The sequence below is a fragment of the Flavobacterium hydatis genome (assembly GCF_000737695.1).
In the GTDB taxonomy this organism is placed as follows: Bacteria; Bacteroidota; Bacteroidia; order Flavobacteriales; family Flavobacteriaceae; genus Flavobacterium; species Flavobacterium hydatis.
Map to the genome: position 1 here is coordinate 1 of NZ_JPRM01000023.1, position 57671 is coordinate 57671.

The 57671-nt window shown below is 33.9% G+C and carries 49 protein-coding genes, 2 tRNA genes and 1 riboswitch (1 of these 52 running past the window's edge); of the genes, 25 read left to right on the top strand and 26 right to left on the bottom strand.

All coding sequences use genetic code 11. The annotated features are described in order from the left end of the window. The 11 genes from IW20_RS25385 to IW20_RS14295 form a co-directional block, all read right to left on the bottom strand. Positions 1 to 4844: beta strand repeat-containing protein (locus tag IW20_RS25385; RefSeq protein ID WP_131494833.1), on the bottom strand; the 4844-nt coding region annotated here is incomplete at its 3' end. A 655-nt stretch (positions 4845 to 5499) separates the two neighbouring features. After that, positions 5500 to 6423 carry a tRNA epoxyqueuosine(34) reductase QueG gene (gene queG, locus IW20_RS14250; protein ID WP_035623561.1) on the bottom strand — a complete coding sequence of 308 codons (924 nt, stop codon included), beginning with the start codon at positions 6421 to 6423 and terminating at the stop codon, positions 5500 to 5502. A gap of 130 nt (positions 6424 to 6553) precedes the next feature. Further along, entirely contained in the window at positions 6554 to 7576 is a 1023-nt protein-coding gene (gene ruvB, locus IW20_RS14255; protein WP_035623564.1) for a Holliday junction branch migration DNA helicase RuvB, read from the bottom strand. Positions 7577 to 7647: 71 nt separating this feature from the next. Further along, a complete protein-coding gene (locus IW20_RS14260) occupies positions 7648 to 9444 on the bottom strand; it encodes a cytochrome c oxidase subunit I (protein ID WP_035623567.1) in 1797 nt (598 codons plus the stop codon). Positions 9445 to 9474: 30 nt separating this feature from the next. Then, positions 9475 to 10638, bottom strand: a complete 1164-nt coding sequence (locus IW20_RS14265; RefSeq protein ID WP_035623569.1) for a cytochrome c oxidase subunit II — start codon at positions 10636 to 10638, stop codon at positions 9475 to 9477. A 19-nt stretch (positions 10639 to 10657) separates the two neighbouring features. Continuing rightward, positions 10658 to 12019, bottom strand: a complete 1362-nt coding sequence (locus tag IW20_RS14270; protein WP_035623572.1) for a cation-translocating P-type ATPase — start codon at positions 12017 to 12019, stop codon at positions 10658 to 10660. 30 nt (positions 12020 to 12049) lie between these two features. After that, complete coding sequence (locus IW20_RS14275) at positions 12050 to 12595, bottom strand: c-type cytochrome (protein WP_035623574.1); 546 nt, start codon at positions 12593 to 12595, stop codon at positions 12050 to 12052. Between the two features lie 8 nt (positions 12596 to 12603). Then, on the bottom strand, positions 12604 to 13128 hold the full coding sequence (locus IW20_RS14280) for a DUF3341 domain-containing protein (protein ID WP_035623578.1): 525 nt from the start codon (positions 13126 to 13128) through the stop codon (positions 12604 to 12606). After that, positions 13121 to 14521: an NrfD/PsrC family molybdoenzyme membrane anchor subunit gene (gene nrfD / locus IW20_RS14285; RefSeq protein WP_035623581.1), complete on the bottom strand. Its 1401-nt coding sequence runs from the start codon at positions 14519 to 14521 to the stop codon at positions 13121 to 13123. Before nrfD ends, IW20_RS14280 begins: the two co-directional genes overlap by 8 nt. Positions 14522 to 14559: 38 nt before the next feature. Beyond that, entirely contained in the window at positions 14560 to 17616 is a 3057-nt protein-coding gene (locus tag IW20_RS14290) for a TAT-variant-translocated molybdopterin oxidoreductase (RefSeq protein ID WP_035623583.1), read from the bottom strand. A gap of 32 nt (positions 17617 to 17648) precedes the next feature. After that, the gene (locus IW20_RS14295) at positions 17649 to 18977 is read right to left on the bottom strand and encodes a c-type cytochrome (RefSeq protein WP_035623585.1); all 1329 of its coding nucleotides are present in this window, start codon (positions 18975 to 18977) and stop codon (positions 17649 to 17651) included. Between the two features lie 220 nt (positions 18978 to 19197). Between IW20_RS14295 and IW20_RS14300 the strand changes: the two genes are divergently transcribed. Beyond that, positions 19198 to 19587, top strand: coding sequence for an SPOR domain-containing protein (locus IW20_RS14300; protein ID WP_035623587.1), 390 nt, complete (start codon positions 19198 to 19200; stop codon positions 19585 to 19587). A gap of 319 nt (positions 19588 to 19906) precedes the next feature. Here the strand turns inward: IW20_RS14300 and IW20_RS14305 are convergent, their stop codons facing one another. Further along, positions 19907 to 20575, bottom strand: a complete 669-nt coding sequence (locus tag IW20_RS14305; protein ID WP_240478492.1) for an acid phosphatase — start codon at positions 20573 to 20575, stop codon at positions 19907 to 19909. A gap of 408 nt (positions 20576 to 20983) precedes the next feature. Between IW20_RS14305 and IW20_RS14310 the strand changes: the two genes are divergently transcribed. Further along, positions 20984 to 21943 carry a hypothetical protein gene (locus tag IW20_RS14310; RefSeq protein ID WP_051885775.1) on the top strand — a complete coding sequence of 320 codons (960 nt, stop codon included), beginning with the start codon at positions 20984 to 20986 and terminating at the stop codon, positions 21941 to 21943. 56 nt (positions 21944 to 21999) lie between these two features. Here IW20_RS14310 and infB read toward each other — a convergent pair whose 3' ends face one another. Genes infB through rimP form a run of 3 tightly spaced genes read right to left on the bottom strand, consistent with a single transcriptional unit; the run spans position 22000 to position 26658 of the window. Beyond that, complete coding sequence (gene infB / locus IW20_RS14315; protein WP_035623590.1) at positions 22000 to 24885, bottom strand: translation initiation factor IF-2; 2886 nt, start codon at positions 24883 to 24885, stop codon at positions 22000 to 22002. A 47-nt stretch (positions 24886 to 24932) separates the two neighbouring features. Continuing rightward, complete coding sequence (gene nusA / locus IW20_RS14320) at positions 24933 to 26180, bottom strand: transcription termination factor NusA (protein ID WP_035623592.1); 1248 nt, start codon at positions 26178 to 26180, stop codon at positions 24933 to 24935. A gap of 13 nt (positions 26181 to 26193) precedes the next feature. Next, positions 26194 to 26658, bottom strand: coding sequence for a ribosome assembly cofactor RimP (rimP, locus tag IW20_RS14325; protein WP_035623815.1), 465 nt, complete (start codon positions 26656 to 26658; stop codon positions 26194 to 26196). 176 nt (positions 26659 to 26834) lie between these two features. Between rimP and IW20_RS14330 the strand changes: the two genes are divergently transcribed. Next, entirely contained in the window at positions 26835 to 27659 is an 825-nt protein-coding gene (locus tag IW20_RS14330) for a universal stress protein (protein ID WP_035623594.1), read from the top strand. A 102-nt stretch (positions 27660 to 27761) separates the two neighbouring features. On the opposite strand, the gene IW20_RS26345 is transcribed toward IW20_RS14330, so the two are convergent. The 3 genes from IW20_RS26345 to IW20_RS14340 all read right to left on the bottom strand — a co-directional run bounded on the left by IW20_RS26345 (position 27762) and on the right by IW20_RS14340 (position 28653). Beyond that, complete coding sequence (locus IW20_RS26345) at positions 27762 to 27917, bottom strand: hypothetical protein (RefSeq protein WP_165571448.1); 156 nt, start codon at positions 27915 to 27917, stop codon at positions 27762 to 27764. 294 nt (positions 27918 to 28211) lie between these two features. Continuing rightward, positions 28212 to 28282: transfer RNA gene (locus tag IW20_RS14335), tRNA-Gln, on the bottom strand. 300 nt (positions 28283 to 28582) lie between these two features. Beyond that, positions 28583 to 28653, bottom strand: a tRNA-Gln gene (locus IW20_RS14340). Positions 28654 to 28898: 245 nt separating this feature from the next. On the opposite strand from IW20_RS14340, the gene IW20_RS14345 reads away from it, so the two are divergent. Both IW20_RS14345 and IW20_RS14350 read left to right on the top strand, forming a co-directional pair. Beyond that, positions 28899 to 32174 carry a glycosyltransferase family 117 protein gene (locus IW20_RS14345; RefSeq protein WP_035623596.1) on the top strand — a complete coding sequence of 1092 codons (3276 nt, stop codon included), beginning with the start codon at positions 28899 to 28901 and terminating at the stop codon, positions 32172 to 32174. Between the two features lie 93 nt (positions 32175 to 32267). Continuing rightward, the gene (locus IW20_RS14350; protein WP_035623599.1) at positions 32268 to 32912 is read left to right on the top strand and encodes a polysaccharide deacetylase family protein; all 645 of its coding nucleotides are present in this window, start codon (positions 32268 to 32270) and stop codon (positions 32910 to 32912) included. Positions 32913 to 32967: 55 nt separating this feature from the next. Here IW20_RS14350 and IW20_RS14355 read toward each other — a convergent pair whose 3' ends face one another. The 6 genes from IW20_RS14355 to IW20_RS14380 all read right to left on the bottom strand — a co-directional run bounded on the left by IW20_RS14355 (position 32968) and on the right by IW20_RS14380 (position 37473). Continuing rightward, positions 32968 to 33264 (bottom strand): thioredoxin family protein, encoded by a 297-nt coding sequence (locus IW20_RS14355; RefSeq protein ID WP_035623602.1) that lies wholly within the window; start codon positions 33262 to 33264, stop codon positions 32968 to 32970. 73 nt (positions 33265 to 33337) lie between these two features. Next, positions 33338 to 34579 carry a metallophosphoesterase gene (locus IW20_RS14360; protein ID WP_035623605.1) on the bottom strand — a complete coding sequence of 414 codons (1242 nt, stop codon included), beginning with the start codon at positions 34577 to 34579 and terminating at the stop codon, positions 33338 to 33340. Between the two features lie 196 nt (positions 34580 to 34775). Beyond that, positions 34776 to 34970: a hypothetical protein gene (locus IW20_RS14365; protein ID WP_035623608.1), complete on the bottom strand. Its 195-nt coding sequence runs from the start codon at positions 34968 to 34970 to the stop codon at positions 34776 to 34778. Between the two features lie 109 nt (positions 34971 to 35079). Next, positions 35080 to 36414 carry a sensor histidine kinase gene (locus IW20_RS14370; protein ID WP_240478493.1) on the bottom strand — a complete coding sequence of 445 codons (1335 nt, stop codon included), beginning with the start codon at positions 36412 to 36414 and terminating at the stop codon, positions 35080 to 35082. A 6-nt stretch (positions 36415 to 36420) separates the two neighbouring features. After that, the gene (locus tag IW20_RS14375; protein ID WP_035623613.1) at positions 36421 to 37095 is read right to left on the bottom strand and encodes a response regulator transcription factor; all 675 of its coding nucleotides are present in this window, start codon (positions 37093 to 37095) and stop codon (positions 36421 to 36423) included. Between the two features lie 183 nt (positions 37096 to 37278). Further along, positions 37279 to 37473 (bottom strand): hypothetical protein, encoded by a 195-nt coding sequence (locus tag IW20_RS14380; RefSeq protein ID WP_035623615.1) that lies wholly within the window; start codon positions 37471 to 37473, stop codon positions 37279 to 37281. A 330-nt stretch (positions 37474 to 37803) separates the two neighbouring features. Here IW20_RS14380 and polA point away from each other — a divergent pair, with 330 nt between their 5' ends. The 3 genes from polA (at position 37804) to IW20_RS14390 (ending at position 41347) form a co-directional block, all read left to right on the top strand. Then, positions 37804 to 40647, top strand: coding sequence for a DNA polymerase I (polA, locus tag IW20_RS14385; protein WP_035623617.1), 2844 nt, complete (start codon positions 37804 to 37806; stop codon positions 40645 to 40647). A 133-nt stretch (positions 40648 to 40780) separates the two neighbouring features. Further along, positions 40781 to 40981 carry a hypothetical protein gene (locus IW20_RS26110; protein ID WP_123869514.1) on the top strand — a complete coding sequence of 67 codons (201 nt, stop codon included), beginning with the start codon at positions 40781 to 40783 and terminating at the stop codon, positions 40979 to 40981. Between the two features lie 12 nt (positions 40982 to 40993). Next, complete coding sequence (locus IW20_RS14390; protein WP_035623619.1) at positions 40994 to 41347, top strand: hypothetical protein; 354 nt, start codon at positions 40994 to 40996, stop codon at positions 41345 to 41347. 114 nt (positions 41348 to 41461) lie between these two features. Here IW20_RS14390 and IW20_RS14395 read toward each other — a convergent pair whose 3' ends face one another. Then, positions 41462 to 42490 carry a LacI family DNA-binding transcriptional regulator gene (locus tag IW20_RS14395; protein WP_035623622.1) on the bottom strand — a complete coding sequence of 343 codons (1029 nt, stop codon included), beginning with the start codon at positions 42488 to 42490 and terminating at the stop codon, positions 41462 to 41464. A gap of 232 nt (positions 42491 to 42722) precedes the next feature. On the opposite strand from IW20_RS14395, the gene IW20_RS14400 reads away from it, so the two are divergent. The 6 genes from IW20_RS14400 to tsf all read left to right on the top strand — a co-directional run bounded on the left by IW20_RS14400 (position 42723) and on the right by tsf (position 47400). After that, positions 42723 to 43475, top strand: coding sequence for a ferritin-like domain-containing protein (locus tag IW20_RS14400; RefSeq protein WP_035623624.1), 753 nt, complete (start codon positions 42723 to 42725; stop codon positions 43473 to 43475). Positions 43476 to 43500: 25 nt separating this feature from the next. Then, positions 43501 to 44313, top strand: a complete 813-nt coding sequence (locus tag IW20_RS14405) for a ferritin-like domain-containing protein (protein ID WP_035623626.1) — start codon at positions 43501 to 43503, stop codon at positions 44311 to 44313. A gap of 192 nt (positions 44314 to 44505) precedes the next feature. Beyond that, positions 44506 to 44961, top strand: coding sequence for a 50S ribosomal protein L13 (gene rplM, locus IW20_RS14410; RefSeq protein ID WP_035623628.1), 456 nt, complete (start codon positions 44506 to 44508; stop codon positions 44959 to 44961). Next, positions 44961 to 45347 carry a 30S ribosomal protein S9 gene (rpsI, locus tag IW20_RS14415; protein WP_007808909.1) on the top strand — a complete coding sequence of 129 codons (387 nt, stop codon included), beginning with the start codon at positions 44961 to 44963 and terminating at the stop codon, positions 45345 to 45347. The genes rplM and rpsI overlap by 1 nt, the downstream gene beginning before the upstream one ends. A gap of 174 nt (positions 45348 to 45521) precedes the next feature. Further along, entirely contained in the window at positions 45522 to 46301 is a 780-nt protein-coding gene (rpsB, locus tag IW20_RS14420) for a 30S ribosomal protein S2 (RefSeq protein WP_035623630.1), read from the top strand. A 136-nt stretch (positions 46302 to 46437) separates the two neighbouring features. Continuing rightward, entirely contained in the window at positions 46438 to 47400 is a 963-nt protein-coding gene (tsf, locus tag IW20_RS14425) for a translation elongation factor Ts (protein WP_035623632.1), read from the top strand. A 58-nt stretch (positions 47401 to 47458) separates the two neighbouring features. Here the strand turns inward: tsf and IW20_RS14430 are convergent, their stop codons facing one another. Continuing rightward, on the bottom strand, positions 47459 to 49588 hold the full coding sequence (locus tag IW20_RS14430) for a M3 family metallopeptidase (protein WP_051885776.1): 2130 nt from the start codon (positions 49586 to 49588) through the stop codon (positions 47459 to 47461). 165 nt (positions 49589 to 49753) lie between these two features. Here IW20_RS14430 and IW20_RS14435 point away from each other — a divergent pair, with 165 nt between their 5' ends. The 11 genes from IW20_RS14435 to thiH all read left to right on the top strand — a co-directional run. Further along, entirely contained in the window at positions 49754 to 50434 is a 681-nt protein-coding gene (locus tag IW20_RS14435; RefSeq protein ID WP_035623634.1) for a queuosine precursor transporter, read from the top strand. Beyond that, the gene (locus tag IW20_RS14440; protein ID WP_035623637.1) at positions 50431 to 51075 is read left to right on the top strand and encodes a hypothetical protein; all 645 of its coding nucleotides are present in this window, start codon (positions 50431 to 50433) and stop codon (positions 51073 to 51075) included. The genes IW20_RS14435 and IW20_RS14440 overlap by 4 nt, the downstream gene beginning before the upstream one ends. After that, positions 51057 to 51563 carry a lipocalin-like domain-containing protein gene (locus tag IW20_RS14445; RefSeq protein ID WP_035623639.1) on the top strand — a complete coding sequence of 169 codons (507 nt, stop codon included), beginning with the start codon at positions 51057 to 51059 and terminating at the stop codon, positions 51561 to 51563. The genes IW20_RS14440 and IW20_RS14445 overlap by 19 nt, the downstream gene beginning before the upstream one ends. 6 nt (positions 51564 to 51569) lie before the next feature. Then, positions 51570 to 52130 carry a DNA-3-methyladenine glycosylase I gene (locus IW20_RS14450; protein WP_035623641.1) on the top strand — a complete coding sequence of 187 codons (561 nt, stop codon included), beginning with the start codon at positions 51570 to 51572 and terminating at the stop codon, positions 52128 to 52130. 108 nt (positions 52131 to 52238) lie between these two features. Then, positions 52239 to 52336: riboswitch (TPP riboswitch) on the top strand. 63 nt (positions 52337 to 52399) lie between these two features. After that, the gene (gene thiS, locus IW20_RS14455; RefSeq protein ID WP_035623643.1) at positions 52400 to 52606 is read left to right on the top strand and encodes a sulfur carrier protein ThiS; all 207 of its coding nucleotides are present in this window, start codon (positions 52400 to 52402) and stop codon (positions 52604 to 52606) included. Between the two features lie 124 nt (positions 52607 to 52730). Continuing rightward, the gene (thiC, locus tag IW20_RS14460) at positions 52731 to 54554 is read left to right on the top strand and encodes a phosphomethylpyrimidine synthase ThiC (protein WP_035623645.1); all 1824 of its coding nucleotides are present in this window, start codon (positions 52731 to 52733) and stop codon (positions 54552 to 54554) included. Positions 54555 to 54593: 39 nt separating this feature from the next. After that, a complete protein-coding gene (locus IW20_RS14465; RefSeq protein WP_035623648.1) occupies positions 54594 to 55190 on the top strand; it encodes a thiamine phosphate synthase in 597 nt (198 codons plus the stop codon). Then, the gene (locus IW20_RS14470; protein ID WP_035623650.1) at positions 55157 to 55912 is read left to right on the top strand and encodes a hydroxymethylpyrimidine/phosphomethylpyrimidine kinase; all 756 of its coding nucleotides are present in this window, start codon (positions 55157 to 55159) and stop codon (positions 55910 to 55912) included. Before IW20_RS14465 ends, IW20_RS14470 begins: the two co-directional genes overlap by 34 nt. Next, complete coding sequence (locus tag IW20_RS14475; RefSeq protein WP_035623653.1) at positions 55902 to 56540, top strand: thiamine phosphate synthase; 639 nt, start codon at positions 55902 to 55904, stop codon at positions 56538 to 56540. Before IW20_RS14470 ends, IW20_RS14475 begins: the two co-directional genes overlap by 11 nt. Further along, a complete protein-coding gene (locus tag IW20_RS14480) occupies positions 56521 to 57297 on the top strand; it encodes a thiazole synthase (RefSeq protein ID WP_035623655.1) in 777 nt (258 codons plus the stop codon). The genes IW20_RS14475 and IW20_RS14480 overlap by 20 nt, the downstream gene beginning before the upstream one ends. 108 nt (positions 57298 to 57405) lie before the next feature. Further along, positions 57406 to 57671, top strand: partial view of a 2-iminoacetate synthase ThiH gene (gene thiH / locus IW20_RS14485; protein ID WP_051885777.1) — the beginning only. 892 nt of this gene lie beyond the right edge of the window; 266 of the gene's 1158 nt are visible here — the first part of the coding sequence; its start codon is at positions 57406 to 57408; its stop codon lies off the right edge, out of view.

Consider the following 57671-nt stretch of genomic DNA (forward strand, 5'->3'; position numbering starts at 1 on the left):
GAGCAATTATCGGTTGCTGTTGGATTTACTATAGATACTGTTGCGCCACATTTGTTAGCATCAGCAACTTGATTAATTGCTACTGGACAAGTAATAACTGGTTTTTGCGTGTCAGCTACAACTACTGTCGAAGCAGTAGAAGTTTCTTCACAAAAAGTAGAACCACTTATAACTTTTACTTTATAATTCCCGTTAGAGGTAACAACTAATGTTGAAGCAGTCTCTCCATTGATAACTGAATTATCTTTATACCAAACATAACTAGGAGAAACTGCATTTGTAACTGCTGTTAATGTAGTAGTTAAACAAGCTTCTAGCGTTCCTGTTATTGTTGCTGTAGGTAAAGGACTAACAGTTAATATTCTTTCTGCACTAGCATCATCACAGCCTCCTGTTCCAGTTACTATATACTTAATTGTTGCTGTCCCAGGTCCAACTCCAATAATTGCTCCTGTTGATGGATTTACGGTAGCTATAGCCGTATCACTACTACTCCATCTTCCTCCTGCAGCACCTCCTGATAATGAAAAAGCAGTACTTTCTGTTATACATATATTTTGGTTTCCTGATAGCGTTCCAGCAATAGGAGTTTCTGTAATAATAACTTTTACTGCAATTCTTTCACTCTCACATCCATTAGTTGTTTGACTAGCGTAATATGTATTTGAAGCCAATAAATCAGTTTCTTTATATAAGGTACCACCTGTTAAAGCATTATACCATTGAATACTTGATCCTGTAGCAATTAAATCTCTTACCCTTTTAGCATCTACAAAGCAAAAGGTTTGCTCTGTAGCCGATGGCATAACTGGTGTAGCTGGTTGTGCATTAATCACTGCCGCAACTGATTCTACAGATACACAAGTTCCAAAGGTTGCTTTTACAATATAACTTCCCGCTGGAGCTGTAACTGTTGCTCCTGTTTGAGTAACTCCTTGTGATGGAGTAATTGCATAAGTGTAATCTGGGTTATGGTTAGTAATTGTAAAACTTCCTGTAGCTGTTGCACATGTTGGTTGTGTTACTGGGCTTAATAATGGAATTGCTGGTGTAACTGGTTGCACATTAATCACTGCTGCAGCTGATTCTACAGATGTACAAGTTCCTAATGTAGCTTTTACAGTATAACTTCCCGCTGGAGCTGTAACTGTTGCTCCTGTTTGAGTAACTCCTTGTGATGGAGTAATTGCATAAGTGTAATTTGGGTTATGATTCGTAATTGTAAAACTTCCTGTAGCTACTGCACATGTTGGTTGTGTTACTACACTTACTGTTGGCATAACTGGTGTAGCTGGTCGCGCATTAATCACTGCCGCAACTGATTCTACAGATGCACAAGTTCCAGAGGTTGCTTTTACAGTATAACTTCCTTCTGGAGCTGTTATAATAGCACCACTTCGGGTAGCTCCTGATGGCGTTACTGTATAAGTATAGGTCGAATTATAATTGGCAATCTCAAAACTTCCTGTAGCTGTTGCACAAGTTGGTTGTGTTAATATATTTAATGTTGGTCTTGGAATCGATGCGTTCATCGTTATCGTTCCATTTATTGTAGCAGCTGGACATGGCATTGTATGACCAACCGTTGTTATTGTATAACTAGCATTTGCTGTAGGGGTTCCAGAAATTGTTACTGTTCCAGCTGCTGTATCTACAACGTACTTTAACTCCGTTGGTAAATTTGTTACTATAGCGTTCTTAGCGCTTCCGCCAAATGTATAAACCGTAGTAGGAATTGCTGTTCCCATGCAAACTACTGGATTTTGTGTACCACTAGTAAGCACAATTGTAGAAGCAGTATTTATAACTGCTGCAACCGCAATTCTTGATGTTGTAGTACAACCTTCAGCCGTGGTAGCACCTACATAATAAGTAGTCGTAGTTGATAAGTTTGGAGTAATAAATTCTGCTCCTGTTCCTAATACCTGCTCAGTTATCGGATCTGCATACCATTTAATAGTAGCCCCTGCAGAGGCAGTTGCTTTTAGTGTTAATGCTGCTGCACCACAGCTAGAAGCTTCTGTTGTTGAATTTATTGTTGGTCTAGTATTTATTGATGCTATAACTGCAATCCTTGCTGCTGTAGTACATCCGTTATCGGTTGCATCAACATAATAAGTTTTAGTAGTTGTTAAGCTTGGAGTAGTAAAACTTGTACCTGTGCCCAATGATGTTCCTCCTGTTGCTGTACTATACCAGTTAATTGTTCCTGATGAAGCTGTAGCCGCTAAAGGCACTGTTCCAGCATCACATCGCCCAGCAGGTGTTGTTCCAGTAATTGTTGGTATAGCATTAATAACAAAATTAGTAGCAGTTCTACAACTAGAAGCATTACCACAAGCAGCATAAAAAACTGTAGTTCCTACCTTATTTATATCTATTAAGCCTTTAACTGTATTTGGATCAAAAGATGCTCCTGAACCTACTGCAGTCCCACCCGAAGCTGATGTATACCATTGTATTGTACCAGAACATGTAGAAGTAGCTTTTAATATTCCACTTGTACCTTGACAAGTAGATACTCCTGTAGTCGTTGGCGCTCCAGCAACTGCATTAATAGTTATGCCATTAGTCGGAAGCGAAGTACATCCATTTTCGTTTGTAGTTGTCACTACATAATTATTTGGCACCAAACCAGAGAAAATACCTGTCGTATTACTTATTGGTGCTGTTACAGGATTTGTTCCTTTTAAGGTGTAACTTATATCTGTACCATTAACAGGGGTTTTTACTGTTATTGTTCCTGTTGGTGTTTCACAAGTTGATTGTATCACTTCAGTTGTCGGAACATCTGGCAATCCAAATATTTTTATATCATCTTCCGTTACCGTTACTAGAGTACCATTAAAGTTCGATCCTGGCACATCGATTTGGTTAACGCCTTCGTATTTTTTATTTGTAGTCGTACCATATGCGTTTGCAGCTGCTGTAATTTTTCTAGTAGGACTAGCAGTTGTACGTGTGGGATCCAAATATAAGGCTTGTGCGCTAGCATGGTATGTACCAGCAGCAATAGGCGCTATAACTTTCCCTACCAAGATTATCGTAACCACTCCGTTACGAGCAATATTAAATCCTCCAAACACAGGATTATTCTTAGATACAACTGTATTACTTAAAACTCCAGATGGACCAGTGGCATCTGCTGAATATGTTGCTGTAGCAGAGTCAAATTCTATACCTGTTGGAAAAACAAAATCTAAATCGACTCCAGCAGCGTTTCCTACACCTGTATTTTTTATTTGTATTTCATAAGAAACTTTCTCTCCAATCGAATTACAAGCTGAAGCCTTAGGCAACGACTTTACTTTTGTATCCAGAATAGGAAAACAATTTGAGTTAACTTGTAAATTCGGTGGTAAATCTGTAGTAACAAAAGTCAATACGTCCCCAGATGTCCCACTAATAGCGCCATTGACCTTGCCATTCGTTGATCCTCCTGTGGTTTTACCTGGTGCACCTCCAAGTACACTTGTAATAGTCTGGACCGTCCCTACAAGATTATGTCTTATGATTCCACCACCACCACCACCACCAGGTCCGTGAGCATCATTAGTATCATTTTCCGTATTCCCTCCAATTCCACCATTTGCATTAATTGTAATTTTTCCTGTACTGCTATTAGAGATATTCAATAACACTGTTCCTCCTGCTCCTGCTCCTCCTGCTCCATCAGGTGAACCTGAATAAACTCCAGGAGCTCCATTTCCACCATTCGCTTCAATTAAACCAGTACCCTGAACTGTACCAGCATTAATAAGTATAATAGCTCCTCCTACTCCACCTTTCACACCATCCACAGCATTATTAGCATCTCCAGCGCCACCGCCACCTCCCATTATAAGTCTTGTTAACTCTGGCTTGGCATCTAGATAAGACTTAAAACCAGGTCTTCCTCCTCCTGTATAAGTTGGCCAAGCTTGTCCTCCTGCTCCCTGCCAACCAAAACCACCTAAACCACCAAAACCACCATTACCACCTCCACCACCACCAGTGTTGTGATCATTACCACCTCCACCTGCATTGGCAGGAGCTCCTCTTCCTGAAGAACCTGCTGGTAAACCTTCTGCTATATTATCTACCTGATTATAACCATCCCACATATATCTGGGCGTTCCTGCAATCCCCTCTCCTTTTCCTGAAATATAAGTTTTTGAAGCATCACCAACATAAGTTGTCGCATCATTTTTATCCGAATAAGCTTTAGGGCTATATCCTCCTCTAAATCCTCTTGCAGTTCCATCTATTTTTTTTCCATTAAAATCAAACGTTCCTGAAACATTAAAAGCGATAACTCCCCCTGCAATACCATTAAATGGCGGTGTAGTTATATCGGAATTCAATTTTAGATTAGAATATTGCGGTACTCTAACGATTTGAAATGTTCTCTTACCTCTTGTTGTTGTAGCATCGGCATTATAAAAACTATTAAAAGTACCTCCATTAGTACCAGTACCTTTAAAAGTTAAGTTACCCCCTGCTAACGGAACACTATTTGTTGCAATAACATATTCAAAAACACCTGTATTACCAATAAGTGTAAATCCTGTACCCCCTAAATTGTCAGGACCACTATTTGAATTACCTGAACCATAATTTCTATCATTTCTATAATCAATAATAGCATCTTGCATTTGGATAATCAAAATCAGGTCTCCAGCTGATATTTGTATTGTACCGAAAACATTATTATGCTTGTCCGTTGTAGGCACTTTACCTAAAACTATTGATTGAGCTCCTTTACTTAAAGTTGTATTATCACTAACAGGATAATAAGTATTTATAGAACTTGATACTGTAACCGGACCATCTCCTCCTGGCGTTCCACAAATCTGTGAAAACATGCTAGTTGAAAATAAAAGAAATGCAATGAAAAAGGTTTGCTTAAAAAAATTAAGCATTTTAAGAGTAGAATTATACATAAACAGTTTTGTTTGAGGTAATACTATGACTGTTCGAAAACCAACTAAAGGAATTCGAAAAAAATAAACTAAATAAAAGGGATTGTTGTACCGAAGATCTTAGGAAAAGATCTTTCAAAATTTTATAAAAATAAAATAAAACAAGGGCCATAAATAAATTAGGTTCGACTCAAATTCGTCTTTAAGTTTATAGAATAGGTAGTTTGGTGGGACGAAAGTATATAAAGGGTAAAATAATAACTACATTACTCGTCGAACTACCTGTTTTATCGTTGAAGTACTCTTTTTTTCGAACAAATACAGTTTTTATCGAGAAAAAAATTAACAATTTAGCAACTAAAAGTTTTTATAATAACAACAAAAGTTATTTCATGCAGCAGCTTAGGCATCAAAACTCATAACTTATTAAAATTCAAATAATAGAATAAAAAAATACACTGCAGAAGATTGCATATTTTAAACTTTCAAGAGTGACTTATACTCAATTTTATTGCAAATTTTACTTGAAAAAATAAATTTATTAACAATTAAAACCGAACATCTACCCCTAATTAACAAATTATTCAAAATAAAAAAACTACTTTAAGAAGTTTATATTTCGTTTCAATCCATCAAATTTTGTTCTTTTTAAAGGGGAGTTTTTAAATACCACTCGAAAGGTTTCTTCAGTAATCTCTAACCATTCTTTTTTGGACATTGCCATAACATCAGGGTTTGGATTAAACAGTGGTTCTGAATGCGCTTTTGAAAATCGATTCCAAGGACAAACATCTTGACAGGTATCACAGCCAAATGCCCAATCATCAAATTTCCCTTTCATTTCTTGTGGAATATTTTCTTTGAGTTCGATAGTAAAATAAGAAATACACTTGCTCCCATCAACTACATAAGGAGCAACAATTGCTTGCGTGGGACAAGCATCAATACATGCGGTACACGAACCACAATGATCTGTGGTGGCATAATCATATTCTAAGTCTAAATCGAGAATAAGTTCGGCTATGAAGTAAAAAGAGCCTACTTTCTGAGTAATTAAATTGCTGTTTTTGCCTATCCAGCCTAAACCACTTTTGGCTGCCCAAGCTTTATCTAAAACCGGAGCTGAGTCAACAAATACACGTCCTGTTACATCGCCTATTTGTTCTTGTATAGAAAAAAGTAATTCTTTGAGTTTTTCTTTGATTACAAAATGATAATCTTGCCCATATGCATATTTGGAAATTTTAAAACTATCACTTTCCTGAGTTTCTGATGGGTAATAATTAAGCAATAATGACACTACACTTTTTGCATCATCAACCAATAAAGTAGGATCTAACCGCTTATCAAAATGATTTTCCATATAGGCCATTTGCCCGTTATGGTTTTTGTTGAGCCAATTTTCTAATCTTGGTGCTTCTTGTTCTAAGAATCCTGCTTTAGAAATTCCACAAGATAAGAACCCAAGTCTTTTCGCTTCGGTTTTAATAAATTGTGAATATGTACTTTTCGAATTTATCAACGTAAATTAACTATAGAACGGTTTTAGCCCTGATGGAAACGGCATCCTTTTTCTCGCTTTTTTTGCCAGAAAAAGATATAGTGAACAGCAGGAGATTGCTTCAAAAACTCATAAAGACAACTTCTAAAAATTAAAATAATCCGCCTTGAATATTGGTATTTATTCTACCTAAATGTTTATATGCTTTATCAGTAACTTCACGTCCACGAGGTGTTCTCATAATAAACCCTTCCTGAATTAGGAATGGCTCATATACTTCTTCGATAGTTTCACTACTTTCGGAAACTGCAGTTGCTAATGTAGACAAACCAACTGGCCCTCCTTTAAATTTACTAATAATTGTTAGAAGGATTTTGTTATCCATTTCGTCCAATCCATGTGCATCAACATTTAAAGCTTTTAATGCATATTGTGCAATAGCCAAATCGATAGTTCCGTTTCCTTTAATTTGTGCAAAATCACGAACACGACGTAATAGTGCATTTGCAATACGAGGTGTACCACGACTACGACCTGCAATCTCGATTGCAGCATCTAAAGAAATTGGCATTTTTAATATAGAGGCACTCCTTTCTACAATCGTAGTTAAAAGCTCAGTTGTATAATATTGTAGTCTTGATGAGATTCCAAAACGAGCACGCATCGGCGATGTTAATAAACCTGAACGTGTTGTTGCACCTATTAGGGTAAATGGATTTAGATTAATCTGAACTGTTCTTGCGTTTGGCCCAGATTCAATCATAATATCTATCTTAAAATCTTCCATTGCTGAGTATAAATACTCTTCAACAATAGGGCTCAAACGATGGATTTCATCTATAAAAAGTACATCTCGCTCTTCTAGGTTGGTTAACAATCCTGCTAAGTCACCAGGCTTATCCAGAACTGGTCCTGATGTAATCTTAATTCCAACTTCAAGTTCATTGGCAAGTATGTTTGCCAGAGTCGTTTTTCCTAGTCCAGGAGGACCGTGAAAAAGCGTATGATCTAATGCTTCGTTACGCTGATTGGCAGCAGCAACAAATACTTTCAGATTTTCTAAAACCTGATCTTGACCTGCGAAATCATCAAAAGATAGTGGTCTTAATTTTTTTTCAAGATCAAATTCTTCTGAGTTATAGCGGTTTGTTGTTGGATCTAAATTCTCATTCATTGGGCAAAGATAGAGAAAGAAAAAGGAAGTCAAAAAAAAACCTCTACTAAGAGTAGAGGTTTTAAATATTTTTAGTGATGAAGAACTTCTTCTCCTTCTTTCATTGGTACGTTTTGAGGTACAAAATCAACATCATAGTTTGGATTACTGTAGTCATATGGCCAACGGTATACATGAGGAATTTCTCCTGGCCAGTTACCGTGAATATGTTCTACTGGTGTAGTCCACTCTAAAGTTGTAGAATTCCATGGGTTTTGTACTGCTTTCTTACCGTAGAAAATACTACTAAAGAAGTTGTATAAGAACACTAATTGGAAAGCTCCTCCAACTAAAGCAAACACAGTTATTAAAACGTTTACGTTTTGTAAATCATCAAATAACGGGAAGTTAGTATTTGTATAGTAACGTCTTGGTAAACCTGCTAATCCGATAAAATGCATTGGGAAGAATACTCCGTAAGCACAAACTGCAGTTATCCAAAAGTGAATATAACCTAAATTTTTGTTTAACATTCTTCCGTACATTTTAGGGAACCAGTGGTAAATACCAGCAAACATTCCGTAAAGTGCAGATATACCCATTACTAAGTGAAAGTGAGCAATTACAAAGTATGTATCGTGAACATTAATATCTAGAGTACTATCTCCTAAAATGATTCCTGTTAAACCTCCTGTGATGAAAGTAGAAACCATTCCGATAGAAAACAACATTGCAGGGTTAAACTGTAAGTTACCTTTCCATAAAGTTGTAATCCAGTTAAATGCTTTTACAGCAGAAGGAATTGCAATCAATAATGTTGTAAATGTAAATACAGATCCTAAAAATGGGTTCATTCCTGAAACGAACATATGGTGTCCCCAAACGATTGTTGAAAGGAAAGCAATTGCTAAAACAGACATAATCATCGCTCTGTATCCAAAAATTGGTTTACGAGAATTCGTAGCCATAATTTCTGAAACAAGTCCCATCGCTGGTAAAATTACGATGTAAACTTCAGGGTGTCCTAAGAACCAGAATAAGTGTTCGAATAAAACTGGTGAACCACCTTGGTAATGTAAAACTTCTCCAGCAATATAAATATCAGATAAGAAGAAAGAAGTACCAAAACTTCTGTCAAAAATCAATAATAATGCAGCAGATAATAATACTGGGAATGAAATAACTCCAATAACAGCAGTTACGAAGAATGTCCATATAGTTAAAGGTAATCTTGTCATAGACATACCTTTTGTTCTTAAATTAATAACAGTTACGATGTAATTTAATGACCCCATCAAAGATGAAGCAATAAAGATTGCCATAGAAACTAACCATAATGTCATACCAGTTCCTGAACCAGGAATCGCTTGTGGTAAAGCACTTAATGGAGGATAAATTGTCCAACCAGAAGAAGCAGGTCCAGCTTCAACAAATAAAGAACTTAACATTACTACTGCTGATAAGAAAAATAACCAGTATGAAACCATATTCATGAATCCAGAGGCCATATCTCGTGCACCAATTTGAAGCGGTATCAATAAGTTACTAAATGTACCACTTAAACCAGCTGTTAATACAAAGAATACCATGATGGTTCCGTGTATAGTAACTAATGCTAGATAAACATCATTAGTCATTACTCCATCTGGTGCAAATTTATCTCCTAATAAAACATTAAATATTTTAAAAGACTCTTCAGGCCATGCTAATTGCATTCTAAAAAGCAAGGACATTGCAATACCAATTACCCCCATAATAATACCTGTAATAAGGTATTGTTTGGCAATCATTTTGTGATCAATACTAAAGATATATTTAGTAATGAATGTCTCTTTATGGTGGTGTTCGTGTTCGTGATCTTGTCCGTGATCGTGACCTTCTGCTGACATATATGTATACTTTAAATTTCTTAAATAATATTATTTCATAGCTACTTTAGGAGCTTCTACTTTAGCAGTAGTATCAACTTTGGTAGTATCAGTGCTTCCTGCTGCACCCTCTGCTGGAGCTGGAGCAACTGCCGCTTTAATATCCTGAGCTAATGTAGCTTTTTCGCTTAACCATTTTTTATACTCTTCTGGAGTATCAACAACTACTTTCATTTGCATGTTGTAGTGAGATGTTCCACAAATTTTATTACAAAGTAATAAATAATCAAAAGTATAAGGATCAAGAGCTGTTTCACCTTTTGCTACTAAATCAACGCTTTTCTTAGAACGTAATGCATTAATATGAGCAACTTTCTCTACCATATATGGTAACTCTCTATATTCTACAGTTGTATAAACTGGAGTAAAAGCAAATTCAGTAACCATACCAGGAACACAATTCATTTGCGCTCTAAAGTGAGGCATGTAAGCTGAGTGTAATACGTCTTGAGAACGCATTTTGAAATGTACTTTCTTTCCTTTTGGTATATGTAATTCTGAAACCACAATATCATCTTGTGCATATGGATCAGACATATCAACTCCTAAAGTGTTTACACCTTCAATTAATCTTACGTTAGCTTTTCCTAAAACATTATCAGGTCCAGCATATCTAGCAGTCCACTTAAACTGTTGAGCATATAATTCGATAACTACTGTATCTTCATCTTTGTCAACAAACATAATATTATTCCAAGCATATAATCCGTAAAGAATTAATCCTGCTAAAACAACAGCTGGGATAACACTCCAAAGTGCTTCTAATCTATTGTTATCAGCAAAGTATAATGCTTTCTTATCTTTTTCTCCTTTATATTTAAAAGAAAAATAATAAAGTAACCCTTGAGTTATGAATTGAACTATAAAAATCAAAACCCAAGTAATATTCATAAGGCTATCAACCAAACTACCATGCTCAGAAGCAGGCGTGTGTAATACTAATGGTCCCCATTTTATCAATCCATATATTGTAAAAACATAGATGAATGCTAAAAATCCGAACATTAAATATCCCTGAACATTATTATCATTATCAGATGCAACCTGTGAATCGTCCGAGTTTGCCCCTACCTGAGTAAGATCAAATATCTTGGTCAATTGCCATAATGCTACAGCTAATAAAACTAAAACTATAATTACCAACAAACTTGTCATCTGTTTATTTCTTTAAATATTAATAATGAAAATGTTTACTTTCTTCTATAAATGGATTTCTTTTTGGTAACAAAGGAGCTTTAGTTAATGCAGTGAAAACTACAAAAATAAATAAACCTAAGAAGAAAAGTACTGATGCAATTTCAGAAACACCAATAAACCATCTATCACCTACTGTACCAGGCATAATCATATTAAAGAAATCAAGATAATGTCCTAATAAAATTACAATTCCAGCCATAACAATTACCCAACTAATTCTCTTGAAATCAGTATTGATTAAAATCAACAATGGGAAAAGAAAATTCATAACAACAGCTCCAAAGAAAGGAAGGTTATAAAGTTGAATTCTAGTAACAAAATAAGTTACCTCTTCTGGGATGTTAGCATACCAGATTAACATAAATTGTGAGAACCATAAATAAGTCCAGAAAACACTAATACCAAACATAAATTTAGCAAGGTCATGAATATGGCTTGTATTTACATGCTCTAAATATCCTTTAGATTTCAAGTATACTGTTACTAATGCAATTGTAGTGATACCACTTACAAAGAAACTAGCAAACACATACCATCCAAACAATGTACTGTACCAGTGTGGATCAATAGACATAATCCAATCCCAAGACATAATTGATTCAGAAACAATAAAGAATACTAAGAATCCAGCAGTCATCTTGAAATTCTTTTTGTAATTCAAATCATCTTTAGCTTCATCTTGAGCAAGACATCTTTGTCTAGTATAGTAGTTATATAAATTCCACCCGATCAAAAATATAGCAGCTCTAATAATCCAAAAAGGAAAATTTAAATACCCTGCTTTGTTAGCAATGATTGCATCATAATTTGGGCTTTTAGGATCTGTTACTCCATCTCCTAACCATACAAACATATGATTAAAGTGCAATCCACATAACACTAAAATTATAAAAAATATTACAGACCCAACAGGTAAGTAAGCAGTTATACCTTGCATTACTCTAAATAATACTGGAGACCATCCTGCTTGTGCAACTTGTTGAATCGCATAAAACGCAAGAACTCCCATAGAAAGCAACAAAAAGAAGATACAAGCAACATATAATGCTGACCATGGTTTATTTTGCAATTGATGTAAAACATGATTTAAATGTTTTGTATGCTCATCAGCAGCACCAACTTGAGCGTGTTCTTTTTTTCCTTCAGCATGTGCATCATGAGCAGCTGGCTCAGCAGCTCCATGCGCTTCTCCATGACCCCCATGAGAATCAGCAGCTAGTATTTTTTCAACTTCTTGAATATCTTTAGGCGCATTTAAAAAACCATACCCAATACCCAAAAGACCTAAAGCCATTAAGATGATAGAAAAAGTTTTTAATTTACTTGAAAATGTATACATATCTAATACGATCAGTTTGTTCAACAATTATTATAATTGGCTTTTTAGTTTTAGAACATAGTCAGCAACTAACCAACGTTCGTGAGTACTTAATTGATTTGCATGAGAACCCATTGCATTTAATCCGTAAGTCTCAACATGAAAAATACTTCCTTCAGTAATTACCCTATCTTTATAGCTAGGAACTCCAAGAAATTTTTCTCTTTCTACCAATTTACCTTTTCCATTTCCAGTTGCACCATGACAACTCATACAATAGATCTCAAAAAGTTCTTTTCCTTTTTCTGATTTTCTATCTAAAGAATCTAAAGGTGATTTTAAATTAGCTTTTGCTAACTCATAACCTGCTGTAGAATTCTCATATTCATAAGGTTCAAAACCTCTATTAATAGTTCCTTTTACTGGAAGTTGACCTTCCTTTCCTCCTTTAAATATATTAGCCTCTGCGTATGGCTCATACGCTAAAGATTCATACATATTAGGGAAGTACTGATAGTTTGGTGCCGAATTATTGTGGCAAGATGAAACTAAAATAGTTATACCAACTAAAAGTGTTATTTTATATATACTTTTCATAGCTACAATTAATTCTTTTCTATTACTTTAACTTCTACAGCTCCCGTGTTTTGGAAAAAAGAAACTAATTCCTCTTCATTATCATTAACAGCGATTTCCATTAAGAAATGATCATCTGTTGTTCTTACATCAGGATTTTCTGCTTCTTTGAATGGCCATAATCTACTTCTCATATAAAAAGTGATTACCATTAAGTGAGCTGCGAAAAACACAGTCATTTCAAACATAATCGGCACGAATGCAGGCATATTTTGAATGAAACTGAAACTTGGTTTTCCACCAATATCTTGAGGCCAGTCATGAATCATAATATAACTCATCATTGTAGTCGCAACTGTTATACCAACACATCCGTATAAGAAAGAACATATTGCTAATCTTGTTGGCGCTAAGCCCATTGCTTTATCCAATCCGTGTACCGGAAATGGAGTAAATACTTCTTCAATATGATGATGTGCAGCTCTAGTTTTCTTTACAGCATCCATCAAAATATCATCGTCATTATAAATGGCGTATATTACTTTATTACTCATGATGTGAATCTTTATTTGCTCTTTCTCTTATGTAATTATCTCCTGTTCCTTTCAAAATGGTTTTCACCTCTGCCTGAGCAATAACTGGGAATGTTCTAGAGTATAGTAAAAACAATACAAAGAAGAATCCAATTGTTCCGATGAAAATTCCAATATCAACAAATGTTGGTGAGAACATTGTCCAAGAAGATGGAAGATAATCTCTATGTAAAGAAGTAACAATAATTACGAATCTTTCAAACCACATTCCAATGTTTACAACAATTGAAATAATAAATGAGAACATGATACTTGTTCTTAGTTTTTTGAACCACATGAATTGCGGAGAAAAAACGTTACATGTCATCATTGACCAATATGCCCACCAGTAAGGTCCAGTAGCTCTGTTTAAGAATGCATATTGCTCATATTCTACTCCTGAATACCAAGCTACGAATAACTCTGTAATATAAGCAACCCCTACGATAGAACCTGTAATCATAATTACAATGTTCATTAATTCGATATGTTGGATTGTAATATATGCTTCAAGATTAGAAACCTTTCTCATAATAATCAACAAGGTATTTACCATTGCAAATCCTGAGAAAACCGCTCCTGCAACGAAGTAAGGAGGGAAAATTGTAGTATGCCAACCTGGAATTACAGATGTAGCAAAGTCCATAGATACAATTGTATGTACAGAAAGTACAAGTGGTGTAGCTAAACCTGCAAGTACCAAAGATACTTCTTCAAAACGTTGCCAGTCTTTTGCTCTACCGCTCCATCCAAAACTTAAGATAGAATAAACTCTTTTATTAAATGGAGTAATAGCTCTATCACGTAGCATAGCAAAATCAGGTAATAAACCAGTCCACCAGAAAACTAATGATACTGAAAGATACGTAGAGATTGCAAAAACGTCCCAAAGTAATGGTGAGTTAAAGTTTACCCATAATGAACCAAATTGATTTGGTATAGGTAATACCCAGTATGCTAACCATGGACGTCCCATGTGAATGATTGGAAATAAACCTGCTTGTACAACAGAGAAAATTGTCATTGCTTCGGCAGAACGGTTAATCGCCATTCTCCAACGTTGACGGAAAAGTAATAATACTGCAGAAATCAAAGTTCCAGCGTGACCAATACCTACCCACCAAACAAAGTTTGTGATATCCCAAGCCCAACCAACTGTTTTATTTAATCCCCATGTTCCGATACCTGTAGATACGGTGTAAATTATACAGCCTAATCCCCAAAGGAAAGCTGTTAATGCGATTGTAAATACAATCCACCAATGTTTATTTGCTTTACCTTCAACAGGTGCAGCTACATCTACAGTTACATCGTGATAAGATTTATCACCTATAACTAAAGGTTTTCTAATGGGTGCTTCGTAGTGAGACGACATAATCCTTTATATTGTTTCTTAATTAATAATTTTTTGTACTAAGTATTTCTAACTTTAACGTGATAAATCACATTAGGTTTTGTTCCTACATGCTCTAATAAGTGATACATTCTATCATCAGCAGCAAGTTTAGTAACTTTGCTTTCTGTATCATTTACATCTCCAAATACCATAGCACCAGATGAACAAGCGTTAGAACAAGCTGTTTGGAATTCTCCATCAACGATAGCTCTACCCTCTTTCTTAGCATTTAATATTGTAGCTTGTGTCATTTGAATACACATAGAACATTTCTCCATAACTCCACGAGAACGAACGTTTACGTCTGGATTTAATACCATACGACCTAAATCATCATTCATGTGATAATCGAATTCACTGTTTTTGTTATACAAGAACCAGTTAAAACGACGTACTTTATACGGACAGTTGTTTGCACAGTAACGAGTACCAACACATCTGTTATAAGCCATTTGGTTTTGTCCTTGGCGACCGTGTGAAGTTGCTGCAACTGGGCAAACAGTTTCACAAGGAGCGTGATTACAATGCTGACACATTACTGGTTGGAAAGAAACTTGTGGATTATCTCCAGCTTTTTCCATTTCGTTAAATGTAGACAATGAACTTGACAATCCTGCTATGTTTTCTTTTCTTTCGTTATCTCCTGCAAAAGTACTTTCAGAAGAATAATATCTATCGATACGCAACCAGTGCATATCACGACTTCTTCTTACTTCAGCCTTACCTACAACTGGCACATTGTTTTCAGCGTGACAAGCGATAACGCAAGCCCCACATCCTGTACAAGCATTTAAATCAATTGAAAGGTTAAAGTGATGTCCTGTAGAACGATCAAATGAATCCCATAAATCGACAGATGTAGCCGCTACTTCGTTGTGATCTAAAGATACTTTTGGTTGTTCGTTCCAAAATTCAGCATCTTTAGTATTGAATATTTCTAGAGAGGTTTCTTTTATAATATCTCCTCTTCCCATTAAAGTTTTTTGACCTTGTACGCAAGCAAATTCATGCTCTCCTCCAGCTTTTGCAAGCTTAACAGATTGTACATCATTAAATCCTTTATATAAAGAGTAAGCATTTAAACCTACAATCATTTCTTCTTTTAAAGCCGCTTTACGTCCGTAACCTAAAGCTAAACCAATAGTACCTACAGCTTGTCCTGGTTGAACAATTACTGGTACATTTTCAAGTTTAATTCCATCAGCTGTTGTAATAGTAGCATAACTTCCGTTTAAACCTCCATTAGCAACAATTTCATTAGACATTTGTAACTTCTTAGCATCCGCATTAGAAACAGTTACATAATTATCCCAAGAAACTCTAGTGATTGGATCTGGAAACTCTTGCAACCAAGGGTTGTTTGCTTGTTGTCCATCTCCCATTCCTGTTTTAGTATATAATACTAATTCGAAATCACCTGAAGCTTTAGATTGTGATACTGCATTTGCAGCAGCACTGTAATCAACAGAACCTGCAGAAAGAGCCGAAGCTGTCCCAACAAAAATACCGTCATGTAAAACTTTATTCCAAGTAGAACCTGCAATTATTCCAGAAGCATTTGCTTTGATATAATCGTAGAATGTTCCAGCATTCCCTGTTAGAGATAACAAAACATCTTGAAATTGTTTTGTGTCAAATATAGGACGAATAGTCGGTTGAGTAAGACCATAAGTTCCTTTTGTTATAGATACATCGTTCCAAGCCTCTAAGTAATGAGGAACTGGAGCTGCGATAGTCGCAAGTTCAGCAGTTTCGTCTTGTTTTAAAGAGAATGCAACAGATGTTTTAACTTTTTTCAATCCTGCAGCAAAAGATTCGCTGTCTGCTAATGTATAAACTGGATTAACTCCACTCATAAGTAATGTGTGAACGCTACCTGCTTTCATATCATTAATTAATTGAGCTACTTTAGCATCAGATCCTTTTCTGATTTGTCTTGTTTCAGAAGTAGTAAAAGCTTCACTTGCCAACACTTGGTTGATAGCTAAAACTAATAACTGAGCATTTTTATCTTGGATTCCTGATACTAATACTCCTTTTGAACCAGCAGCTTTTAACTGTTGAGCCGCTTTAGTAACCTCTGCTTTAAACTGACTGTCTAAATTAACAGCAACAGAAGAACCTGTAACAACATTATATATATGAACTAATGCTTGTTTTTGATTTGCAGTCGACATAGGTAAACGCTTATCAGCAGCAGCACCAGACAAAGTCATATTTGCTTCTAATTGGAAGTGACGAGACATTTTCCCATTTCTAGGAATACGTCCTTGTGCATAACCTGAGTCATACCCTCCTCCTTGCCAATCTCCTAAGAAGTCAGCTCCTACCGAAACGATAAGTGAAGCTTTTGAGAAATCGTAGTTAACTAAAGCTCTTTCACCATAAACCGTTTCAAATGCATCTAAAGCAGATGATGATGATACTGCATCATAAACTACGTGTTTTGCATTAGGGTTTTTAGCTATAAACTCAGTTATTAATTTTTCAGTAGATGGACTTGCTAAAGTATTTGTTAACAATACAATTTGACCACCTTTAGCATTTGCCTCAGCAATACTAGATTTAATTTTTAAATCAACAGCAGACCAAGTTGAATTTTTCCCCTCCAATTTAGGTTCTTTCAAACGCATACTATCATATAATGATAATATAGACGCATGGATTCTAGCATTGGCTGAAAATTTCGCTCCTGAAATTGTGTTATTGTCAATTTTAATAGGACGCCCTTCACGTGTTTTTACTAAAAGATTAGCAAAATCGAAACCATCAAAAACAGTCGTTGCATAATAATCTGCTACTCCTGGTATGATTTGTTCTGGTTGCAGTACATAAGGTATCGATTTGTGAACAGGGCCTTCGCAAGCTGCAAGCGTAACTGCTGCAGTACTAAACCCAACGTACTTTAAAAAGTCACGACGTGATGTTGAAGATGATGCTAATGCACCTGCATTTCCTAAAAATTCATCAGTAGGAATTTCTTCAACAAATTCGTTATTTCTAAGCGCCTCAACAATAGAACTATTTTCGTCTAGCTCTTCAACACTTTTCCAGTATTTTTTGTTTGATGACATTGTATATAAATATTAAAATCTTAATAATTTGATTAATAGTGGCATTTACCACACTCTAAACCTCCCATTTGCGCTGCAGTTAATTTCTCTACACCGTATTTTTTAGAAAGCTCTTCATGTATTTTAGCATAATACTCGTTTCCTTCCATCTTAACATCAGTTTTTCTATGGCAATCAATACACCATCCCATTGTTAATTTAGAATACTGTTTCATGATCTCATACTCTTGTACTGGACCGTGACAAGTTTGACATTCGATACCAGCAACAGAAACGTGTTGTGAGTGATTGAAGTACACAAAATCAGGTAAATTATGAATACGAACCCATTTTACTGGTTGTGTTTTTCCTGTATATGTTTGAGTAGCTTTATCCCAACCAACAGCATTGTATAATTTTTGGATTTGCTCATCATAGAATGCTTTACTGTACTCTGGAGTAGCAGTAGACTCAGCAACCTCTGATATATTTTTATGACAGTTCATACAAACATTCAAAGAAGGAATACCTGCAGTTTTACTTACACGAGCAGCAGAGTGACAATATTTACAATTGATTTCGTTATCTCCTGCGTGAATTTTATGAGAATAGTGAATTGGCTGAATTGGCTCATAGTTCTGATCCACACCTACTTGCATTAAATAAGCGTATACAAAATATCCACTAGCTAATAACAAGAATATAGAAGCAACTAAAACTAAAAATTGATTTCTAGCAAATGCTTTCCATAATGAAACTCTAGGCTCTTTTGGAGCAACATTGATTCCATTTGCTTTAGCAACTTTTCTTAATACATTATTTACTAAGTAAAGCATCACTACCAACATACCCATTACCAGAGCAAGAGCCCCTAGGATTACATTGTTAGAAATAGCACCACTTTCTCCTCCTGTACCAGGAACAGCAGCAGTAGCCGTAGGAGGTTTAGGGTCTGCTTTAGGCTCAGAAGTATATGCGATAATATTATCGATATCTCCTGTAGACAACTGAGGGAACGGAGTCATCACCGCTTTGTTGTGATCTGCGAAAAGTTTCACAGCAACTGGGTCACCTGATTTAATCAAATCAGAGCTATTATGAATCCACTTGTACAACCAAGCTTTATCATGTTTTGCCGACACGCCTCTTAATTCAGGACCTGTCGATTTCCCATCTAGTTTATGACATGCAGCACAATTTGCATTAAAAAGTTCTTTACCCTTTACCGGATCACCTCCCTGAGTTGCTACTGCAGCAGTAGCATCAGGCGCTGCTGGAGCAGCAGCATCTTGTGCAAATGAAGTTAGCGAGAAAATTAACGTTAGCCCTAAGCTTAAAAATAATTTCCTTGAGATCGAATTATGGTTACCCACCTTTTCCATATTGTATAATGATTATCTACTAAAATTTGGTACGGTTTTTTCTGTATACGAATTACACAAAAAAGAATACCTTCTTTTAAAACTTGCACAAAAATACAATTTAAGAACTATTCTCAAAACCTTAAAATAGTCTTAAATACCAATTTATATCAATTCTAAATAATTTTTCTAATATCCATTTATATATTAAATACTATTTTTGCATAAAAACCATCACATTATGAGAATTTTAACCCTAAGAAGGAAAACACTTTACACAACATTACTACTAGTTTTGGCATATAACATTAACGCACAAGATCAAAACATTGCACTAAATCAAGACCCTAAATTCGAGCAATTACTGAACGAAAAACGCAAAATTAACCCGTCAATTAGCGTTAACGACAGTTACAAAATCCAGATTTTTAGCGGAAAGAGTGAAGAAGCAAAAAAAACACTGACAGACTTCAAACAAGAGTTCAAAAACATTGATGGAACAATCATTTTTAACACTCCAAACTACAAAGTTGTGGTTGGAAATTTCAAAAGTAAAATTGAAGCCGAAAGAAATTTAGTCGACATAAAAAAGAGATACAAAAATGTATTTCTTATCAAACCAAGCAAATAAATTTTACTATTTAAAACGCTACAACAAGGCAAAAAACCATTCGAATCGAGTGGTTTTTTTTATGATTAAATCCTAACTAAAGGCAACGATAATTTAAAATTCACCTCAAAAGAAACAAACACAAAAAAGCTAATATTCAACAACATAACACCTGAATAAACATAATCACACTCCCTTTCAATCAACCACCAAACAATAACTTACCTTCATAAACACACATTTAGCAACCCTTTTTTATCATTTTAAATTCAGCAGTCAATACAATTTTCAAATAGTAATCAACCTTATTTCTAATCCTACAATAACACAAATTCTATACTTATACTTCATTATACTTATACAGTTTCACTTCTTTTTTAGCAGCAGCCAAATCATTTTGAAAGGCAGCATTCAGCCGAAGACATTCCACAGTTGCCCTACCCATTACCCTGCCCATTTCCACATCGCTATGCCAATGCGCATGACAAACAATACGGCTTTCGCCAAAATCATACCCTCGTTGTAAAATCATTTTTTCGTTTTCAGGAAAAATTTCACTAAATATTAATGCCCATGCCCAACCAACAGCAGTATGTCCTGAAGGAAAAGAACCTACCCGACGAAGCACATCTTCTTGTTCAGGAGTACATGTTTTAGTATTATTCATTACAAATGGGCGCTCTCTATTATAATGATTTTTGGCCGCATAAGTTGACAAACCAGCGTCTGTCATTACTCTACGCATAAGTACATAAAGCCTAGGAGTACTCTTTTCACTAATTTCAATCCCTAAAATAGATTCAAAAGATTTTGTAGCCGCAGGAAAAGACAGATTAGCATCATGCTTAGCTTGCGTAAATCGCATATCATCATAAGATTCAGCAGCTCTTTTCGCATATTCCAAATCAACAGAAAAAGAGACAGATGAATATTCTGGCGGCGGCGGAAGCATTACCAAACTATTAGGCATTTCCTTATCTGATAAATAACCCTCCAACAGACCAGGCATTATTTCTCTTAGCTGTTCAACATTAGCAAAACTCAAAGCAGCATTTTTTTGTTTACTACCAATAAACATAGATTTTCTAACAATATGAAATATTTTTGACCACATCTAAAAACCTTAATCAAAGAAAACTTTACTAAGTCATCACACTTATTACAACAAAATTACTCCCATAAATAGAATCACTCTACTCATTTATTAGCATACATTATCAAAAAGCATATATAAAGGAAAGAATAATACTTTAGTCGTATCCGAACATATTCAATCTTTCTGTTTCATATTCTAATTTGCAACCTATCCTTTCTTGATATTTATGTTTTATATTAATAATCTGCTGAATTTTGTATTAACATTTACATATTGACTTTTATTTAATAAAACCAAAGCAACATCTTAAAAAATAAAACCATGAAATCAAAAGTTTTCTATACAAGCGCAGTGTTATTTGGAACATTATTACTACCTATTTTCGCATACTCACAAGAAGATATAGCCAGTCTACCAAATAAGTCTTTTAATAGCTCATTATACAGTCTAGATCAGCAAGACATAACCATAGAAGAAGGCACTCTTGACGACTATAATTCTTTTAAGAAACAAAAGCCTACTCCTCCGTGGTTTGTTAAACGCTTCAAGATTACAGCCGGAATCTTTTTCCCTGTAAATAATACAAAGGTTGAAGTAGGAAACCAAAATCATACTTTTGGAACAACAATAGATTTTGAAGATGATTTAGGTTTTAGTAAATCAACAACAACTTTTTTAGCTGATTTTCAATGGCGAATTTCTCGAAGATCAAGATTAGACCTTAATTATTTTAATCTAAATCGTAGCTCTAATCACACCTTACAGAAAGACATCGAATTTAAAGATCATACTTACACCATAAACTCTAATGTAAATGCCTTCTTTGATATAAACATATACCTCATTTCATACGGCTATGCGATACTCACAAGTCCAAAATATGAATTAGGCTTAATGCTTGGAGTACATGTCTTAAAAAGTGATGTGGGTATCAACTTCGAAGGAAACACTGCTAGTATTGGCTACGAAGATAGCTTTGGCTTTACTGCTCCTTTACCCGATATAGGAATATGGGGTGGATATGCCTTTACAGACAGACTTGCTTTTAATGGCAACATAAGTTATTTGGCTGTAAAAATAGACAACATAGATGGTAAGATTATAAGCTACAATGCCTCAGTAATGTACGAAGTCGCAAAAAATCTAGATCTTGCATTAGGTTATACAGGATTAAATTTTACCGTAGATGCCGAAAAGAACAGAGCACAAGGTTATCTAAAATGGGGATATAACGGACCTTCTTTAACCGTATCGTATTCCTTCGGTAAGAAGAAATTTTAGTATAAAACAAAAAAATCCCGACAAGTCGGGATTTTTTTTGTTTGAAAATATAAATTCTATTTCAATTTCTTTTTGATTGCTACTTCATGGTAAGCTTCAATTACATCACGCTCTTCGATATCATTGAAGTTCTTAATTTGAATACCACAATCGTATCCTTTAGAAACCTCTTTAACGTCATCTTTGAAACGTTTCAATGCTAATAACTCTCCAGTAAATACTACAACACCTTCTCTAATAATTCTGATTTTAGAGTTTCTTGCAATTTTACCATCCATTACCATACATCCTGCAATAGATCCAACTTTAGAAATTTTGAATATCTCTCTAATTTCTGCAGTACCAAGAATTTCTTCTTTCATTTCAGGAGCTAACATTCCTTCCATTGCATCTTTTAAGTCATCAATAGCAGCATAGATAATAGAATAGTAACGGATATCGATTTCTTCTTTATCTGCAAGTTGTCTTGCATTTCCTGCTGGACGAACATTAAATCCAATAATAATTGCATCAGATGCAGAAGCCAACATAACGTCAGTTTCAGTAATTGCTCCAACTCCTTTATGGATAATATTAATTTGAATTTCTTCAGTAGACAATTTAGAGAACGAATCAGATAAAGCCTCAACAGAACCATCCACGTCACCTTTAAGGATTACGTTCAACTCTTTAAATTGACCAAGAGCAATACGACGTCCGATTTCGTCTAATGTAATATGTCTTTGTGTACGTACAGATTGCTCACGCATTAATTGAGAACGTTTAGATGCAATTTGTTTTGCTTCTTTTTCATCTTCAAATACATTGAACTTATCTCCTGCAGTTGCCGCACCATCTAAACCTAAAACTGATACTGGAGTCGACGGACCTGCTTCAAGAACTGTATGCCCTCTTTCATCATGCATAGCCTTAACTTTACCATGATGCTTTCCAGCCAACATATAATCTCCAATTTTCAATGTACCTTGTTGTACTAAAACTGTAGATACATATCCTTTTCCTTTATCTAAGAATGCCTCTACTACACTACCTTGAGCTGCCTTATTTGGGTTTGCTTTCAGGTCTAAAATTTCAGCTTCTAATAATACTTTTTCTAATAATTCTTTAACACCTAATCCTGTTTTTGCAGAAATATCATGCGATTGGATTTTTCCTCCCCAATCTTCTACAAGTAAATTCATACTTGCCAATCTTTCTTTAATTTTCTCAGGATTAGCATTTGGCTTATCAACTTTATTGATAGCAAATATAATTGGCACTCCTGCAGCTTGTGCGTGAGAAATTGCCTCTTTTGTTTGTGGCATGATATCATCATCTGCCGCAATTACAATAATAGCTATATCGGTAACTTGAGCTCCACGTGCACGCATCGCAGTAAACGCTTCGTGACCTGGTGTATCTAAAAATGCAATTTTTTGACCATTATCTAAAGTTACTCCGTATGCTCCAATATGTTGTGTAATACCTCCAGACTCACCAGCGATAACATTCTCTTTACGAATATAATCAAGTAAAGATGTTTTACCGTGATCGACGTGACCCATTACTGTAACAATAGGCGCTCTGGTTACTAAATCTTCTTCTTTATCTTGAACTACCTCGATAGCTTCTTCGATATCTACAGTAATAAACTCAACTTCATAACCAAACTCATCAGCTACAATAGTTAATGTTTCTGCATCTAAACGCTGGTTCATTGTAACCATGATACCAAGTGACATACAAGTACCAATAACTTTAGTAATTGGCACATCCATCATGATAGCAATTTCACCTACAGTAACAAACTCAGTAACTTTAATAGTTTTACTTCCTTCGTCTAAAGCTCTTTGCTCATCATCAGATTTCTGACGGTGCGTATCTCTTTTATCTCTACGATATTTAGCAGCCTTTGATTTTCCACCTTTACCTTGTAGTTTTTCAAGAGTTTCTCTAATTTGGTTTTTTACTTCCTCTTCAGTAGGCTCTACTTTTGCTACAATTGCAGGACGGTTTCCTTTTACAAAACCTGGTCTTGCACTTCTGTTAGCATTAAATCCTCCTCCTGCTCCTCCTGTATTTGGAGTAATTTTATTAGGATTTGGTGTTCCTGGCGGCGTTGCCGGTCTAGGCGCACCTGGTTTAGGAGCAATTCTTTTACGCTTATTTTTATTAGCGTTATTTGCAGCTGCTCCTGGAGCTCCTGGTTTATTAGGAGTTATCTTTGGATCTTCTTTTTTCTTTTTAGGCTTATTAAATTGAGATAAGTCAATAGTTTGTCCCGTAAGAGTAGTTCCAGATAATTTTTGATATTGTGTTGTTATTGATTCCTCAACAGGTGGCGCAACCGGAGTAGGCTCTACTGCTTTTACAACAGGAGCTGGTTGTTCCTTTACAGGAGCAACTACAACTGGTTTAGGCTCTTTTTTCTCAACAACAGGTTTTTCTTCTTTTTTCTCAGCAACAGGAACTGGTGGTTGTACAGGTTGAACTACCTCTTTTTGAACAGGTTTTTCTTGCTTTACAACTTCCTTAGGTGTTTCAACTTTTTCTGGCTCTGCTACTGAAGGAGTGTTTGGAATAATTGCAGGTTTTTTTGGATTTAAATCAATTTTACCAACTTGAACTGGACCAGTTACAACAGCTCTCGCTTTTATAACCTCTTGTTGTTTTTGGCGCTCTTCGTCTTGTTTGCGTTTGTCTTCAATTTCTTTTTCACGTTCTACACGCAATGCTTCTTTCTCTTTTCTCTTTTCCTCACCAACTTCTTTAGAAGCCTCTTTATTTCCCTTATCGCCCGCAAATTGGCTTTGTAGGATATTAAATTCCTGATTAGAAATTTTTGCGTTTGGATTTGCATCAATAGCAATTCCCTTATCTTTTAGATAATCCACAGCTCTTTCTAATGAAATATTTAATTCCCTTAAAACCTTGTTTATTCTTATTACTCTCTCTTCAGACATAAAACCTTTTTATTATTACCTATTCGTTGTGTTGTGAGAAAGATAGACTAACTATCAAACTCTTCTTTTAGTATTCTCATTACATCCAGAATTGTTTCCTCTTCTAGGTCTGTTCTTCTTACTAAATCTTCTACTTCTTGTTTTAAAATACTTTTTGCAGTATCTAATCCTATTTTAGCAAACTCTTCGATAACCCAATCTTCGATTTCATCAGAGAACTCAGTTAATTCTACGTCATCGTCTTCACCGCTTGCTACATCACCTTCTCTAATAACATCAAGCTCGTAACCTGTTAATTGGCCTGCTAGTTTAATGTTATGACCACCTCTACCGATAGCTTTAGAAACTTCTTCTAATTTCAAGAAAACTTCGGCTCTTTTAGTTTCTTCATTAATTTTAATTGAAGAAACTTTTGCAGGACTTAAAGCCCTTGTAATATATAATTGAATGTTACTAGTATAATTAATAACATCTATATTTTCATTTCCTAACTCACGTACAATTCCATGAATACGAGATCCCTTCATACCAACACAAGCTCCAACAGGATCAATTCTGTCATCATAAGAATCTACCGCTACTTTTGCTTTTTCACCAGGAATCCTAACTACATTTTTAACTGTAATTAAACCGTCGAATACTTCAGGAATTTCTTGTTCAAATAATTTCTCTAAAAACTTCTCAGAAGTTCTAGACATAATAATTTGTGGTTTATTCCCTTTTAATTCAACACTCTCAATAATACCACGAACGTTATCTCCTTTACGGAAAAAGTCAGATGGAATTTGTTTTTCTTTTGGTAAAACAATTTCATTTCCTTCATCATCCACCAAAATTACAACTCTTGGACGAACATGATGCACTTCTGCTGTATAAATATCTCCAATAATATCTTTAAATTGCTTGTAAAGATTCGTATTATCGTGTTCATGTATTTTAGAAATAAGGTTTTGACGCAAAGCTAAAATAGCTCTTCTACCTAAATCAATTAATTTCACTTCTTCAGAAACTTCTTCACCAATTTCAAAATCCGCTTCAATTCTTCTTGCTTCTGTCAAAGTAATTTCTTCATTTTCAAAATCTAGATCTTCGTCGGCAACGATTACTCTTCTTCTCCAAATTTCCATATCTCCCTTATCAGGATTTATGATAATATCGAAGTTATCATCTGAACCGTATTTTTTCTTCAATGCATTCCTAAATACATCTTCTAAAATTGCCATAAGCGTTACACGATCAATAAGTTTATCATCTTTAAACTCTGAGAATGAATCGATTAATGCTAAATTTTCCATGCGAATTCTTTAATTAAAATGTTACTGTAACAATTGCCTCTTTAATTTCTGTATAAGGTATTTGTTGCTCTTTTTGAACTGTTTCTTTTCCTTTTCCTATTTTCTTAGGTTCCCTTGCTTCCCAAGACAAAATTATGAAATCTTCATTAGCATCAACTAATTCAGCCTCAATTTTTTCACCATTAGTATTCACAATCAATGTTCTACCAATGTTTTTCTTGTATTGTCTAACCATTTTTAGTGGTGAACCAACTCCTACCGAAGCTACTTCCAAAGAAAAATCTTGTTCCTCTCTGTCCAAATTATTCTCAATAGCACGACTAACATCAATACAGTCTTGCAAGAGCACACCATTATCTCCATCCAAAGATACAATTATCTTGAAAGCATCGGTAATGGTCAAGTCTATTAAAAAAATTGATGGTTTTTCTAAGAGACCTTCAGCTATTAATACGTTTACTTTTTCTTTAAATGTCATATTTTTATAAAAAGAGGGGACATTTAGTCCCCTCATTATTTAGATTTTAATAAATAACGGTGCAAATATAGTGTTTTTTTATAAATCAAAATAAATTGATTGCTGTAAAAATATTTCTTATCTTTATTAAAGCATTAAAATTTATGATTTTCCACATAATTTAACACCACAAAGTTATGAAACGAATTTTAGTTCCCACCGATTTTTCCGAGCACGCAGAAGACGCTTTAAAAGTCGCTGCACAAATCGCCAAAAAAAATAACTCCGAGATAATAGTACTTCATACACTAGAATTACCTAGCCAAATGAATGATGCAATTACTGGCGGAATCAGCATTCCTGAGACTATGTTATTTATGAAAAAAGCCAACGAAATGCTTTCTAAAATCGCCGAGAGACCCTACCTAGATGGACTTACAATAACAGAAATGGTAAAACTCGACAGACCTGCTGAAGGAATCGCAAAAGTAAGTAACGAACACGAAATCGACTTAATCGTTATGGGCTCACATGGCTCTTCTGGATTTGAAGAATTACTTATAGGATCCAATACTGAAAAAGTAGTTCGTCATTCCGAAATCCCGGTTTTAGTCATTAAAAAACACGCAGAAAAATTCAAAACTACAAATTTTGTTTTTGCTTCAGATTTTTCAAAAGAAACCGAAAAACCTTTTAAAAAATTGATTGAATTCACTAAAATCTTCGATTCTAAATTACATTTAGTCATGATTTGCACTCCAAATAGTTTCAAACCGACTCATGTTGCCGAAAAAATAATAACAGATTTTATCGCACCATTTAATCTTAGCAATTATTCAATCAACACCTACAACGATACCAATATAGAAAACGGTATTATAAATTTCTCCAATAGTGTTGATGCAGATTTAATCGGAATGTGCACTCATGGAAGAACTGGATTTGCACACTTTTTTAACGGAAGCATTAGTGAAGATCTAGTAAACCATGCAGTAAAACCCATAATCACATTTAAAATATAAATATCCTTCAGATAATTAACAATAAAAGCTTCTCTAACGAGAAGCTTTTACTAAAATAATTAAACTTAGAGAAGTTCAAAATATATTTTTTTTCACTTCATTTTACTTCCCTCCACCTACAACCTTAACTATAGGTATTATCAATGGCTCAAGAACCTGAACAACCTTCAACACATCATCAAGCCAACCACCTCCTTGCACCTGTTTCATTTCAGAACGACTTAATTCTGTGAAATTCAAGTTTTTTAAATTTTTCATAATTTTAATTTTTTAGAATTATTAAACTATTTAATTAAAACAAAAAAAATGCACTGCAGTATTTTTTTTTTGCCACATCAAATTTACATAAAACACTGACACAAAGAAACATAAATTAAAAATCAACAACACCCTCTATAAAAAACAACATTGTTCACAGCTCTGAAAATACATTTCTTTTAAACTTCTTCAATTTCACAATCTCACTAACCAAGAGACTGATTCATAAATATAAAATTTCCAGATTTAAATTCATTGCATAAAAAAAGCCTCTCAATTGAGAGGCTTCTTATGTTGGTCTACAAGGACTCGAACCTTGAAAGACTGCACCAAAAACAGTTGTGTTACCATTACACCATAGACCAGCAATGCTGCTAAGCGAGTGCAAATTTAAAACTTTTTTTAGTTTGTGCAAACTTTTTATACAACCCCATACAACAAAACCTTTTTACTACAAAATCAAATCAAATAAAAATTAAACAAAAAAGAGAAATTACTCAATCGTAATCTCTCTTTTTAAACATATCATTATCTCCGGCAATGTAAAATTTTGATTTGAAATCCGAAACCTTCATCATAATCGAACTTTTACACAAATCATATAAATTTCCAAAACCCTCACTTTATCGCATAAAAAAAGCCTCTCGATTGAGAGGCTTCTTATGTTGGTCTACAAGGACTCGAACCTTGAAAGACTGCACCAAAAACAGTTGTGTTACCATTACACCATAGACCAGCAGTGCTGTTAAGCGAGTGCAAATTTAAAGCTTTTTTTAGTTTGCGCAAACTTTTTGAACAAAAATTTCAAAAAAAAATATTTTTTTTTAGAACAAACCTCGGCTATTTACCGAAACTTATTCACTCACAACTTATTACTTTTTACAATTACTTTTTTAGAAAAATTTGTTAATGCTAGTTTGATTACATAAAAAAACATTTTCTTTGTAAGATAAAATAAGGACAAATTTTTAATACCTAAATATGGCACAATTCAACTTTAATAAATGGAATACAATTATTGGTTGGTTAACTTTTACAATCGCTTTAATAACTTACACACTAACTGTCGAACCTACCATGAGTTTCTGGGATTGTGGCGAATACATCGCTACAGCAGCAAAACTTGAAGTTGGCCACCCTCCTGGCGCTCCATTATACCAAATGATGGGTGCTTTCTTTGCCATGTTTGCCATAGACAATCAGCATATAGCATTAATGGTTAATATGATGTCTGTCTTTTCAAGTGCCTTTACAATATTATTCATGTTCTGGTCGTCCTCTATTATTCTTAAAAAATTAGTTGGTCGTTTTGCCGAAATCAATCAAAATAATTCGATTGTAATTTTAGGAAGTTCTTTTGTAGGTGCTTTAGCTTATACTTTTTCTGATAGTTTTTGGTTTAATGCTGTCGAAGCAGAAGTTTATGCCATGGCATCTTTATTAATTGCTTTACTTTTTTGGTTGGGATTACGTTGGGAACAAGACATGAATACCCCAAGAGGAAATAAATGGTTACTAATTATATCTTTAGTAGTAGGTCTTTCATTTGGAGTACACTTCATGGCATTACTTACAATTCCTGCAATTGGATTTCTTTATTTCTTTAAAAACTATGAAAAAGTTACTATCAAAAACTTCATTGTTGCCAATATAGTAGTCGTAGCTGTCCTATTATTTATCTTTATTTTATTACTTCCGTTAACAATGGCTTTCTTTGGTAAAACTGAGATTTTCATGGTAAACGAAATGGGATTACCTTTTAATTCAGGCACTATCTTTGTTGCCTTAGCTTTTATCGCTTTCTTTTATTTTGGATTGCGTTATACAAAGCAAAAAGGACTTGTTTTTTACAACACTATAATACTTTGCATCTTATTCATTTTAATTGGATTCTCTACTTGGTTAATGCTGCCTATTAGAGCAAATGCTAACACTGTAATTAACGAGAACAAACCATCGGATGCTACCGAGGTACTTGCATATTACAATCGTGAGCAATATGGTGTAAACCCGTTATTTTACGGACCTCAATACACTGAAGTTTTTGCAGGATTAGATAAAAACACTCCTTATCTTGATAAAAAACCAAATTACGAAAGAGACTATAAAACTGGTAAATATATCATTACCAATAATTATAAAAATGCAGTACAAAATACTGATGGTGCTCAAAAAGCTTTTTTACCAAGAATGTGGAGTACTGAGCATGTAGAAAACTACATTAACTTTACTAATCCTCCAGCATTTAAGATAAACCCAAATTATCCTTATGAAGATGATTTGCAAAAATACGGTATCGATCCAAGTCAATTATCTGAAGATGAGTTTAACAAAGCAACTGCTCAACTAAGACATGAAGTTGAAAAAACTGTCACAGAATTTAGAAAAGCATACGCTCAAAAACAAATTGATAATGAAGGTTATGTAAAATTCTTAAGAAGCTATGGAGATTATTTAATTGTTGAAAAACCAACAACTGCAGATAACTTTAGCTTTATGTTCGAATACCAATTCGGATATATGTATTGGAGATACTTAATGTGGAACTTTGTAGGTCGCCAAAGTGATACGCAAGGAAAATATGACAATTTAGATGGAAACTGGATTAGCGGAATCAAATTTATGGATTCTATCCATTTAGGTTCTCAAGACAATTTACCATCAGATGTATTAAACAATAAAGGAAGAAATGTTTACTTCTTCTTGCCTTTCATCCTTGGTTTAATCGGTTTAATGTACCATGCTAATAAAGATTTAAAAAGTTTCTATGTTCTATTAGCTTTATTCTTATTTACTGGTTTAGCATTAAAAATTTACCTAAACGAAAGACCTTTTGAGCCTCGAGAGAGAGATTATGCCTTAGTAGGATCTTTTTATGTATTTACGATCTGGATAGGATTTGGGGTTTATGCACTCTATGAAACTCTCCAAAAATATCTAGCACCAAGAATTGCAGGACCTATTGTTATTGCAGGTAGTTTACTTGCTGCTCCAATTCTTATGGCTTCTCAAAACTGGGATGATCACGACAGATCAGACAAATATACAGCTGTAGCAATGGCTAAAGCATATTTGAATTCTTGTGATCCTAATGCCATTTTATATACCATTGGAGATAATGACACGTTCCCATTATGGTACGCCCAGGAAATAGAAAAAGTAAGAACCGATGTAAAAATCGTAAATACAAGTCTATTCATGACTGATTGGTATATAGACCAAATGAAAACTAAAACGTACGAATCGAATGCATTGCCAATATCTTTTGTTCATGAGCAATATGTAGGTGATAAATTAGATTATGTGGCACATATTCCTAAAATAGATAGTCGATGGGATATTAAAGGCTTTATTGATTTTATAAAAAATCCAAAGTCAACTGTTGAAATGCAAAACGGGCAAACAATTCACTTTTATCCAACTAATAAACTCCGACTTACTATAAACAAGGATAATATCATTAAGAATAAAGTAGTTGCTCCTAAATATTACGACTCTATTGTTCCTTATATCGACATTGATATTAAAGGTAGTGCTATATATAAAAATCGTTTGATGATGCTTGATATATTAGCAAATAACGATTGGAAAAGACCAATTTATTTTAGTGGTGGTGCTTTTGACGATGAAGATTATTTATGGTTAAAAAACTATCTTCAATTAGACGGAATGGTATACAAACTTGTACCAATTAAAAACGTTCCTAACAAAGATGGCGGACCAATGGATATGGGACAAATTGATGCCGATAAAATGTATGACATCGTAATGAAATGGGATTGGGGTAATAGCGATAGCGATAAAATTTATCATGATCCGGAAACAAGACGAAACAGCATCACGTATCGTACTAACCTTTCTAGATTAATGAAACAATTAATTGCTGAGGGTAAAATTGATAAAGCCAAAAACATCATCAATTTAGCAATGACAAAAATGCCATTAGATAAATTTGGTTATTACTCATTAGTTGAGCCTTTTGCTAAAGGATATTATGATGTTGGTGAAAAAGCCAAAGCACATGATTTACTAGAAAAATTGATAAACAAATACAAAGAAAACCTAGATTATTATAGCCATTTAGATCCATCTGAACAAACTAGTCTAGCTATTGATATTATTACTGATATCGAAAGATACAGAAGCTTATTACAGGTAATGAAAGAAAGTAAAGATTTACCTTTTTACAACAAGCAAAAAGCAATTTTCAATACTTATGTAAATGTTTTCGAGCGATTTGGTCGTGAAAAAGAATAAATAATATTCTAAAAATATAATAATTAAAAAATGTAGCGCTATTGAAAAATACCGCTACATTTTTTATTTTTACATAAACTAATATTTCAGAAAATGAGCTTTTACTGGATTAAAACAAACAAACTAATAAAACGAATCTTCTCTAACTATTATTGGGACATTCCCAATAAGGAAAATAAAGTTTATTTGACTTTTGATGACGGTCCAACTCCCGAAATTACAGAATGGGTTTTATCTGAATTAAAAAAACGAGATGCCAGAGCCACTTTCTTTTGCATTGGTAACAACATCGAGAAACACCCCGAAATATTCAAAAAAGTAATCACTGAAGGTCATAGTATAGGAAATCATACTTATGATCACTTAAAAGGCTGGAAAACGACCACAAAAGCCTATTTAGAGAATAGTCTTTTATGTGGTAAACAAATCCAAAAATCTTCAACTCAAAATACTCATCCTAAGATTTTTCGCCCTCCTTATGGCAAAATCACAAAATCACAATCGGCACAATTACGCCAATTAGGATACAAAATAATAATGTGGGATGTTTTAAGCGCAGATTTTGACAGAAGTATATCTCCTGAAAAATGCTTGCAGAATGTAATAAAAAATGTAAAATCAGGAAGCGTTATTGTTTTTCACGATAGCATTAAAGCATCGCAAAACCTTAAATTTGCATTACCAAAAACATTAGATTATTTAAAGGAAAACAATTTTATATTTGATGTTATCTATTAAACGTACAAGCGCTTAATAAAACATAAAGAATACTACAGTTAGTATCTAGAAGTAATTAGAATTGTTCTTGTACAATCCCTATAATAGTATTTGCATCCAATTCGCCGGATTGCCTCCAAATCATCTGACCTTCTTTATAAATCATTAAAGTAGGTAGTCCTTTTATCCTAAGCGCATCAGCCAATTCCTGATTTTTATCCACATCAATTTTAATGACTTTGGCTTTGTCGCCTAGTGCAGCTGCAACATCTTTTATTACAGGATGCATTGACACAGATGATTCGTTCCAATCGGTGTAAAAATCAATTAACACTGGAACTTGAGCATTTATAAGTTCTCCAAATTTTGACATAAAATCAACTATTTAATCTTTTTAAATCTACTAAAAAGAGATTATTATATACAAATGTAGCATTTTTAACGAATTATGCCACATCCTTCCCTTTTTTTAGTTCAATCACGGTTATTTCTGGCATAATCCCTACACGTCCTGGATAAGCATGAAAACCAAAGCCACGATTTACATATACATACCGACCTGCATTTTCATACAAACCAGCCCATTGTTTATACACATATTGTGCCAAGCTCCATTTAAAATAGCCTGGAATTTCAATCCCAAACTGCATTCCATGTGTATGACCCGACAAAGTTAGGTGAAAATTCTTAGGATGATTTTTTATTTCATATTCCCAATGGCTTGGGTCATGGCTCATTAACACTTTAAAATCGTCTTGCTGAACTCCTTGCGAAGCTTTATTTAAATCGCCTGCTTTTTTAAAATTATGCCCCCAATTTTCTACTCCTACCAAGGCAATTTTATCTTCTCCTTTTTGAACATAAGTATGTTCATTCAATAATAACTGAAAACCAATCTCTCCATATAAGCTTTTTATAGCTTCAAAATTTTCATCTTTCTTTTGTTCTGATGGCCAAGTTACATATTCGCCATAATCATGATTTCCTAAAACAGCATATTTACCAAATTTATGATCTTTAATTTTATTAAAAGTCTCTAACCAAGGATGCATTTCGGTGGCATGTGTATTAACGATATCTCCTGTAAACAAAATCATATCCGAGTTTTGTTCATTTACCAAATCAATGGCATAACTTATTTTCTCTGGATTATCAAAACTTCCTGAATGTACATCCGAAATTTGTGTTATTGTAAATCCATCAAAGGCATCTGGCAAATCAGGAAAAAATACCGTTTGCTTGAATACTTTAAAATTATATTTCCCTTCAAAAATCCCATAAATTAAAGACAGAAAAGGAACTGCCGCCAAACCGACAGCCAATTGACTTACAAATTTTCTTCGGCTAGGAATTACATTCTCTTTTGTTAAATTAGGATTGTCAATAAAATAATTAACTAACCCTGCTCCTACACGAAAAATATCTTCGCCTAAAAGCACTAATGTTATTACAATTTTTGGCACATAAACCACCAACATCAACCCCATTGTAAACATGGTTTGCTTTGTTTGCCCAATAGAACGGTCAAATTGCGTAAAGGAATATATTATAAATACAAAAAGTAACAAACTTATTATTTGGTAACTTATCAGGAGCCATCTTAGCTTAATTAACGTTCTAACAGCCTGAAAAGAATAAAACTCTATAAATAAAAAAAGAGCACAAATAATTATAAAACGAATGACCATCGGAAAATTTTTTAGGCAAAGTAACAAAGAATGAATATGCGAAAACTTTTTGTTATCAAAATTTTAACGCAAACAATAACAAAAAAAGCTGGTGATTTTACTCACCAGCTTTCCACCTACTAAAACTATTATCCTACCTACCCCCTTATATAAATTATTAGCCCTAATTTATAGTAAGTAGAATATTAATCAAACCTTATTTTTTAGCTTTTGCTGCTTCAGGTTTAGCTGTTTCTGTTTTTGCAGCTTCAGTTTTTTTATCTGCTTTCTTTTTAGAATGCTTTGTAGCTTTTACTTCTTTTGTTGGAGTTGTTTGAGCTGGAGTTGTTTGAGCATTTACCATTGCTGTTGTTCCTAAAACTGCTATAGCTAGCATTAATACTTTTTTCATGATTGTTAGTTTTATGATTATTATTATTTCATTATTTATAGGTCAAAGATATATTCACTAAATGAAGATTAAATGAAGATTTGCCTTGCCTAAAAATTTTAACTTTTAATTAAGCTTTTACGCTATTTAGAAACAATAATAAAAATGTTGTACCTTCATTAGGACTTGAAGTTACCTTAATTTCTATATGATGAAAAGAAGCAATACTATCGGCTATAGCCAAGCCTAAGCCTTGCCCATCCTGATCTGAACTAATTCGGGTAAATCGATTAAATATCTTTTCGACCTGGATTTCATTCATTCCTATTCCCGTATCAGAAATAGACAAATAATAATGTTGGTTTAAAAACCCATCACTTATAGTAATACTGCCATTCTCTTTATTATACTTTATGGCATTGGTAACTAGATTATACAATAAGATATGCATTAAGGTATTATTACCCATGAAACTAAAATTATGTTCCATCTTATTAGAAAACTGCAATCCTTTATCCTCAATCCTATCTTGCAAATCATCATACAATCCGTTTATGATTTCATAAAAATCAATAGCTTCATTGGATGCATATTGATTATTTTCGATTCGGGAAATCAACAATAAGTTATTGATTATTTTCTTTAGCATATCCAATGTCTTGAGTGAGCCTGCAATTTTATCAACTGCATTATCATCCAAAGATTCATTTTGTAATAAGTTCTCAAATTTATTTTTTAATAACGCAATCGGGGTTAATAATTCATGAGAAACATTAGATATAAATTGTTTTTCTTTTTTAAAAAGCTCACCTATCCTATCCATCATTTGATTTAGAACAGAATCTAATTCTCTAAAATCTGCCGAATGTGCTTTAATCGGAGTATGATCAAAAGTTTCGGGCTCATTAACACGACGTATCTTAGTATCTATTATTTTATAAAAAGGCTTGAGTAAATACTCTATATAAAAAGTATCTACCAGGAATGTTATCAGAACAATTACAACCAGAACAATAATAATAAAGAACTTAATAATAAAAGTAAGGTCTTTAATCTCTGCCAAGCTGCTTCCTATCTCTAATTCATACCCAATTTTCTCGTAAGTAAAATGATATCGCAATATCCTATATTCGTTTTCTTCACCTTCGATTATCCTATTTTCATTAACAAAAACCGTTTTTTCTTGTTTTGGTAATTTTGGCAATCTCGATAATACCAAAAACTCACTATGCAGACTCGAAAATTGAGAATAAGTTTCGGTAGAATCATCTGCATTTTCGATAAAATCATCAATTTCATTTTGATTTAAATGCTCAATGAATTTTTTCTTTTTTTCTATAAGTCCATTATTAATGTGCCTGTAAACTACATCCTGAACTAAAATAGGCAGCATTAACCATAAAATTAAAATCACCAACAATCGTGTTAGTGCATTAAAAATGGCTAATTGGTGTTTTATCTTCACGTTGATTTAGGTATTAATTCGATATCCAACATTTCGTACTGTTTCAAACCAATCTATTGTAGTGTGTTTGTCTAGTTTTTTTCGAAGGTTTCGAACATGAACATCAATAAAATTCGAATCTGAATTTATCTCCAGGATATCTCCCCAAATATGCTCTGTTAATTGTAATCTTGTAATAACACGATTTTTATTCAATACTAAATACTGAAAAATATCAAATTCTTTCTTAGTCAAATTAATCGGAGTTCCATCATAACTTACTTTATAATCTTGTAATTGCAACGAAAATCCATGCACAACTAAATCATTTAAGGTATACCCATGCATTCTACGGATAACAGCAAATAAACGTGCACCTAATTCTGTTAATGCAAATGGTTTGGTAAGATAATCATCGGCACCAAGATGCAAACCGTCAATCCTATCATCTAGCTCTCCTCGAGCTGTAATAACAATTACAGCAATTTTAGATTTTGTTTTCCGAACTGCTTTCAGAACATCAAAACCATCTCCATCGGGCAAACCTAAATCCAGCAGCATGGCATCATAATCATTTCCACCTATTTCGTCTAATGCCTCATTACAAGTATTAGCAATTTTACATACATAACCGCCATCACTCAAAAAGTCTTTAACCTCGATGGCAAGTTCTTTATTATCTTCAACAATAAGAATATTCATAAACTGTATTTTATAAATTAAAAATAAGCAAATAATGAAAACGTAATTTTTTAATTATTAAAATTTTAACGCCTACCCTAACAAAAAAGGCTGATAAATTTCTTTATCAGCCTTATCAATAATTATCCTTTTTGTTTTGCCTACCGCTATCAACCTTCATTTAAAGCAAAACAAAAACGACATCTATTTTTTAGCTTTCATTGGTTCTGTTTTAGGAGCCATTTTTGTTGTAGATTTTGTTTTTTTATCTGTTTTTGCTTTTGGGTGTTTAGTTGCTTTAACTTCTTTTGTTGGAGTTGCTTTAACCGGAGTTGTAGCTGCACTAACCATAACACTTGTTCCTAAAACTGCTACTAATAACATTACTAAATTTCTCATGATTTCTAATATTTAAAAGTTAAATTATCTCTTATTTTATACACCAAATTTACATCTGTAATATGAAGACTAAATGAAGAAACAGGTGATATGAAAATTTTAACTTGACATTAACGATTTGTGCTTAATATTCAATCTTACACGGCATTTACCAACAAAACAATGCTATAGTATTACCACAGACGCACTGCGGTGCGCCTCTACAAATGATAAAAAAACATCTCTAATAAAACATTTCAATTCTAATTTGGGTATACCCTGATTAAATTTTCGAGAACCGAATCGTTTTTAAAACCCAATTGTTTATTTTTACAGACTAATATTTTTTTTATGTCAACTCAAAAACGTCTTTTTCTTCTTGATGCTTACGCTTTAATTTTTCGTGGTTATTATGCTTTTATAAAAAACCCACGAATTAACTCCAAAGGAATGGATACCTCTGCAATTATGGGATTCATGAACTCCCTTTTGGATGTGATAAAAAGAGAAAAACCAGATCATTTGGCAGTCGCTTTTGATAAAGGAGGAAGCGCATTGCGTAACGAGATATTCCCAGAATACAAAGCAAATCGTGATGTAACTCCCGAAGCTATAAAAATTGCTGTACCTTATATACATGAATTATTAAAAGCAATGCATATCCCGATTATAGAAGTCGCGGGTTATGAAGCCGATGATTTAATAGGAACTATTGCAAAGCAAGCCGAAAAAGAAAACTATAAAGTTTTTATGGTAACACCAGATAAGGATTTTGCACAATTGGTATCTGAGAATATCTTTATGTACAAGCCTGCTCGAATGGGTAACGGTATAGAAATTTGGGGTGTTCCAGAAGTATTGGCAAAATTTGAAATCGAACGTCCGGAACAAGTAATTGACTTTTTAGGAATGATGGGCGATGCCGCCGATAATATTCCTGGGCTTCCTGGTGTTGGTGAAGTTACTGCCAAAAAACTATTAAAAGAATATGGTACAATGGAAAACCTTTTGGCAAATACCGACAAGCTAAAAGGAAAGATGAAAGAAAACATCGAAGCCAATGCCGAAAAAGGATTATTATCTAAAACATTGGCAACTATTTTACTAGATTGTCCTGTAACGTTTAATGAAGCTGATTACGAATTAACGCGTCCTGATATCGAAAAAACCGATGCTATTTTTCAAGAATTGGAATTTAGAAGAATGGCCGAGCAATTTGACAATCTTTTTAAAGCTGACGGAAGCGGATTAGCAGCTACTGCAGCCAGTCCTGATGCTAAATTATATAAAAAACCACAACCGAAAAACGAGGATCAATTTGACCTTTTCGGAAGTGCGATTGACGAAGAAAATCCAGAAGCTCAAAGAACTTCTTTCTATAATAATTTAGAAAACACGCCTCACTCTTATCAAATTATTCAAGGAGATTTAGGTTTAAAATTGCTTTTGCAGAATTTACAAAACCAAACTTCTGTTTGTTTTGATACCGAAACTACAGGATTAGATGCTTTACATGCCGAATTGGTTGGGATTTCATTTTCATACGAAAAAGGAAAAGGATTTTATGTTCCGTTTCCAGAAAACCAAGAAGAAGCTAAAGCATTGATTGAAAAATTTATTCCGTTTTTTGAGAATGAAGCAATCGAGAAAATTGGACAGAATTTAAAATACGATTTAAAAATATTATTGAATTATGGTGTTTCTGTAAAAGGGAAATTATTTGATACTATGATTGCGCATTACCTGATTAATCCAGATATGCGTCATAATATGGATATTTTATCAGAAACTTACTTAAAATATTCTCCAAAATCAATTGAAGATTTAATTGGTAAAAAAGGAAAGAATCAAAAATCGATGCGCGAAGTTGCACTCGAAGATATAAAAGAATATGCTGCAGAAGATGCCGATGTAACGTTGCAACTTAAAGAAATATTTACCATAGAATTAGACAAAACCGGAACTAAAAAATTATTCGACGAAATCGAAATTCCATTGGTTAGTGTTTTAGCTGATATGGAAACAGAAGGAATTCGCTTAGATGTTGATTTTTTAAACGCGATGTCTAAAGAAATGGATGTTGAAATCAAATCTTTAGAACAAAAAATATATGAAACCGCTGGAGAGAAATTTAATTTAGCCTCTCCAAAACAACTAGGAGATATCTTATTTGATAAACTTAAAATAGGCGGAGCAAAACAAAAAAAGACCAAAACAGGCCAGTATGCAACAGGCGAAGAAGTATTAACTTATTTAGCGAACGACAACCCAATTGTAAAACAAATTTTAGATTGGCGTCAGATGGTAAAATTACAAAGTACTTACATCTTAGCTCTACCAGAACAAGTTGACAAAAAAACTTTACGTGTTCATACCGATTATATGCAAACTGTAGCTGCAACAGGTCGTTTAAGTTCAAACAATCCTAACTTACAGAATATCCCGATTCGTACCGAAAGAGGAAGACAGATACGTAAAGCTTTTATTGCTCGCGATGAAAATTACACCTTAATTTCTGCCGATTACTCTCAGATAGAATTACGAATCATCGCTGCTTTAAGTGGTGAAGAAAATATGATAAAAGCATTCCAGAATCATGAAGACATTCATAAATCTACCGCTTCTAAAGTATTTAATGTAGCTCTAGAAGAAGTAACCCGCGAACAACGTAGCCATGCCAAAACTGTAAACTTTGGTATTATCTATGGTGTTTCGGCTTTTGGATTAAGTAACCAAACTTCATTATCAAGAAGCGAAAGCGCAACTCTAATTGAAGCATACTATAAAACATACCCAAGATTAAAATCATATATTCAGGAACAAATAGAATTTGCGAGAGAAAATGGTTATGTACAAACCATTTTAGGTCGTCGTCGTTACTTAAAAGATATTAATTCGCAAAACGCAGTTGTTCGTGGCGGAGCCGAGAGAAATGCTGTAAACGCTCCGATACAAGGAAGTGCTGCCGATGTTATTAAGATTGCGATGATTAATATCCATAAAAAACTAACCTCTGAAAATTGGAAATCTAAAATGTTACTTCAAGTACATGATGAGCTTGTGTTTGATGTACACAACGACGAACTTGAAAAAATCCAACCAATGATTAAACATGAAATGGAAAACGCTTTTATAATGGCAGTTCCACTAGAAGTAGAATTAGGTTTAGGTAGAGATTGGTTAGAGGCGCATTAAAAAAACAAAAAAAATGTTTATTATATTTATTTCTCAATTGAATCTCTTCATTAAAAAACCAAAATAACAAACAAGAAAATTCATACATTGCAAAAAATATAAAATAATAAGACTAATCTTCTCTAAAATAAAAATGAAAAAAAACACCTTATTAGCAATAATATCAATTTGCATACTTACAACAGTAAATTTATTTTGGTTTATACAATCTACTGTATCAATATCATTAGACCAGATAGCGCACTATCGGTTATCACAAATCATAGGATTTCTAGAAGTTCTAGCGTATGTTGGATTATTGCCTTTTTTTGTAGCATTATACAAAAAACAATAAATAAAAATCATCATGAATGAAGAATTAAACAAACTTTTTGAGATTAAAAACACTCAACCAGAAGAAGATACAGAATCATATCTATTCAACATAATTGTTCACTCCGTGATCAGAATAGCTATTCCTCTTTTTGTTTTTTTTCTATTATACTCGATTGTAGATTATTCAGGCAACATAGGAATAGCATATATAGTTTTTTTTATCTCTCTTTTTATCCTTTTTTTAATAATTGTCGCACTTTTAATTGAGGCTTCTAACCTTAATAAGAAGAATAAGATATATCTGAGAAATACTAATTATGTCATATTAGCTTTTTATGCTCTCCCTTTTATATTGGGATTAATTATAATTGGAAAAAGTTCTTAAATAAAATTTACAATGTAATTATGAAAAAGACATTGAATTTAAACCAATTATAATGAAAATTCATTTAATAAAAACTAAAAAAAATCCATTAGCTACAGCTAATGGATTTTTTTATTATTTCACTTTTCTTGATGATTCTCTTTCTTTCAGTTTGGTTTTGATTACTATGGTTTCGTAATCGCTGCTCTCCCCTTCTTTTTCTTCCAGTCTTGAGATTAATCGTTTGGCAGCAACTTCGCCAATTTCTATTCCGTGTTGGCTTATTGTAGTTAAACTTGGAGACAAACGTCTCGAAGCCAAAATTCCGTCTGCAAAACCTATTATAGATATATCTTCCGGAACTCTATATCCTTTTTTCAAACTAACTCTTAAAGCCGCAACCGAATCATTTTCGTCCAAAGCAAAAATGGCATCAATTTTATGCTCAAAAATAGCATCGATTTTACTTTTCATATCCTCTTCAGAATCTGTACGTAGAATGATATTTTCGTTTACAGGAATATTATTATCATTTAATGCTTTTAAATATCCATCTGCTCTTAATTTTCCAACACTTAAATTATCTACAGAAGAGATCAAGGCTATATTTTTACATCCTAAATTAATTAAATGCTGTGTTGAATTTAAAGCAGAATCAAAATCATCGACTATTACTTTATCACATTCTACACCTTCTGCAATCCTATCAAACATTACAATTGGCGTTCCGTCATTTATAATTTCTTTAAAGTGATTGTATTCTTGTAATTTTTGTGCTTCTTCAGAAACTGATAATATAAAACCATCAATCGTACCGTTGCTCAACATTTCAAGCGTATGAATTTCTTTTTCCAAAGACTCATTAGAAATACATGTAATTACATTATATCCCTTTTTATCTGCTATTTTCTCGATACCACTAAAAACTTTAGCAAAAAATGAGTTTAATATATTAGGTATAATAACTCCAATGGTTTTTGTTTTACGGTTCTTTAAATTCAAACCAATAACGTTCGGCTTATAGTTTTTTAGCTTGGCATACTCTTTAATTTTAATTTTAGTTTGCTCACTAATTTCAGGACTATCATTAAGTGCCTTAGAAACTGTAGACACAGAAACATTAAGTTCTTTTGCGATTTGTTTTAAAGTTGCTTTAGCTTTCATTTAAGATAATTTTATTGAATTAATACAAATATAGTAGAATTAAGGAAATTAAAACAAAAACAAGTCAAAACATGCATTAAATTTTCAAGTAATTACATCTCCTTCTTAAAATAGTTTAAACAAAAAATTAAAATAAAGCCAAAATTTAAAACCGCCCATCCAAAAATTTCGTTTATACCTATTTACATATAATTATAATTTGCTATTAACAACCACTTAAAGAAATTGAATTATGAAAAACGAAGTTAAAATCCATGAAGTTAACCCCTTACTTAATGACAGAAGGAGTTTTCTTAAGATCAGTGGCTTAACCATTGTTGGCACTGGCTTACTTTTGGCAGGATGTAATCACGATGACGATGACGAACAGATGCCTGTTGACGACACTTCACTACCCGGAATTAGAAATGGCATCTTCGATTTAGGATCAGGAGATTTCGGTGTACTAACCTACGCATATGCCTTAGAACAACTAGAAGCCGACTTTTATACTAAGGTTGTAAATGCATCAAACTTTAATAGTGTTTTTAGTGATGTCGAACGTCAGGTTCTTACTGATTTGTATCATCACGAAGTAATACACAGAGATTTTTTTAAAGCAGCTTTAAGCGGAGCACTTCCTAATCCTAGCAAACAATTACTACCTACTTTGGCATTTAATTATGGATCTATGAATTTTAACAGTCGTACCGAGGTACTAGCAACTGCTAAAGCTCTTGAAGATACTGGAGTTGCTGCATATAATGGTGCAGGAAAACTAATTAAAAGTGCAGATTACTTGGTATTAGCAGGAAAAATTGTTTCTGTAGAAGCAAGACATGCTGCGGCGATTAGAAGTTTAATTAACCCAAATTCTAAAGATTTTGCGGGCGATGATGTGGTAAATGCCACTACTGGTTTAGATGTAGCAAAAGATCCATCTAAAATCTTAGCTGTTGCAGGAGGATTTATAACAACTCCATTTACAGCAAAATATTTACCATAACCACAACCCATAAAATCTAGAAATTATGAATATATTAAAATTTATAGAAACCTTTGCCGACGAAAGCGCAATGAGAAGCACTGGTTCAAGAAGAGATAGCTTTACACAATTTGGAAATATCGGAAAGACTTTGGCAATAGCCTCAATTCCTTTCGGATTATCTTCATTAGCCAATAAAGCTTTAGCCAAAGATATAACTGCAACTCCAGCAACTCCTATTGGAGCATTACAATTTGCATTAACCTTAGAATATCTTGAAAATGAATTTTATGCCATGGCATTAGATTCAGGAGTTATTCCGGCATCTGAAAATGGTGGTCGTGATTTAAAAGTTTTTCAACAAATTGCTGCCCACGAATCAAGCCATGTTAATTTTTTGATTGCAGGATTGGGCGGACCAGCAAGTGCAAACTTTGTTCCCAAGCCAACTTTCGACTTTACTGTTGGTGGGGCTTTTGATCCATTTAATGACTATCCGACATTTTTAGCCTTGGCACAAGCATTTGAAGACACTGGAGTAAGAGCATATAAAGGTCAGGCAGGAAATTTAATTTCTACACCTGATTTATTAACAGCTGCACTACAAATACATTCAGTAGAAGCGCGCCATGCATCCGAAGTGCGACGATTACGTGGTCTTAAAGGATGGATTAGCGGAAATGAAAGAGGAGCAGGAATGCCATCTGCAACTCAAGCCGTATATAATGGAGAAGAATTAACCGTACAGGCAGGATACAATACTGCTACCTTATTTGGAGCCGCTGCAGGCTCAGAAGCCTATGATGAACCACTTACTACGCAACAGGTTGTAGACATAGCAAATTTGTTTATTGTGTAACAAAATTTAGCTGCAAAAAACCAAACCATCTCTACTTAATTGTAAAGGTGGTTTTTTTATTCTTTTAAACAAAAACATATCTCCTGATTTTCAGTAGTTAAAATAATCTTTTAAGGTATTTGGTTTTAAAATAATTAATTGTACTTTTGCAACCCCTTTATTGGGGATGGAATGTTTAATTAAAATAATATTATGGACGCATTAAGCTACAAAACAGTTTCAGCTAGCAAAGCCACTGTAACTAAAGAGTGGATTGTTGTTGACGCTGAAGGTCATAACTTAGGACGTCTTGCTTCAAAGGTTGCAATGATCTTAAGAGGTAAGTACAAACCAAGTTACACACCGCACGTTGACTGTGGAGATAACGTAATTGTTATCAACTCAGAGAAAATTAACCTTACAGGTACAAAAATGGATGACAAAATTTACATGCGTCATACAGGTTACCCAGGAGGACAAAGAACTTTAACTGCTAAAGTATTGCAATCAAAAAACCCTGCATTATTAGTAGAAAAAGCAGTAAAAGGAATGTTACCTAAGAACAAATTAGGAGCTGAACTTTTCAGAAATTTAAATGTTGTTGTAGGATCTGAGCACAAACAAGGAGCTCAAAAACCTAGAACTGTTAACCTAAACGATCTTAAGTAATGGGAGTTATTCACAAAATCGGTAGAAGAAAAACCGCTGTTGCACGTGTTTATGTTTCAGAAGGAACAGGAAAAATCACTGTAAACAAAAAAGAATTCGCAACCTATTTCCCAACTGCAACTTTACAATACAAAGTTTTACAACCAATGTCTATGACAGAAAATGTAAACAACTTTGATGTAAAAGTAAACGTTTACGGAGGTGGTTCAACTGGTCAAGCAGAAGCTGTAAGAATGGCATTAGCACGTGTTATGTGTGAAGTAAATGCTGAAAACAGAGCTATCTTGAAACCAGAAGGTTTATTAACAAGAGATCCAAGAATGGTTGAACGTAAGAAATTCGGTCAGAAGAAAGCTCGTAAGAGATTCCAATTCTCTAAACGTTAATATTACCTGTCTTGTTCATTTGGAACAAGGCATATCAATTATTATTGAATTTAAAAAACACAGTTGTTGTTGCTCTCCTATCGAGGTAGGAAATAGTTTAGCATCTAAATGTATAAAGCCGACAAAATCGCCATTTATGCATTGCTAATCAACAGAACGTAAACTAGTACAAAAATGGCAAACAAAGTAGAAGTAAAAGAATTACTAGAAGCAGGTGTTCACTTTGGACACATGACTAGAAAATGGGATCCAAACATGGCTCCTTACATTTATATGGAGCGTAATGGTATTCACATTATCAATCTATATAAAACTGCAGCAAAAATTGAAGAGGCTAATGAAGCTTTGAAAAAAATCGCTGCATCAGGTAGAAAAATATTATTCGTTGCTACCAAAAAACAAGCAAAAGACATCGTTGCTGATAAAGCAAAAGCTGCAAACATGCCTTATATCACTGAAAGATGGCCTGGTGGAATGCTAACTAACTTCGTAACTATCCGTAAAGCTGTTAAAAAAATGGCTACTATTGATAAAATGAAGAAAGACGGTACTTTCATGACACTTTCTAAGAAAGAGCGTTTACAAGTAGATCGTCTTCGTGCTAAACTAGAGAAAAACTTAGGTTCAATCGCAGACATGTCTAGACTACCTGCAGCATTGTTCGTAGTAGACATCAAAGCTGAACATATCGCAATAAAAGAAGCACAAAAATTAAACATTCCAGTTTTTGCAATGGTGGATACTAACTCTGATCCAAGAGAAGTAGAGTATGTAATCCCATCAAATGATGATGCTTCTAAATCAATTGATAAAATTTTATCTTTAGTTACAGCTGCAATTGTTGAAGGTCTTTCTGACAGAGGTTCTGATAAAGAGGCTGACTTATTGCCTGCTACAGAAGAAGCAACTCCAGCTGCTGAAGCTGTTGAAGCTCCTGCTGAAACAAAAGAATAAATAAACATTTAAATTCCAATTTTTAAATTCCAAATCCCATAAAAAATTAGAAACGTAACGTTGATAATTTAATAAAATTGGAATTTGAGATTTAAGGATTGGAATTTTTACTTTTAACATTAAAATTCAAAATATTATGGCAACAATTACTGCTGCAGACGTAAATAAATTAAGACAAACTACAGGTGCCGGAATGATGGACTGTAAAAAAGCTTTAGTTGAGGCTGATGGAGATTTCGATAAAGCTATACAAAACCTTAGAGAAAAAGGTCAAAAAGTTGCTGCTAATCGTTCTGACCGTGAGTCTTCTGAAGGAGCTGCTGTTTCTTTTATCAATGCTGACAATACTAAAGGAGCTATCATCACTTTAAACTGCGAAACAGATTTCGTAGGTAAAAATGAGGCTTTCATAACTTTGGCTAAAGAATTAGTTGAAAAAGCTATCAATTTCTCTTCTAAAGAAGAATTCTTAGCTTCAGATTTCAACGGAATTACTGTTGCTGAAAAATTAATCGAGCAAACTGGAGTTATCGGAGAAAAAATCGAAATCGGTGGTTTTGAAATTTTAGAAGGTGCTTTTGTTGGATCTTATGTTCACGTTAACAAAATTGCTGCATTAACTGCAATTTCTGCTGCAATTCCTAACGCTGACGTTTTAACTAAAGATGTTTCTATGCAAGTTGCTTCTATGGGAGCTGATACATTATCTTACAAAGATTTTGATCCTGCTTTCGTTGAATCTGAACTTGCTGCTCGTATTGCTGTAATCGAAAAAGATAATGAAGAAGCTAAACGTTTAGGAAAAACTTTAAAAAATGTTCCTAAATATATTTCTTTCTCTCAATTAACTGAAGAAGTTTTAAAACAAGCTGAAGAAGATGCTAAAGCTGAATTAAAAGCTGAAGGTAAACCAGAGCAAATTTGGGATAAAATTATTCCAGGAAAAGTTCAACGTTTTATCTCTGACAATACTACTTTAGATCAAGAGAAAGCTTTACTTGACCAAAACTTCATCAAAGATGATAGTAAAAAAGTTGGTGATTACGTTAAAAGTTTCAACGTTGAAATTACAGGTTTCAAAAGAGTTACTTTAGGATAATCTATTCTATTCGCATATAAAAAAAGAGAGACTTTACGGTCTCTCTTTTTTATTATAATTATTTGTTTGATTTAGTAGCCGGAACTTCAAAACCTCTTGCTTTCATTAAAGCATTAATCTCTGGATTATGCCCTCTAAAAGATTTATAAGCTTCTTCCTGATCTGTTGTATTACCAACACTAAATATCTTATCGTGTAATCTTTTGGCAACATCTTTATCATAAGGCCCTTTTGCCTCAGTAAAAGCCTCGTAAGCATCTGCACTGATAACATCTGCCCATAAATAACTATAATATCCGCTTGCATAACCATCACTAGAGAAAATATGTCCGAATTGAGGAATACGATGACGCATTACAATTTCTTTAGGCATATTAAGTTTAGTCAATGTTTCTTTTTCAAAAACTGTAGGATCTATAACAGAATCTCCTGCTAAATGTAATTTCATATCGATAAGAGAACTTGAAATTGTCTCTACAGTAGAAAATCCTTCATTAAATGTTGCTGCTTTTGCAATACGCTCAACCAAATCTTTAGGGATAGGTTCTCCTGTTTTGTAGTTTAAAGCAAATTTATTAAGCACCTCAGGAGTTTCTAACCAACGCTCTAAGATTTGAGATGGAAACTCAACATAATCTCTTGCAACAGCAGTTCCTGATAATGTAGGATACGTAACATCCGAACATAAACCATGCAATGCGTGTCCAAATTCATGAAATAAAGTTGTAGCATCAGACCAAGAAATTAAGACTGGCTCATTATCATTCCCTTTAATAAAATTACTATTATTAGAAACTATCGTAAGGACATTGCCATCTAATTTTTGTTGTTTCCTATACGCATTCATCCATGCTCCAGAACGTTTTCCTTTACGCGCATATGGATCAAAATACCATAAACCTACCACTTTTCCAGTCTTAATATTAGATACTTCCCAAACTCTTACATCTGGATGATATACAGGAACATCTGTTATTTGCTTAAATTTTAAATCAAATAATTCACCAGCAACCCAAAACATTCCTTCACGTAATTTTTCTAATTGAAGATATTCTTTAACCACATTTTGATCTAAATCATATTTTGCTTTTCTAACTTTTTCAGCATAATAACGATAATCCCAAGGTTCTATCTGAAACTTACCTCCTTCGGCAACAACAATCTGCTGCATATCGGCAACATCTTTGTGAACTTGATTTACCGCAGGCTCCCAAACAGCTTCCATTAAAGCCATTGCTCTCTCTGGAGTTTTTGCCATTCTATTCGTTAAATTCCAATGAGCAAAAGTCGGATAACCCAAAAGTTTAGCTTTTGCAGCGCGAAGTTGTAATATTTCGACCAAAGTCGATTTATTATCATGCTCGTCTCCGTTATCTCCTCTGTTTATAAACATTCTCCAAACTTTCTCTCTTAATTCTCTATTAGTCGAAAAAGTTAAAAAAGGCTCTACAAAAGAACGTGTATTAGCAATACAACCTATTGCCGAAAGTTTTCTTTCTTTAGCCTGAGCTATAGCAGCTTTTTTTATTCCGTCAGGCAAACCATCAAAGTCAGCTTCAGTGGTTAATGCCACATATTGATCATTTTCTTCAGCCAATAAATTCTGACTGAACTTAGAAAATAAGGTTGATAATTGCTTGTTAATTTCTGCAACTTTCGCTTTATCCGCGTCGCTTAAATTAGCTCCTTGCTTATTAAACTCTGTATGATAAACCCAAATAAGTCTTTGTTGCTCGCTAGTTAATTTCTTTTTATCAGGGGAATTATATAGTTTTTCGATTCTAGCAAACAATTTCCTATTTTGATAAAACTTGGTAGATTGTGCAGCAAGCAAAGGCTCGATGTCTTTTTCTATCAAAGCAAATTCTGGAGTACTAATATTGGAAGAATAAATACCATAAACCGTCATAACTCTAGACAATGTTTTACCAGAACGTTCCAATTCGGCAATAGTATTATCAAAAGTTGCAGGTTTTGGATTATTTGCAATAGCATCAATCTCATCGCTTTTTTGTTTGATAGCAACATCAAAAGCTGGCTTAAAATCGGCTATTTTATATTCTGTAAAAGCTGGCACACCACCATAAGGACCAGTCCATTTTTGTAATAATGGATTTTGTGAGTTTGTTTGTGCCTGAACAGAAGATAAAGATGCAGCCATAATTAGAATAGTGACAATTTTTTTCATGTACGTTATTTAATATTTATACAATAAATGCAATTCTCAAATATAGCCAATAATTAGGATTGCTATTACATAAAAAAGCCACATCTTAAATACATCCTAACAATGTTTTTATAAAAATAAATACTCCGAATAATATATTTAAATTTGGCATATTAAAATTTATCTATGTTTAAAACCAGGAAAGAAATTGTTTTTGTTATCCTTGCCGGAATTTTTATTACCAATGCCGTTGTAGCAGAGTTAATTGGAGGAAAATTAATCCAAATTGGCCCATTTGTAATGAGTATCGGAATCCTTCCTTGGCCGATTGTTTTTTTAACAACCGATTTAATTAATGAGTATTTCGGAGAAAAAGGGGTTAAAAAACTTTCTTTTATAACGGCATGTTTAATCGCTTATGCCTTTATTATCTTATTTATGTCTATCGTAATTCCTGCTGCAAAAGGAATTAGTCCTGTAAATGACGAACAATTCCAGGCAGTTTTTGGGCAAAGTATGTGGATTATTGTTGGTAGTCTTATTGCTTTTATGGCATCTCAGTTAATAGACGTTTGGATGTTTTGGTTTTTTAAAAGAAGAACAGGAGAAAATAAAATATGGCTTAGAACAACGGGATCAACAGTAATTTCACAACTATTTGATTCTTTTATTGTTTTAGGAATTGCTTTTTGGTTACCCGGAAAAATAAATTTCGATACCTTTATATCTTCAGCATTAACAGGCTATACATTTAAACTTTCTGTTGCCGTATTATTAACTCCATTAATATATTTGGGGCATCATTTAATTAAAAAATATTTGGAAGAAGATAATTCCGAAGAAAAAAAAGACAACCATTCAGCATGAAAATTTACAATACCATTTTTTTGATTTTAATTTTATGCTGCTTAATAAGTTGTAACAAAAATGATCGAGATCAATTATTAAAGTCAACGACGAGTGTTTCGGATAAAATAAAAGACATTTCGGAAAGTACAATAGAAACGATAACTTCAGTTAAAGATTCGATTACAAAAACAATAGGTACGCCAAGTAAAATAAAAAACAATAAAACCACTACAGAAAAAGCAATAGTCTTAAAAGATAGTATAGGAATAGAAAATTTCGAAAACGAAAAACTTAAAGGCTTTACTTATTTCAAAAAATTACTATCTACTTGTAAAACGGGAGAAACTCTGACTCAAAAAGAATTAATTGAGAACCATAACATCCCAAAAGAGGGAGTTAGATTAATAAAAAGCATCACCAAAACCGCCGAAGATGAAATTGATATCAAATGGAATTCCACTTGGTTTGTCGAGAAAATTTCGGATGCAAAATTTGCCGATGCCCGAATGAAAATAAAATTCGAAGCAAACAAAATGTATACTTCTGGAAAAGCCATCGGAATAAAATACAACAAAAAAATTTATAACGACTTAATCATCATTGGAACTTCGGCCTATATCCCTTCGGTAAAAGGCTACCATTGGAAAATTGGAAAATAAAACATAAAGAAATCAATACCAAAATGAAGAAAACAAGTATTCTATTTTTATTTATAACGACATTAATATTTACTGCTACAAGCTGTAGCAATGACAGCGACGATGAAAACAATGCTTCAATTGTTGGTAAATGGGAATTTTCACAATACGGAATTGGTCCCATCGACCACGAGATTTTCACAGACCGTGTCAATGTAACAGAATGCGGTAAAGATTATATAGAATTCCTGTCTGACGGAACATTTAAAGTCGTACTATTTCGTAAAGAGAATGGAGACTGCGCCACTTCAAAAGACAATGGAAAATACATAAAAAACGAATCCACTCTTTCTCTTATAATATATATGCTAGACTCTGATCATATCATAGAATCAGAACCTACAGATTCAGAAATTATAATGCTAAACGAAAGCACATTAAAATTTAGATTTTTAACTAAAACTGAAAAGGAAACAGTTTCACAAATTTCAATATTTAAAAAAATATAATTAAAAATGGAACCAATAAGATGTGGCTGGTGTTCAGCAAGCGATTTATATAAAAAATACCATGACGAAGAATGGGGGATTCCTGTTTACGATGATGCATCATTATTTGAGTTTCTAACTCTAGAAACCTTTCAGGCAGGATTAAGTTGGATAACAATATTAAACAAAAGAGAAAATTTTAGAGCAGCTTTTGACAATTTTGATTATAAAAAAATAGCACAATATCCCGAAGATAAAATTGAATCATTGCTTCAAGATACTGGAATAATCCGAAACAAATTAAAAATACGTTCGGCTGTAAGTAACGCGCAAGCATTTATAAAAATACAAGAGGAATTTGGAAGTTTTTCCGATTACATCTGGAAATTTACTGATGGAAAACCCATCATCAACAATCCAAAAACATTAAAAGATGTTCCTGCCACTACTCCACTTTCTGACGCTATTAGTAAAGATTTAAAAAAGAGAGGATTTAAATTTGTTGGCTCAACCGTAATTTACGCCCAAATGCAAGCAACAGGAATGGTCAATGATCATATCGAAGATTGCTGGACTAGAAAAAAATAGTTTTCAGTCGCAGTCTCAGTTTTCATTTTTTTTAAACTTGGCATTTTAAGTTCATAACCGAAAACTGCTACTGAAAACTGAAAACTTTAAAAAAAACATTATATTTGCTTCACACTTTAGGGGTGTCTACAATAAAGTAGGCTGAGATTTTACCCTCTGAACCTGATCTAGTTCATACTAGCGTAGGGAAAAGTAAGATGACTTCCGTGCATACCTATATGCCATTGTAGCCATTCCTAAAGTATAACTATATACTAAATTCTGAAGGAATGGAACTAAAAATCAATCAACAAACCAAACAATTCAATGCTGAAACTCTTAGCGTTCAGGCATTGCTCGATCTCGAATTTCCCAACAAACAAAATGGCATTGCCGTTGCGATAAACAACACCGTTATTCCAAAACCCATCTGGAATACTCATATCCTAAACGAAACCGACGAAATCTTAATTATTTCTGCTACGCAGGGAGGATAATTGTATCTATCAATGAACTGAAGACGCACTGCGGTGCGTCTCTACATATGCGCCTATACACATGCGTCACCATAAAACATCTAACAAAATTTACAATCAAGTTAAAAACTTTAAACTTCCTCCCATGACTAACGAAGAAAAAATATCCAGAACTCCTTTTCCTAACTCCAATAAAGTATATGTTAATGGAGAAATACACCCAATAAAGGTTGCCATGCGCGAGGTAACTCTTAGCGATACCAGACTTTCTAATGGTGGAATCGAAAAAAATCCTTCTGTAACAATTTATGATACATCAGGCCCTTACACAGATCCAAATATCCAAATCGACATCCGAAAAGGATTGCCACGCTTAAGAGAAGAATGGATTTTAGGTCGAAATGATGTAGAAATTCTAGACGAAATTAGTTCTGATTACGGACAAATGCGATTAAATGATGAGAGTTTAAATCACTTGCGTTTTGAGTATTTACACCAACCAAAACGTGCTAAAAAAGGCGCAAACGTTACGCAGCTTTATTATGCTAAACAAGGAATTATTACTCCCGAAATGGAATATATCGCCATTCGTGAAAACCAACGTATTGAGTTATTAAATGAGCAAACGAAAGCTATGCAATGCCAACACGCAGGACATAGTTTTGGTGCTAATACTCCAAAAAGCAAGATAACTCCAGAATTTGTACGAAGCGAAGTAGCGATTGGTCGTGCCATTATTCCAAACAACATTAATCATCCCGAAAGCGAACCTATGATTGTAGGTCGCAATTTCTTGGTAAAAATAAATGCTAATATTGGTAATAGTGCTGTAACATCGACCATTGAGGAAGAAGTCGAAAAAGCTGTTTGGGCTTGTCGTTGGGGAGCCGATACTATAATGGACTTATCTACAGGTAAAAATATTCACGAAACCAGAGAATGGATTATTCGTAATTCGCCAGTGCCTATTGGGACAGTTCCAATTTATCAGGCACTCGAAAAAGTAAAAGGAATCGCTGAAGATTTAACTTGGGAAGTTTTCCGTGATACACTTATTGAGCAAGCCGAGCAAGGAGTTTCTTATTTTACTATTCACGCTGGTGTTTTATTGCGTTACATTCATCTTACTGCCGAACGTGTTACAGGAATTGTATCTCGTGGTGGCTCTATAATGGCAAAATGGTGTTTATTTCATCATAAGGAAAACTTCTTATATACTCATTTTGAAGAAATCTGCGAAATCATGAAACAATATGATGTAGCATTTTCTCTAGGTGATGGTTTACGTCCAGGCTCTATTGCCGATGCGAATGATGCTGCACAATTTGCCGAATTAGAAACTCTTGGAGAATTAGCCAAAATTGCTTGGAAACACGATGTTCAGGTATTTATAGAAGGTCCGGGTCACGTGCCAATGCATATGATTAAAGAAAACATGGACAAACAATTGGAACATTGCAACGAAGCTCCATTTTATACTCTTGGCCCATTAACTACAGATATTGCACCGGGTTATGACCATATTACTTCGGCTATTGGAGCAGCAATGATTGGTTGGTACGGTTGTGCAATGTTGTGTTATGTTACCCCAAAAGAGCATCTTGGTTTACCAAATAAAAAGGATGTAAAAGATGGTGTTATCACTTACAAAATCTCAGCTCATGCTGCCGATTTAGCCAAAGGTCATCCGGGAGCACAATATCGTGACAATGCATTGAGCAAAGCACGTTTTGAATTTCGATGGGAAGATCAGTTTAATCTATCATTAGATCCAGATACAGCAAGAGAATTTCACGACGAAACTCTTCCTGCCGAAGGGGCAAAAATTGCTCATTTCTGCTCTATGTGTGGTCCAAAATTCTGCTCTATGAAAATATCTCAAGAAATCCGTGATGTGGCTGCAGCCGAAAAAGGAATGCAAGAGAAATCGGAAGAGTTTATTGAGCAAGGAAAAGAAATTTATATTTAAGAGAAAGGAAAACAAGAAATAGAGCAAAGAAGCAAGACTATGATAGTTCTATCAAATCCAACAACGATAACAAACGAAATAAATGTAATCCATTCTCTTTTTGAGGAAGGATTACAATTGTTTCATGTACGAAAACCTAGTTATTCGCTGAAGGAAATGATTTCGTTTGTAGCTCAGATAAATCCTGAATTCAGGCCACAATTGGTATTACACAGTCACCATGAATTAGTCGAAAGTTTTAAGATAAACCGAATCCATTTTACAGAAGAAAAAAGAAAAAATAATTTGGAGTTTCCTCCAAAGTTTACAAATCTAATTTTATCAACATCAACACATTCAATTTCAGATTTTAATTCATTAACTCCCGAATTTGAATATGCTTTTTTGAGTCCGGTTTATCCAAGTATTTCTAAGGAAAACTATCTCCCTAAAACTGATTTATTTGAAGCCATAAAAGATAGAACTAATACAAAAACTAAACTAATAGCTTTAGGCGGAATTAATCCTGAAAACATAGAAAAGTCGTTGACAAATGGCTTTGACAATGTTGCTTTATTAGGAACTATTTGGAATGCCGAAAACCCAATTAAAAATTTTAAATCATGCCAGAGAATCGCCCTTTCGTACTTACAATAGCTGGTTTTGACCCTTCTGGCGGTGCTGGAGTTTTGGCTGATTGCAAAACTTTTGAGCAACATCATGTAGCTGGACTTGCCATAAATACAGGAAATACAATTCAGACAGAAAAAGAATTCTTTGAAATAGAATGGACATCTCTTGATTTTGTGTTACGTTCCATAAAAACGCTATTCGGAAATTATAATATAAGGGTGGTAAAAATCGGTATTGTTCCTTCTCTACATTATTTAAAAGAAATTGTTTTTAATATAAAAGAACTTTCGTCTACAACGCAAATAGTCTGGGATACGGTTTTAAAATCTACAACCGAATTTGATTTTATTACCATCGAAAACAAGTCCGATTTAATCGAAATACTTGCTAAAATTGATTTGATTACACCAAATTATAATGAGGTAAAAAAACTATTTCCTGATTTTGATTTTGACGAAAGTCAATTAGATAGACAAATTCCAACTGCTATTTTGTTAAAAGGCGGACATAACAACAAAGCTATCGGAACTGATTATTTGTATAGTCAAAATGATTTTTTTGTGCTTACGCCAAATAACACCAAATGTTATGCAAAACATGGCTCGGGTTGTGTATTATCATCGGCTATTGCTGCTAATCTGGCTTTGGGTCAAGATTTAAAATCAGCCTGTGTAAATGCTAAAAATTATATCGAAAAATATTTGAATTCAACTTCAACCTTAATCGGATATCATTATGTACAATAAACTACAATACATCTCACAAGGAAATACAATCGAGGCACAATTGTACAATATTCACGAGGCGTTAGATAATGGCTGTGATTGGGTACAAATGCGATTTAAAAACCAAACTGCAAAGAATGCTTTTGCTTTAGCAGAAGCGGTAAAGTTTTTATGCGAAGAATATCTAGCTAATTTCATTATCAATGATAATGTATATCTAGCACAACAAATTGCTGCCGATGGAGTTCATCTAGGGCTTTCGGACACAAAAATAGAGGACGCTCGAGCCATATTAGGAAACACTAAAATCATTGGAGGAACAGCCAATACATTTGAAGATATTTCTAATCATATAAAAAATGGCTGCGATTATATTGGTCTTGGCCCATTTCAATTCACAAAAACTAAAGAGAAATTAAGTCCTATTTTAGGTTTAGAAGGATATTATGAGATTATGCAAAAAATCAAATCTAATAATCTCCAAATTCCTATTTATGCTATTGGCGGAATCACATTAGAAAACGTTGATCAGTTAATAGAAACTGGAATTCACGGTATTGCTGTTTCTGGAATGATTACCAAAAGTCCCGAAAAAGGAAAACTCATTACACAACTTAACGAAAAATTATATGCAAACGTCATTATTTAAAATAGGCGATAAATCACTTGAATCCCGTTTGTTTTTGGGAACAGGAAAATTTGGCTCGAATCTGGAAATGGAAAAAGCTATTTTGGCTTCGGGAAGTGAATTAGTTACGGTTGCTTTAAAACGCATTGATTTAGAAACCGAAACCGATGCTATTTTATCACACTTAAAACATCCGAGAATTAATTTATTACCAAATACATCGGGTGCCAGAAATGCAAAAGAAGCAATATTCGCAGCGCAATTAGCACGTGAAGCTCTTGAGACTAATTGGCTAAAACTCGAAATTCATCCTGACCCAAAATACTTAATGCCCGATGCTATCGAAACTTTAATAGCTACCGAAGAATTGGCTAAACTAGGTTTTATTGTGCTGCCCTACATTCACGCTGATCCTGTTTTATGCAAACGTCTTGAAGATGTAGGAACAGCAGCAGTAATGCCATTGGGATCTCCTATTGGGAGTAATAAGGGATTAAAGACAATCGATTTCTTAGAGATTATAATCGAGCAAAGCAATGTTCCTGTAATTATTGATGCCGGAATCGGAGCTCCATCCGACGCCGCAAAAGCTATGGAATTAGGTGCTGATGCAGTTTTGGTTAATACTGCAATTGCCGTAGCAGGAAATCCAGAATTAATGGCGGAAGCTTTTAGAGAAGCTGTAATTGCTGGCCGAAAAGCCTATGAAGCGAAACTAGGAAAACAATATAATCAAGCAATTGCTTCGAGCCCGTTGACTTCTTTTTTATATGATTAACTTAAATTATTTAACCGCAAAGTACACTAAGAAAAAACGCAAAGAACACAAAGCTTTGCGAACTTTGCGTAAACCTTTGTGCCCTTTGCGGTTAAAAAACAAAATCCAATGAACACATTCAAATCTGTTTTTAATCAATACGACTGGAATACCATCCAATCCAAAATATATCAAACTTCTCCTCAAGAAGTAGAACGTGCTTTGGCTAAAAACAAACGGAATCTTGATGATTTTCTTGCATTAATTTCTCCTGCTGCTTTACCCTATTTAGAGCAAATGGCACAAGAATGCCATGAATTAACCAAGAAACGTTTTGGCAAAACGATTCAGATGTATGCACCACTATATTTAAGTAATGAATGCCAGAACATTTG

What these genes read in the sequence shown, in the direction of transcription:
- ruvB (WP_035623564.1), bottom strand. Translation starts at nt 7,576, where the DNA reads ATGAATGAGAATTTAGATCCAACAACAAACCGCTATAACTCAGAAGAA.
- IW20_RS14260 (WP_035623567.1), bottom strand. Translation starts at nt 9,444, where the DNA reads ATGTCAGCAGAAGGTCACGATCACGGACAAGATCACGAACACGAACAC.
- IW20_RS14265 (WP_035623569.1), bottom strand. Translation starts at nt 10,638, where the DNA reads ATGACAAGTTTGTTGGTAATTATAGTTTTAGTTTTATTAGCTGTAGCA.
- IW20_RS14270 (WP_035623572.1), bottom strand. Translation starts at nt 12,019, where the DNA reads ATGTATACATTTTCAAGTAAATTAAAAACTTTTTCTATCATCTTAATG.
- IW20_RS14275 (WP_035623574.1), bottom strand. Translation starts at nt 12,595, where the DNA reads ATGAAAAGTATATATAAAATAACACTTTTAGTTGGTATAACTATTTTA.
- IW20_RS14280 (WP_035623578.1), bottom strand. Translation starts at nt 13,128, where the DNA reads ATGAGTAATAAAGTAATATACGCCATTTATAATGACGATGATATTTTG.
- nrfD (WP_035623581.1), bottom strand. Translation starts at nt 14,521, where the DNA reads ATGTCGTCTCACTACGAAGCACCCATTAGAAAACCTTTAGTTATAGGT.
- IW20_RS14290 (WP_035623583.1), bottom strand. Translation starts at nt 17,616, where the DNA reads ATGTCATCAAACAAAAAATACTGGAAAAGTGTTGAAGAGCTAGACGAA.
- IW20_RS14295 (WP_035623585.1), bottom strand. Translation starts at nt 18,977, where the DNA reads ATGGAAAAGGTGGGTAACCATAATTCGATCTCAAGGAAATTATTTTTA.
- IW20_RS14300 (WP_035623587.1), top strand. Translation starts at nt 19,198, where the DNA reads ATGAGAATTTTAACCCTAAGAAGGAAAACACTTTACACAACATTACTA.
- IW20_RS14305 (WP_240478492.1), bottom strand. Translation starts at nt 20,575, where the DNA reads ATGCCTGGTCTGTTGGAGGGTTATTTATCAGATAAGGAAATGCCTAAT.
- IW20_RS14310 (WP_051885775.1), top strand. Translation starts at nt 20,984, where the DNA reads ATGAAATCAAAAGTTTTCTATACAAGCGCAGTGTTATTTGGAACATTA.
- infB (WP_035623590.1), bottom strand. Translation starts at nt 24,885, where the DNA reads ATGTCTGAAGAGAGAGTAATAAGAATAAACAAGGTTTTAAGGGAATTA.
- nusA (WP_035623592.1), bottom strand. Translation starts at nt 26,180, where the DNA reads ATGGAAAATTTAGCATTAATCGATTCATTCTCAGAGTTTAAAGATGAT.
- rimP (WP_035623815.1), bottom strand. Translation starts at nt 26,658, where the DNA reads ATGACATTTAAAGAAAAAGTAAACGTATTAATAGCTGAAGGTCTCTTA.
- IW20_RS14330 (WP_035623594.1), top strand. Translation starts at nt 26,835, where the DNA reads ATGAAACGAATTTTAGTTCCCACCGATTTTTCCGAGCACGCAGAAGAC.
- IW20_RS26345 (WP_165571448.1), bottom strand. Translation starts at nt 27,917, where the DNA reads ATGAAAAATTTAAAAAACTTGAATTTCACAGAATTAAGTCGTTCTGAA.
- IW20_RS14345 (WP_035623596.1), top strand. Translation starts at nt 28,899, where the DNA reads ATGGCACAATTCAACTTTAATAAATGGAATACAATTATTGGTTGGTTA.
- IW20_RS14350 (WP_035623599.1), top strand. Translation starts at nt 32,268, where the DNA reads ATGAGCTTTTACTGGATTAAAACAAACAAACTAATAAAACGAATCTTC.
- IW20_RS14355 (WP_035623602.1), bottom strand. Translation starts at nt 33,264, where the DNA reads ATGTCAAAATTTGGAGAACTTATAAATGCTCAAGTTCCAGTGTTAATT.
- IW20_RS14360 (WP_035623605.1), bottom strand. Translation starts at nt 34,579, where the DNA reads ATGGTCATTCGTTTTATAATTATTTGTGCTCTTTTTTTATTTATAGAG.
- IW20_RS14365 (WP_035623608.1), bottom strand. Translation starts at nt 34,970, where the DNA reads ATGAAAAAAGTATTAATGCTAGCTATAGCAGTTTTAGGAACAACAGCA.
- IW20_RS14375 (WP_035623613.1), bottom strand. Translation starts at nt 37,095, where the DNA reads ATGAATATTCTTATTGTTGAAGATAATAAAGAACTTGCCATCGAGGTT.
- IW20_RS14380 (WP_035623615.1), bottom strand. Translation starts at nt 37,473, where the DNA reads ATGAGAAATTTAGTAATGTTATTAGTAGCAGTTTTAGGAACAAGTGTT.
- polA (WP_035623617.1), top strand. Translation starts at nt 37,804, where the DNA reads ATGTCAACTCAAAAACGTCTTTTTCTTCTTGATGCTTACGCTTTAATT.
- IW20_RS26110 (WP_123869514.1), top strand. Translation starts at nt 40,781, where the DNA reads ATGAAAAAAAACACCTTATTAGCAATAATATCAATTTGCATACTTACA.
- IW20_RS14390 (WP_035623619.1), top strand. Translation starts at nt 40,994, where the DNA reads ATGAATGAAGAATTAAACAAACTTTTTGAGATTAAAAACACTCAACCA.
- IW20_RS14395 (WP_035623622.1), bottom strand. Translation starts at nt 42,490, where the DNA reads ATGAAAGCTAAAGCAACTTTAAAACAAATCGCAAAAGAACTTAATGTT.
- IW20_RS14400 (WP_035623624.1), top strand. Translation starts at nt 42,723, where the DNA reads ATGAAAAACGAAGTTAAAATCCATGAAGTTAACCCCTTACTTAATGAC.
- IW20_RS14405 (WP_035623626.1), top strand. Translation starts at nt 43,501, where the DNA reads ATGAATATATTAAAATTTATAGAAACCTTTGCCGACGAAAGCGCAATG.
- rplM (WP_035623628.1), top strand. Translation starts at nt 44,506, where the DNA reads ATGGACGCATTAAGCTACAAAACAGTTTCAGCTAGCAAAGCCACTGTA.
- rpsI (WP_007808909.1), top strand. Translation starts at nt 44,961, where the DNA reads ATGGGAGTTATTCACAAAATCGGTAGAAGAAAAACCGCTGTTGCACGT.
- rpsB (WP_035623630.1), top strand. Translation starts at nt 45,522, where the DNA reads ATGGCAAACAAAGTAGAAGTAAAAGAATTACTAGAAGCAGGTGTTCAC.
- tsf (WP_035623632.1), top strand. Translation starts at nt 46,438, where the DNA reads ATGGCAACAATTACTGCTGCAGACGTAAATAAATTAAGACAAACTACA.
- IW20_RS14430 (WP_051885776.1), bottom strand. Translation starts at nt 49,588, where the DNA reads ATGAAAAAAATTGTCACTATTCTAATTATGGCTGCATCTTTATCTTCT.
- IW20_RS14435 (WP_035623634.1), top strand. Translation starts at nt 49,754, where the DNA reads ATGTTTAAAACCAGGAAAGAAATTGTTTTTGTTATCCTTGCCGGAATT.
- IW20_RS14440 (WP_035623637.1), top strand. Translation starts at nt 50,431, where the DNA reads ATGAAAATTTACAATACCATTTTTTTGATTTTAATTTTATGCTGCTTA.
- IW20_RS14450 (WP_035623641.1), top strand. Translation starts at nt 51,570, where the DNA reads ATGGAACCAATAAGATGTGGCTGGTGTTCAGCAAGCGATTTATATAAA.
- thiS (WP_035623643.1), top strand. Translation starts at nt 52,400, where the DNA reads ATGGAACTAAAAATCAATCAACAAACCAAACAATTCAATGCTGAAACT.
- thiC (WP_035623645.1), top strand. Translation starts at nt 52,731, where the DNA reads ATGACTAACGAAGAAAAAATATCCAGAACTCCTTTTCCTAACTCCAAT.
- IW20_RS14465 (WP_035623648.1), top strand. Translation starts at nt 54,594, where the DNA reads ATGATAGTTCTATCAAATCCAACAACGATAACAAACGAAATAAATGTA.
- IW20_RS14470 (WP_035623650.1), top strand. Translation starts at nt 55,157, where the DNA reads ATGCCAGAGAATCGCCCTTTCGTACTTACAATAGCTGGTTTTGACCCT.
- IW20_RS14475 (WP_035623653.1), top strand. Translation starts at nt 55,902, where the DNA reads ATGTACAATAAACTACAATACATCTCACAAGGAAATACAATCGAGGCA.
- IW20_RS14480 (WP_035623655.1), top strand. Translation starts at nt 56,521, where the DNA reads ATGCAAACGTCATTATTTAAAATAGGCGATAAATCACTTGAATCCCGT.